The sequence below is a fragment of the Chromatiales bacterium genome (assembly GCA_014762505.1).
Taxonomy (GTDB): domain Bacteria; phylum Pseudomonadota; class Gammaproteobacteria; order SpSt-1174; family SpSt-1174; genus SpSt-1174.
Genome location: JABURS010000036.1, coordinates 1 through 48442 on the forward strand (window position 1 = coordinate 1; position 48442 = coordinate 48442).

At 67.5% G+C, this 48442-nt stretch carries 50 protein-coding genes; 16 read left to right on the forward strand and 34 right to left on the reverse strand.

Going from position 1 to position 48442, the window contains the following annotated elements; all coding sequences use genetic code 11:
- Positions 1–354: 354 nt before the first annotated feature.
- From HUJ28_07905 to HUJ28_07930, 6 genes are all read right to left on the reverse strand, one after another.
- Positions 355–873: a DnaJ domain-containing protein gene (locus tag HUJ28_07905; protein ID MBD3619381.1), complete on the reverse strand. Its 519-nt coding sequence runs from the start codon at positions 871–873 to the stop codon at positions 355–357.
- A gap of 62 nt (positions 874–935) precedes the next feature.
- The gene (locus tag HUJ28_07910) at positions 936–1472 is read right to left on the reverse strand and encodes a hypothetical protein (protein ID MBD3619382.1); all 537 of its coding nucleotides are present in this window, start codon (positions 1470–1472) and stop codon (positions 936–938) included.
- Positions 1473–1614: 142 nt separating this feature from the next.
- Complete coding sequence (locus HUJ28_07915; protein MBD3619383.1) at positions 1615–2073, reverse strand: hemerythrin family protein; 459 nt, start codon at positions 2071–2073, stop codon at positions 1615–1617.
- 78 nt (positions 2074–2151) lie between these two features.
- A complete protein-coding gene (locus HUJ28_07920; protein MBD3619384.1) occupies positions 2152–4275 on the reverse strand; it encodes a tRNA(Met) cytidine acetyltransferase in 2124 nt (707 codons plus the stop codon).
- Positions 4272–5330, reverse strand: coding sequence for a 23S rRNA (cytidine(2498)-2'-O)-methyltransferase RlmM (rlmM, locus tag HUJ28_07925; GenBank protein ID MBD3619385.1), 1059 nt, complete (start codon positions 5328–5330; stop codon positions 4272–4274). The genes HUJ28_07920 and rlmM overlap by 4 nt, the downstream gene beginning before the upstream one ends.
- A 6-nt stretch (positions 5331–5336) precedes the next feature.
- Positions 5337–5636 carry a hypothetical protein gene (locus tag HUJ28_07930; GenBank protein MBD3619386.1) on the reverse strand — a complete coding sequence of 100 codons (300 nt, stop codon included), beginning with the start codon at positions 5634–5636 and terminating at the stop codon, positions 5337–5339.
- Between the two features lie 116 nt (positions 5637–5752).
- Here HUJ28_07930 and trmH point away from each other — a divergent pair, with 116 nt between their 5' ends.
- Positions 5753–6445, forward strand: a complete 693-nt coding sequence (gene trmH, locus HUJ28_07935; GenBank protein ID MBD3619387.1) for a tRNA (guanosine(18)-2'-O)-methyltransferase TrmH — start codon at positions 5753–5755, stop codon at positions 6443–6445.
- Between the two features lie 253 nt (positions 6446–6698).
- Here trmH and HUJ28_07940 read toward each other — a convergent pair whose 3' ends face one another.
- Complete coding sequence (locus tag HUJ28_07940) at positions 6699–7355, reverse strand: outer membrane beta-barrel protein (GenBank protein ID MBD3619388.1); 657 nt, start codon at positions 7353–7355, stop codon at positions 6699–6701.
- Positions 7356–7527: 172 nt separating this feature from the next.
- On the reverse strand, positions 7528–8028 hold the full coding sequence (locus HUJ28_07945; protein MBD3619389.1) for a heme-binding protein: 501 nt from the start codon (positions 8026–8028) through the stop codon (positions 7528–7530).
- Between the two features lie 159 nt (positions 8029–8187).
- Between HUJ28_07945 and HUJ28_07950 the strand changes: the two genes are divergently transcribed.
- Positions 8188–9102 carry an ATP-binding cassette domain-containing protein gene (locus tag HUJ28_07950; GenBank protein MBD3619390.1) on the forward strand — a complete coding sequence of 305 codons (915 nt, stop codon included), beginning with the start codon at positions 8188–8190 and terminating at the stop codon, positions 9100–9102.
- The gene (locus HUJ28_07955) at positions 9102–9881 is read left to right on the forward strand and encodes an ABC transporter permease (protein MBD3619391.1); all 780 of its coding nucleotides are present in this window, start codon (positions 9102–9104) and stop codon (positions 9879–9881) included. Before HUJ28_07950 ends, HUJ28_07955 begins: the two co-directional genes overlap by 1 nt.
- Before the next feature lie 6 nt (positions 9882–9887).
- Here HUJ28_07955 and HUJ28_07960 read toward each other — a convergent pair whose 3' ends face one another.
- Genes HUJ28_07960 through HUJ28_07970 form a run of 3 tightly spaced genes read right to left on the reverse strand, consistent with a single transcriptional unit; the run spans position 9888 to position 11687 of the window.
- On the reverse strand, positions 9888–10322 hold the full coding sequence (locus HUJ28_07960) for an Rrf2 family transcriptional regulator (GenBank protein MBD3619392.1): 435 nt from the start codon (positions 10320–10322) through the stop codon (positions 9888–9890).
- Positions 10323–10334: 12 nt separating this feature from the next.
- Positions 10335–11315 carry a 2Fe-2S iron-sulfur cluster binding domain-containing protein gene (locus HUJ28_07965; protein ID MBD3619393.1) on the reverse strand — a complete coding sequence of 327 codons (981 nt, stop codon included), beginning with the start codon at positions 11313–11315 and terminating at the stop codon, positions 10335–10337.
- Between the two features lie 6 nt (positions 11316–11321).
- Positions 11322–11687, reverse strand: a complete 366-nt coding sequence (locus HUJ28_07970) for a group 1 truncated hemoglobin (GenBank protein ID MBD3619394.1) — start codon at positions 11685–11687, stop codon at positions 11322–11324.
- A 209-nt stretch (positions 11688–11896) separates the two neighbouring features.
- Between HUJ28_07970 and HUJ28_07975 the strand changes: the two genes are divergently transcribed.
- Positions 11897–12826 carry an HPP family protein gene (locus HUJ28_07975; protein ID MBD3619395.1) on the forward strand — a complete coding sequence of 310 codons (930 nt, stop codon included), beginning with the start codon at positions 11897–11899 and terminating at the stop codon, positions 12824–12826.
- A gap of 93 nt (positions 12827–12919) precedes the next feature.
- On the forward strand, positions 12920–15079 hold the full coding sequence (rlmKL, locus tag HUJ28_07980) for a bifunctional 23S rRNA (guanine(2069)-N(7))-methyltransferase RlmK/23S rRNA (guanine(2445)-N(2))-methyltransferase RlmL (GenBank protein MBD3619396.1): 2160 nt from the start codon (positions 12920–12922) through the stop codon (positions 15077–15079).
- Here the strand turns inward: rlmKL and HUJ28_07985 are convergent.
- The 12 genes from HUJ28_07985 to HUJ28_08040 form a co-directional block, all read right to left on the reverse strand.
- A complete protein-coding gene (locus HUJ28_07985) occupies positions 15076–15315 on the reverse strand; it encodes a hypothetical protein (GenBank protein ID MBD3619397.1) in 240 nt (79 codons plus the stop codon). The two genes, rlmKL and HUJ28_07985, sit on opposite strands and share 4 nt — an antisense overlap.
- A 1-nt stretch (position 15316) precedes the next feature.
- Positions 15317–15520 carry a hypothetical protein gene (locus HUJ28_07990; protein ID MBD3619398.1) on the reverse strand — a complete coding sequence of 68 codons (204 nt, stop codon included), beginning with the start codon at positions 15518–15520 and terminating at the stop codon, positions 15317–15319.
- Between the two features lie 7 nt (positions 15521–15527).
- A complete protein-coding gene (locus HUJ28_07995) occupies positions 15528–16439 on the reverse strand; it encodes an aldo/keto reductase (GenBank protein MBD3619399.1) in 912 nt (303 codons plus the stop codon).
- A 53-nt stretch (positions 16440–16492) separates the two neighbouring features.
- On the reverse strand, positions 16493–17728 hold the full coding sequence (locus HUJ28_08000; GenBank protein MBD3619400.1) for an HD-GYP domain-containing protein: 1236 nt from the start codon (positions 17726–17728) through the stop codon (positions 16493–16495).
- Between the two features lie 124 nt (positions 17729–17852).
- Positions 17853–18539, reverse strand: coding sequence for a sulfotransferase (locus HUJ28_08005; protein ID MBD3619401.1), 687 nt, complete (start codon positions 18537–18539; stop codon positions 17853–17855).
- A 46-nt stretch (positions 18540–18585) separates the two neighbouring features.
- Complete coding sequence (locus tag HUJ28_08010; GenBank protein ID MBD3619402.1) at positions 18586–20052, reverse strand: SLC13/DASS family transporter; 1467 nt, start codon at positions 20050–20052, stop codon at positions 18586–18588.
- 53 nt (positions 20053–20105) lie between these two features.
- Positions 20106–20840, reverse strand: a complete 735-nt coding sequence (locus tag HUJ28_08015; GenBank protein MBD3619403.1) for a sulfite exporter TauE/SafE family protein — start codon at positions 20838–20840, stop codon at positions 20106–20108.
- Positions 20841–20891: 51 nt separating this feature from the next.
- Positions 20892–21959 (reverse strand): PAS domain S-box protein, encoded by a 1068-nt coding sequence (locus HUJ28_08020; protein MBD3619404.1) that lies wholly within the window; start codon positions 21957–21959, stop codon positions 20892–20894.
- Between the two features lie 46 nt (positions 21960–22005).
- Positions 22006–23589 (reverse strand): GNAT family N-acetyltransferase, encoded by a 1584-nt coding sequence (locus tag HUJ28_08025; GenBank protein MBD3619405.1) that lies wholly within the window; start codon positions 23587–23589, stop codon positions 22006–22008.
- Between the two features lie 81 nt (positions 23590–23670).
- Positions 23671–24237: an HPF/RaiA family ribosome-associated protein gene (locus HUJ28_08030; protein ID MBD3619406.1), complete on the reverse strand. Its 567-nt coding sequence runs from the start codon at positions 24235–24237 to the stop codon at positions 23671–23673.
- 86 nt (positions 24238–24323) lie between these two features.
- Positions 24324–25130 carry an NYN domain-containing protein gene (locus HUJ28_08035; protein ID MBD3619407.1) on the reverse strand — a complete coding sequence of 269 codons (807 nt, stop codon included), beginning with the start codon at positions 25128–25130 and terminating at the stop codon, positions 24324–24326.
- A gap of 23 nt (positions 25131–25153) precedes the next feature.
- Complete coding sequence (locus HUJ28_08040; protein ID MBD3619408.1) at positions 25154–25687, reverse strand: peroxiredoxin; 534 nt, start codon at positions 25685–25687, stop codon at positions 25154–25156.
- Positions 25688–26003: 316 nt separating this feature from the next.
- On the opposite strand from HUJ28_08040, the gene infA reads away from it, so the two are divergent.
- A complete protein-coding gene (gene infA, locus HUJ28_08045) occupies positions 26004–26225 on the forward strand; it encodes a translation initiation factor IF-1 (protein ID MBD3619409.1) in 222 nt (73 codons plus the stop codon).
- A gap of 79 nt (positions 26226–26304) precedes the next feature.
- Positions 26305–27138 (forward strand): amidohydrolase family protein, encoded by an 834-nt coding sequence (locus HUJ28_08050; protein ID MBD3619410.1) that lies wholly within the window; start codon positions 26305–26307, stop codon positions 27136–27138.
- On the opposite strand, the gene HUJ28_08055 is transcribed toward HUJ28_08050, so the two are convergent.
- The 3 genes from HUJ28_08055 to HUJ28_08065 all read right to left on the reverse strand — a co-directional run bounded on the left by HUJ28_08055 (position 27129) and on the right by HUJ28_08065 (position 29174).
- Entirely contained in the window at positions 27129–28316 is a 1188-nt protein-coding gene (locus HUJ28_08055; GenBank protein MBD3619411.1) for an NnrS family protein, read from the reverse strand. The two genes, HUJ28_08050 and HUJ28_08055, sit on opposite strands and share 10 nt — an antisense overlap.
- A gap of 83 nt (positions 28317–28399) precedes the next feature.
- Positions 28400–28774 (reverse strand): YkgJ family cysteine cluster protein, encoded by a 375-nt coding sequence (locus tag HUJ28_08060; GenBank protein MBD3619412.1) that lies wholly within the window; start codon positions 28772–28774, stop codon positions 28400–28402.
- A gap of 133 nt (positions 28775–28907) precedes the next feature.
- Positions 28908–29174: a YkgJ family cysteine cluster protein gene (locus HUJ28_08065; protein ID MBD3619413.1), complete on the reverse strand. Its 267-nt coding sequence runs from the start codon at positions 29172–29174 to the stop codon at positions 28908–28910.
- 283 nt (positions 29175–29457) lie between these two features.
- Between HUJ28_08065 and HUJ28_08070 the strand changes: the two genes are divergently transcribed.
- On the forward strand, positions 29458–30834 hold the full coding sequence (locus HUJ28_08070) for a PAS domain S-box protein (GenBank protein ID MBD3619414.1): 1377 nt from the start codon (positions 29458–29460) through the stop codon (positions 30832–30834).
- Positions 30835–30874: 40 nt separating this feature from the next.
- Here HUJ28_08070 and HUJ28_08075 read toward each other — a convergent pair whose 3' ends face one another.
- From HUJ28_08075 to HUJ28_08105, 7 genes are all read right to left on the reverse strand, one after another.
- Positions 30875–31081 carry a hypothetical protein gene (locus tag HUJ28_08075; GenBank protein ID MBD3619415.1) on the reverse strand — a complete coding sequence of 69 codons (207 nt, stop codon included), beginning with the start codon at positions 31079–31081 and terminating at the stop codon, positions 30875–30877.
- 90 nt (positions 31082–31171) lie between these two features.
- Complete coding sequence (locus HUJ28_08080) at positions 31172–32011, reverse strand: endonuclease/exonuclease/phosphatase family protein (GenBank protein ID MBD3619416.1); 840 nt, start codon at positions 32009–32011, stop codon at positions 31172–31174.
- An 83-nt stretch (positions 32012–32094) separates the two neighbouring features.
- Positions 32095–33726, reverse strand: coding sequence for an acetolactate synthase large subunit (locus tag HUJ28_08085; GenBank protein ID MBD3619417.1), 1632 nt, complete (start codon positions 33724–33726; stop codon positions 32095–32097).
- Complete coding sequence (locus HUJ28_08090; protein ID MBD3619418.1) at positions 33723–34355, reverse strand: thiol:disulfide interchange protein DsbA/DsbL; 633 nt, start codon at positions 34353–34355, stop codon at positions 33723–33725. Before HUJ28_08090 ends, HUJ28_08085 begins: the two co-directional genes overlap by 4 nt.
- 112 nt (positions 34356–34467) lie before the next feature.
- The gene (ccsB, locus tag HUJ28_08095) at positions 34468–35832 is read right to left on the reverse strand and encodes a c-type cytochrome biogenesis protein CcsB (protein MBD3619419.1); all 1365 of its coding nucleotides are present in this window, start codon (positions 35830–35832) and stop codon (positions 34468–34470) included.
- Between the two features lie 43 nt (positions 35833–35875).
- Positions 35876–37798: a cytochrome c biogenesis protein ResB gene (locus HUJ28_08100; protein ID MBD3619420.1), complete on the reverse strand. Its 1923-nt coding sequence runs from the start codon at positions 37796–37798 to the stop codon at positions 35876–35878.
- 211 nt (positions 37799–38009) lie between these two features.
- Complete coding sequence (locus HUJ28_08105; protein ID MBD3619421.1) at positions 38010–38618, reverse strand: cytochrome c4; 609 nt, start codon at positions 38616–38618, stop codon at positions 38010–38012.
- 155 nt (positions 38619–38773) lie between these two features.
- Here HUJ28_08105 and HUJ28_08110 point away from each other — a divergent pair, with 155 nt between their 5' ends.
- Positions 38774–39403, forward strand: a complete 630-nt coding sequence (locus tag HUJ28_08110) for a YihA family ribosome biogenesis GTP-binding protein (protein ID MBD3619422.1) — start codon at positions 38774–38776, stop codon at positions 39401–39403.
- A gap of 350 nt (positions 39404–39753) precedes the next feature.
- On the opposite strand, the gene polA is transcribed toward HUJ28_08110, so the two are convergent.
- Entirely contained in the window at positions 39754–42462 is a 2709-nt protein-coding gene (polA, locus tag HUJ28_08115; GenBank protein MBD3619423.1) for a DNA polymerase I, read from the reverse strand.
- A gap of 153 nt (positions 42463–42615) precedes the next feature.
- On the opposite strand from polA, the gene HUJ28_08120 reads away from it, so the two are divergent.
- From HUJ28_08120 to HUJ28_08150, 7 genes are all read left to right on the forward strand, one after another.
- Positions 42616–43341, forward strand: coding sequence for a TIGR00730 family Rossman fold protein (locus tag HUJ28_08120; protein ID MBD3619424.1), 726 nt, complete (start codon positions 42616–42618; stop codon positions 43339–43341).
- Positions 43341–43694: a DUF2782 domain-containing protein gene (locus HUJ28_08125; protein MBD3619425.1), complete on the forward strand. Its 354-nt coding sequence runs from the start codon at positions 43341–43343 to the stop codon at positions 43692–43694. The genes HUJ28_08120 and HUJ28_08125 overlap by 1 nt, the downstream gene beginning before the upstream one ends.
- A 22-nt stretch (positions 43695–43716) precedes the next feature.
- Positions 43717–44667: a homoserine kinase gene (locus tag HUJ28_08130; protein ID MBD3619426.1), complete on the forward strand. Its 951-nt coding sequence runs from the start codon at positions 43717–43719 to the stop codon at positions 44665–44667.
- 43 nt (positions 44668–44710) lie between these two features.
- Positions 44711–44902 carry a sulfurtransferase TusA family protein gene (locus HUJ28_08135; protein MBD3619427.1) on the forward strand — a complete coding sequence of 64 codons (192 nt, stop codon included), beginning with the start codon at positions 44711–44713 and terminating at the stop codon, positions 44900–44902.
- An 18-nt stretch (positions 44903–44920) separates the two neighbouring features.
- Entirely contained in the window at positions 44921–46111 is a 1191-nt protein-coding gene (locus HUJ28_08140) for a cation transporter (protein MBD3619428.1), read from the forward strand.
- A gap of 205 nt (positions 46112–46316) precedes the next feature.
- Positions 46317–47726: a glutamate--ammonia ligase gene (glnA, locus tag HUJ28_08145; GenBank protein MBD3619429.1), complete on the forward strand. Its 1410-nt coding sequence runs from the start codon at positions 46317–46319 to the stop codon at positions 47724–47726.
- 136 nt (positions 47727–47862) lie between these two features.
- Positions 47863–48442: DUF4124 domain-containing protein (locus HUJ28_08150; GenBank protein ID MBD3619430.1), on the forward strand; the 580-nt coding region annotated here is incomplete at its 3' end.

Genomic DNA, 48442 nt, shown 5'->3' on the forward strand with positions numbered 1-48442 from the left:
ATGAGATGCCGGTCTGTCTCACTCTCATGCAAAGGTAAGATCAACCATTTAATCCGCTTACCCTGATTTTGGACCCCGTTCTCTCGCCGAGCATCGCAGTGGAAGCCGGAAAGACCCGAAGGGTTGCGCGCAGGACGCGCGCAATTCTGCAGTCGGGCCATGGACGGCCCGTCTGCAGAACCCCGGCTGGAACGAGAAGCACAGGGCACCCGTAGGGCGAGAGAGTCGGGGTGCCCTTTCTTTTGGTTACTTTGCTTTGGGCAAGCAAAGAAAAGTAACTCGTCCGCGCGCCAAGGAAGCAGAGAAGAAAATCGACACTACCGCGGACGAAACACTCCGTACCCAAATACCCCTCTAGGGTATGAGTACCCGCAACGCCCGGTTGATCGCCTGAAACCTGGCCGTGGAGCCGCCGCGGTCCGGGTGGTGGCGGCTGGCGAGTTCGCGGTAGCGGTGACGGATGGCGGCCTCGTCGACGGGGTCTTCGAGCTCGAACTCGGCCAGGGCGGCGGCACGGCGGTCGTCGCGCAGCATACGCGCGTAGAAGTCGGTGAGCAGGGCCTCGACGTCGCCGGGGCCGGTGGTCTCGAGCTGGTCGAGGTCGAGGTAGTAGGCGCGCAGCGGATCGGGGATGGCCAGGGCGTCGTCGCCCTCGCGGTAGGGATGCAGGCGGATGGCGAGCGGGTCGATGGCGAGGTGTCCGCTGCGGGTGGCCCAGAGTTCGTCGCGCAGCCGATAGAGCGCGTGGAACAGCACGAAGTGCGCACGAAACAGGGCGTGGGTGCCGTCGCGCTTCTCGGGCAGGCCGAACTCGCGCGGGGCGTCGTCCAGCAGACGCAGCAGCTCGTACTCGCGCAGCGGGCCGTCCTGCATCTGAAGCAGGACGTAGACACAGTCGCCCAGGCGCTCGAGATCCTCGGGATCGGGGCGGGTGTTCAAGACGCCTGCGGCTCCTTCACGGCCAGCCCGCTGATGTCGATATCCGGCTCCGGCACCTCGCGCGGCTGCGTGAGCGTGACCCCCGGCTCGGCCATGGTCAGCCCGCTGGTGTCGATGTCGGGTTCGGGCACCGGCTCGTGCTCGACCAGCAGGCTGCCGGGCGCGGCCACGGACAGGTCCGGGGCCTCGGGCACGGTGTAGCTCTCCAGCGGGACCTCCGGGCGCTGCATGAGCCCGGTGTCCAGCGGCAGCGTGCCGGTGGACTCGGCAGGGGGTGTCTCGCGCGGCGGGGTGAGCGGCTGCTCGGGCACGATGTGGGCGACGGCCCCGGCCTTCTGCATGGCGAGCTGGTACTTCTTCGCCGTGGCCTCGTCCAGGCGGCGCTTGATGGGCACGCCCTTGGGATTGAACAGCGCGGCGGCGCGCGCGGCGTCCACCTTGAACATCTGCGCCAGCCGGGCCTTGACCGTCTCCGTATCCTGGCCCTCGGCGACCTCGCCCCGGAAAACGACGGAATACAGCGCGTCGCTCATGTTCGCATCCTGTGCAGTGGTTACCCGACCTGTTGTTGTACCGAAGCGCAGGCGGGACTGCAAACGGCAATGCCGCAGAATGCGAGGGATGACGCGGGGCGGGGCCGAACCGGGCCGGCCCCGCCGCTCGATTCCTACGGCCTCAGCCGTGCTGCCAGAAGCGGCTGATCCAGGAGCGCTTTTCCCAGGTGGGACGGGCGCCGCGTTCGAGGAAGAAGGGACTGTAGAGCTGGTCCTCCTCCATGATGTGGCGGGTGAGCCACTTCTTGAGGAAGTGCATGAGCTCGAAACTGGCCGAGGAGCCGGTGCGCTCTACCTTGTCGCACATGGCCTCGAGCTCCGCGATCAGCTTCTCGTGATGGGCCTTGTGCTCCTCGTAATCCGGGTAGCCGAGGATGCGCATCAGGCTCTCCTCGACGGTGAAGTGGGTCTTGGTGTATTCGCGCAGCCGCGACAGGATGCCCAGGGTCACCTCGCCTGCGTGGCGGTTGACGATGGCTTCGTGCAGCTGGTTCAGCAGGTCGATCAGGATCTTGTGCTGTTCGTCGATTTCCTGGATGCCGACGCTGAGGTTGTCCGACCAGACGATCAATTCCGACATAATCGTTATATCCCTTTGTCTTGCGATGTGTGGGGCCACGATTATTAGCAAACGCTAATGTTCGGTTCTTGACCTGGATCAATCCGACCCGGCATCCCCCTCGAGCAACACCGCCAGCGCCTGGCGCAGGGCGGCGATGGCCTCGCCCCGGCCCGACAGACCGAGGCGTGCCACGATCTCGGCCCAGTCGGCGCCCTCCAGCACCCGGGCCTGCAGCAGCTCGCGCTGCGCCCGCCCCAGCCGCGCGGCCCACTGTGGGTCCGCCAGGGCCCGCCGGAGAAAGGGATACAGCACCCCCAGGGCATCGTCGATGCCAAAGCCTGCCCGGGCCACGGCCTCGAGCAGGCGCCGCTCCTGCGCCGCGTCTCCGGCATACGTCACTTCCGCCGTGTCCGCGCGCAGGACCCCGGCCAGGACAGGGTCGATGTCGCGCAGCGGCCCGGCGAGCAGCCGCGGCAGCAGGCGGGCGTAGTGGCCTCGCGCCCGGGCCAGCAGCTGCCCGCCGGCCGGCGACAGGGCCGCGAGCAGCAGGGCCGAATGGCTGCCGCTGGCCGCCTCGCGGCTGAGCCCCAGGCGCACCGGCGCCAGTCCCGCCCGCCCCCAGAAATGCAGCAGCCCGGTCGTGGCGCCAAAGCTCGTGCCGAACCAGTCGAGCCCAGCCTCGCGGGCGGCGGCCAGCAGCTGCCCGATCAGCCGGCTGCCGATGCCCCGCCCCTGCACGGCCGGGTGCACGGCGATGCGCAGCACCCGCTCGCCGACGAGCGCCGCACCCTCCGGCAGGCCGAGGTGGGCGGCCAGCGACTGGGGGATGAGATGTCCCCGCGGCCGGCGCTCGCCGCGAAACACGGCCCCGGCCAGCCCCGGTGCCAGCCCGCCCTCGCGGGCGCCGAGGGCGCAGGCGACCACGTGCCCCCGGTGGCGCGCCACCCACACCGAGACGTTCGGCCCGTCCAACAGGTGGCGGAGGTCGTAGGGGCGGGTGCGGTAATGGGCCAGCACCAGCAGGCCGAAGAGTTCGTCGAGCAGGGCATCGTCGTCGGCCAGCCGGTCGCGGTCCAGGCGCTCGATGGCGAGCGCCGCCGGGTCGAGACCGGCCAGGGCCCCGGCCGGGGCCGGCTCGGCATCCAGGGCGAGCACGCGGCCCACCCAGGCCTCCATCGGGTCACCGGCCGCCCAGCGCACCGGCTCGGCGAGTGTCATCTCGCGCCAGTCCGGCGTCTCGCGCTCCAGTACCTGGCGAAAGCGCACGGCAAAGCCCCGCCCCGTGCCCTCGTAGCCGTGCACCGTGGTGGCGAAGACGATGCGCGGGAAACGCGCGAGCAGGGCGGTGAGCAGGGGCACGGGGATGGCGGCGGCCTCGTCCACCAGCAGCAGGTCGGCGCCCAGGCCGGGGGCCGCGAGCAGGGCATCGGGGGCGAGGAAGCGCAGCTCCGCGCCGCCGGCCGCCAGGGGGCTGCGTGCGGCCGCATCGATACCCAGCCCGGCGGCGGCCCGGGCGAAGACGTTGGCCGCCGCCTCGGCGCGCGGCGCGGTGACGAGGATCGTCACCGGTCCCCGGCGCATACAGGCGGCCGCCGCCAGGCCCAGGGCGCTGGACTTGCCCCGGCCGCGGTCGGAGACCAGCACCAGCGGGCGGCGCGGCGGGCCGTCCACGACCCCGACTATGGCCGCCACGGCGCGGTGCTGGTCGTCGGTACGGGGGCCTGTCCGGGGTGGCAGGGGCGGGGGGACGCCGAGCACCGGGAGCGCCTCGCCCCGCTCGGGGTTGATCGTGGTCACGGCCGGGTCGGCGGCGGTGAGGCGGGCGGCGCGGCGCAGGAAGCGGCCGGCCAGATCGGCCATCGTCCAGGGCGCGACCAGCACGCGTTCGGCGTCGGGATCGGCATAGCCCGGCCAGTCGGACAGCGGCGGGGCAAGCAGCAGCAGGTGGCCGCCGCCGCGCACGGTGCCGGCCGTGGCGCCCAGGGCGTCCGGGTCGAGGCCGGACCAGGCATCGAAGACCAGGGCGTCGAACTCGCCGCCCAGCACGGTCCCGGCGCGCGTGGCATCGATGCGGTTCGTGCCGGCGGGGGCGGCATCGCCCACCCAGAGCTGGCGGTGGGCGGGGATGGCGGCGAGCATGCGTTCGGCCGCGGCGCGGGCAACCGCGCCATCACCCGCGAGCAGCCAGACGCGGCGATGCAGCGGGTGCGCTGGCATCATGCCCCGGGGCCGGGCCGCGCGAAGACGGTGACCTCCTCGCGGTCGTGGTAGAGCTGCCGGCAGGCCAGCCGGTAACCCGGGCCCAGCGTCGCCAGCCCGCCTTCCACCCGGGCGAGGCAGGCCTTGAGCTCGGGGTAGCGCTTCTTCATCGGCAGCTTGAGGTTGAACAGGGCCTGGCGGGCCATGCCGCCGGCCAGCCAGTCGGCCATGAGCGCGGCCACCCGCGCGGGCTTTTCCACCATGTCGCAGACCACCCAGTCCACCGGGCGCTCGGGGCGGAAGCGAAAGCCGTCCTCGCGCCGGTGTTCGACCAGCCCCGAGTCCATCAGGGTGGCGTCCATGGGGCCGTTGTCCACGGCGATCACCTTCAGGTGCCGGCGCACCAGCTGCCAGGTCCAGCCACCCGGCGCGGCACCCAGGTCCACGGCGGTCATGCCCGGGGCCAGCAGCCGGTCACGCTCGGCCTCGCTGAGGAAGTGCAGCAGCGCCTCCTCCAGCTTGAGCGTGGAGCGGCTGGGGGCCTCGCGCGGGAAGCGCAGGCGCGGGATGCCCATGGGCCAGGGCGAGGCGTTGCCGGCCGGGGCGTAGCCCGCCACGGCGTGGGTGGAGCCGAGGAAGGCGACATGCAGCTGCAGCTCGCCGGTGCGCGTCAGCAGGCCGCGTTTCTTCAGTGCCGATTCCAGCGGCGGCTGGAGCTTGCGGCACAGGCGCTGCAGCTCCTTGGCCTCGTTGGTGTCCGGGGTCTCGAGCAGCAGCGTGCCGCCGGCGGCCGGCGATCCGGCCAGGGCCGTGATGATCGGGGTGATGCGGTCGTGGGCCGGGAGGTCGTCGTGCGCGGCCAGTACCTCGAACCACTGGCGGGTGAAGATCAGGTCATCGAGGCGCAGGCGGTCGATGAGCCGCTGGTCCTCGGCGTAGTATTCGAAGATCGCGAAGGCCGTATCCGGCCGTGCCCTGCAGTATCCGGCGAAACCGAGGGCCGCGGCCCGCTCCTGGATCTCCGCCGCGCACTCGCCCTCGAAGCCGGGCCGGCAATGCAGGAACAGGGCCGGCATCGACCGTCAGGCGCGGCCGACGTTGGCGTCCGTAGGGGCGTGGTAGTACTCGCTGTCCTCGGCGAACTGCCGCACCCAGCGCTGCAGCTCCACCATGCGGTGCTCGGCGGTGCTCACGGGCTCGCAGTCCTCACAGCGCGGATCGCCGCAGGGCTGGCGGGAGAACAGCCAGTAGTGGATGGCGCCCGCCAGCAGGCCGTCGGCCACGTCCCAGGGATCGGCCTCGGGATCGGCCTCGGTGATGCGGTTGGCCAGGTCGACGACGTCCTGTGCGGCGAGGTTGAAGGGGTCGGTGGGCTGGTTCATGGTCGGTACACAGGGTGGCGGGGAGGGATCCGGGTCTCATTGTACCAGAGCCGCGCCGGGACAGGCGCGCGGCGCAGGTGTAGCATGTTGCGCCGAGACCACCGCCAACCGCCGCCATGACCCCCGACCGCGTCCGCAAGCTCCGCGAGACCCTGGCCCGCCGCCAGCCCGATCTCACCGTGCTCATGGCCGGTGTGCACAAGCCCCACAACCTCGCGGCCGTGCTGCGCACCTGCGATGCGGTGGGCGTGCTCGACGCACATGCCGTCACCGAGCCCGAGGTGCTCTCGCGCAACCCCAACGCCGGCGCCGGCTCCCGGCGCTGGGTGAAGGTGCGTCGCCATGACGACACCGCCGGTGCCCTCACCGCCCTGCGTGCCCAGGGCCTTCGCCTGGTCGCCGCCCATCCCGACCCGGCGGCCAGGGACTTCCGCGCCATCGACTACACCCGCCCCACCGCCCTGGTGCTGGGGGCCGAGCTCGAGGGCCTGGACGCCGCCACCCTGGCCGCCTGCGACGAGACCATCGTCATCCCCATGCTCGGCATGGTGCAGTCGCTCAACGTCTCCGTTTCCGCCGCCCTGGTGCTCTACGAGGCCCAGCGCCAGCGCCTGGCCGCCGGTCTCTACGACCGCTGCCGCATCGATGACGCGACCTTCAACACCCGGCTGCTCGAATGGGCCCATCCCCAGGTGGCCCATCGCTGCCGCATGAAGCAGATCCCCTACCCGCACATCGACCCCGAGACGCTGGATATCGTGGTGGAGAAGGGCACGGCCTTCGCCGAGCTGCTGGTGGACAGGGAATAGGAGGCGCAAGTCGTCATGCCCATGCCCCCGGCAGGCGGCCAGCCCTCTGGCCGATGGGCGTTCGTCAGGCAGGGCCGTTATCGCCGGGAGGGCTCGGCTCCCACCACGCAAAAGGCCCGGGGCAATGGCCCGGGCCTTTTGTCACAGGTACCTCTCTATACCCTCGGTGTGCCCTGCGGCACGACCAACCGGGGATTCGGCCCGGCGTGAGGCAATAGGCCCCTCACGCCTGAGGCCTCACCCCCACGTCCCCTCAGAAGCGCACACCGCCGCCGAGCATGACCACCCAGGGGTTGATGTCCACGTCCACCTCGTAGGTATCGGCACCGGCCTCGATGGTGGCGGTGGTGTCGATGGCCATGTAGTAGAGGCTGCCGCCGAGGAACCACTGGTTATTCAGGTCGTAGTCCATGCCGGCCTGCACGGCCCAGCCCCAGGAGTCGTCGAGGCTGACGTTGGCCCCGTTGAAAGCGCCCTGGCCTTCCTCGTCGAAGAAGGTGGTGTAGTTGATGCCGGCGCCGACATAGGGGCGCAGTGCGCCCTGGCTGGCGAAGTGGTACTGCAGCGAGACGGTGGGCGGCAGATGCTTCACCTCGGCGATCTTGCCCGCCGCCGACAGGCTGCCGTCGCCTTCCACGTCGTGCGAGAAGGGGGTGGCGGCCAGCACCTCGACGCCGAGGTTCGAATCGAGCATGTAGGTGAAGCTCGCGCCCAGGGCCAGACCGTCTTCCACTGTCACGCCGCTGTTGGCAATGGCGGTGCCGTTCAGGCTCACCGCACTGCTGTCGTCGTTGGGCAGGACCCAGGTCGGCCCGAAGCGGACCAGGATGTCACCGGCCTCCAGGGCCAGGGCGGGGGTGGTGGCCAGCGCCACGGCACCGGCAAGGGCAAGCTTGTTCCAGACGTTCATCGTATCTCTCCCCTGTAATGGGATGGCTGGTAGTCGATGGCCCACGGCTGGCGGCCATGGGGCGACCTTAAGCCCTACGATTCTTCTGGATATTGACGCGGATCAAGAAATATTAGGGTTTGCTGAAATAGTGAGGAGTGAGGCGAGCGTGCCTCACTCCTCTCGTCGATGCCTACTCGATGAAGGCCAGGCGGTCGGCCACGGCGTCGATGCCGGCCTGGGCGCAGGCGGCATCGATGTCGCCACCCGGGGCGCCGCTCACGCCGACGGCGCCGAGCATGTAGCCACCGCCCTGGATGGGCAGGCCGCCGTCGAGCATGATGATGCCCTCGACGTGGTTCATCTCCATGCGGATGTCGCCGCGGTTCTTGACGAAGTCACCGGAGGACACGCCGGACATGATGACGGCGTTGGCCTTCTCCTCGGCGATGCTGATGGTGTGGCGTGCGGCCAGGGTGTCGCGCATCACGGCCATGGTGTTGGCGGCGCGGTCGACCACCACGGCGCTGGCCTGGTAGCCCTTCTCGCGGCAGGCGAGCATGGCCTCGCGGGCGATATCGCCGGCCAGCTCCGCCGTCATCTGGCGCACGGTGATGACGTCGTCGGCCAGCACCGGCTGGGCGGCCACGGCCAGCAGACCGGCGGCGGCGAGGGACTTCAGCATGTTCTTCATGGGACTCTCCTCGGTGTGTCTTGCAGGGGGATGAAACACCGTGAGAGTCTAGCGGGCCCGGCGGCCGGCGTTTATGTGCATGCGCACAGTCGTGGACCGCGCGCATGACCCCGGAGGGGCATGACGCGGCCGCGTGCAGCGGGTGTAGAATCGGTGGCCATGAGCGACCCCATCATCAGCGCCCGCGGCCTGGACAAGCGCTACGGCGACTTTCACGCCGTGCAGGGCATCGACTTCGACGTGCCGCGCGGACGCTGCTTCGGCTTTCTCGGCCCCAACGGCGCCGGCAAGACCACCACGCTGCGCATGCTGCTGGGCCTCACGCCCATGAGCGGCGGCGGCCTCTCGGTATTCGGCCTGCCCATGCCGGCCGAGGCGCGCGCCGTGCGCGCCCGCACCGGCGTGGTGCCACAGGCCGACAACCTCGACCCGGACTTCAGCGTGGCCGAGAACCTCGCCATCTACGCCTCCTACTTCGGCATCCCGCGTGCCGAGGTGGCCCCGCGCATCGAACGCCTGCTGGCCTTCGCCGCCCTCACCGAGCGGCGCGATGCCCGCACCGACTCGCTCTCCGGCGGCATGCAGCGCCGGCTCACCATCGCCCGCGCCCTGATCAACGACCCGGAACTGGTGGTGCTCGACGAGCCCACCACCGGGCTCGACCCGCAGGCCCGCCACGTGATCTGGAGCCGGCTCAGCGACCTGCGCGACCGCGGCACCACGCTGATCCTCACCACGCATTACATGGAAGAGGCCGAGCGGCTCTGCGACGAGCTGGTGATCATGGATCACGGCCGCATCCTCGATCAGGGCTCGCCGCGTGCGCTCATCGACCGGCACGTGGAGCCCGACGTCATCGAGGTACGCGGCGAGGCCAGCCGCCAGCTCATCGCCCTGGCCGAGGGCGTGGGCTGCCGCGTCGAGCAGATGAGCACCAGCAGCTACTGCTACACCCGCGAGCCCGGCGCCCTTCTGGAGAAGCTGCGCAACGAGCACGGGCTGACCTTCCTGCACCGCCCGGCGGGCCTGGAAGACGTGTTCCTCAAACTCACCGGCCGGGAGCTGCGCGACTGATGACGAACTGGCGACTGCCCACCGTCCGACGCGGCGCGCTGGCCGTATGGCGCCGCAACCTGCTGGTCTGGCGCAAGCTGATCGGCCCGGCCATCGTGATGAACTTCGGCGAGCCGGCGCTCTACCTGCTGGGGCTGGGCTTCGGGCTGGGGCACTTCGTCGGCGAGATGTCGGGCATGCCGTATCTCGCCTTCCTCGCCTCCGGCATCATCGCCTCCTCGGCCATGACCACCGCCACCTTCGAGGGCATGTACTCGGTGTTCACGCGCATGGTGCCGCAGCGCACCTACGAGGCCATCCTCGCCAGCCCGCTGGAGATCGATGACATCCTCGCCGGCGAGATGCTGTGGTGCGGCACCAAGGCCGCCATGAGCGGCATCGCCATCCTCATCGTCGCCGCCCTGCTCGGCGTGGCCGAGGGCTGGCAGTCGCTGCTGGCCATCCCTGTGGTGTTCCTCGTCGGCCTCACCTTCGCCGGGCCGGCCATGATCATGAGCGCGCTGGCGAAGAACTACGACTTCTTCAGCTACTACTTCGTGCTGGTGATCACGCCCATGTTCATCGTCTGCGGCGTGTTCTACCCCATCGACACCCTGCCCGGGATCGTGCAGGGCGCCGTCTACCTGCTGCCGCTCACCCACGCGGTGGAGCTCGCCCGCCCGCTGGTGGCCGGCGGCGAGCTCGCCCGGCCGGTGACCAACCTGGCCGTGCTGCTGGGTTATGCCGTGGTGAGCTATTACCTCGCCGTGGTGCTGGTGCGGCGGCGGCTGATGGTGTGAGGCGGCCTAGCGGGTCTCCATGCGCAGCAGGCTCGCCAGCTGGGCACGGTTGTGGATGAGGTCGGCCAGGGTATAGCGGTCGAGCACCGCGAGGAAGGCGTCGCGCGCCTCGTTGAGCACGCCCTTGAGACGACAGGCAGGCGCCACGGGGCAGTAGGGGTCGGTGCAATTGATGACATCAAGGGTGGCCTCGGTGTCGCGCACCACCGCCCCGAGGTTGATCTCTCCAGGCTCGGCGCCGATGCACAGCCCGCCCCCCTTGCCGCGGATGGTACGCACGTAGCCGAGCTGGCCCAGCCGGTGCACGATCTTCACCAGGTGGTTGCGCGAGATCTCGAAGCGCTCGGCGATCTCGTTAATGGTGCTGCGCCGCTCCGGCGGCTGGATGGCGAGAAAGATCAGTACACGCAACGAATAGTCGGTATAGCGGGTCAGCTGCATTGAGATCCGGCATCAGGTCTTGGCCGGCGCGGTCGGCAGGAACACATCCGCGCAGATCGCATCCATGCGCGCTCCTGCCAGAAATATACGCCTTCTCAGCTGATTGACCAATTCCGGCGCGCCGCAGAGGTAGCTGTGCCAGCCGCTGAAGTCGCCGATGGTCTCCACCACCAGTTCGGCCAGGGGGCGCGTGTCCACCGCCGTGCAGCCCTTGGGGCGCAGCACGCTGGCGTGGTAATGCAGGTTGTCGTGCGCCTCGGCCAACTCCGCCAGCGCCTGATGCAGGTACAGTCCCTCGCAGCCCACGGCCCCGTGCATGACGCGGATCTCGCCCTGGTGCCCCTGGCGCAGGGCCTCGCGCACGATGCCCCACAGCGGCGCCAGTCCGGTGCCGGTGGCGACCAGCAGCAGATTGGCCTCGCGCAGCGCCGGCGTGTAGTAGCAGCTGCCGGCCGCCTCCTGTACGTCCAGACGATCGCCCGGCCGCGCCTCCCCAGCCAGCCAGCCGCTGAACTGCCCGTCCGCGATCACGCGGATATGAAACTCCAGCGACTGGCCCTCGCCCGGCAGGCTCGCCAGCGAATAGCTGCGCCCGAGCTGCGCGTCGCGCCATAGCGTGACGTACTGGCCGGGGCGGTAGTCCAGCGGCGTGTCGGGCGTGAGCCGCAGGCGGATGACGTCGCCGCCCAGCGGCTCGATGGCAGAGATGGTCGCCGGTGTGCGCAGGCTGCCGGCCGCCGGCAGCTCCAGCACCATGTCGGCCTCGGGCACGCAGCGACAGGCCAGCAGGTAGTCCTGCTCGGCCAGTGCGGGCTTGAGGCCCGCCTGCGCCGTGGCCGGAATGACGCCCTCGCGCGCCCGCATCAGACAGCTCTGGCACACGCCGGAACGGCAGCCATGGGGCACGGCGAGGTCTTGCCGGAGGAGGGCCTCCAGCACGGTCTCGCCGTCCTGCGTGGTGACGGCCTGGCCGTCGAAGCGCAGCGTCGCCATGCAGGCCTACCGGTTCAGCACGTCGTCGCGCGCGCCGTTGGCGATCGCGGCCACCTGCTCGATGTCGGCCGGATCGGCGCCCAGCTCGGCCAGGGTGGAACCCAGGTGCTCGATGACGGCGTCCACGTGGCTGTCGTTCAGGCCGCGCGCGACCAGGTGCCTGTGGCCCTCGCGCATGTCCTGGCCGGTGTACTGGTTCGGGCCGCCGAAGACCATGGTGAGAAAGGCCTTCTGCTTGTTGGCCTGGCGCTCCATGTCCACGTCGTCGAAGAAGCCGTTGATGCGCTCGTCGGTCAGCACCTTGCGGTAGAAGATGTCCACGGCCTGGTCGATGGCGGCGGCGCCGCCGAGACGTTCGTAGAGGGTCGTCATGGGGATTCCTCGAAGGTATATATGAAATGGAGCTAATAATCTAATATAAGCTGCTTCTTATATGCAAGTTATTATGAGTGGAATAGACAACACTCTATAAGTCGCTGAATTTCCATTGATTTCACTTGACACACCCCGGCATGCACAGCAAAGATGCACGTATTCGCACCATTTCGGTGCAGTATTCCGCCACCCAGGACGGTCTGCCCATGCAACGACTCCTACGCCTGTTCGCCGGTGATTTTCTCGACACCACCAACCACTTCGACAAGCTCGTCGCCCTGGTCGGTGGCGTGATCGGGCTGTATCTCTCGCTGGAGGTGGCCGCCTCGGTGCTCGAGGGCGGCGCGCTCGCGGGCCTGGTCCTGGCCTCGCTGGGGGCGACGGCGGTACTGGTCTTCGCCGTGCCGCACGGGGCGCTCTCCCAGCCCTGGAACGTGCTGGGCGGACACGGCATCTCGGCCCTGGTCGGCGTGACCCTGCAGCTGCTGGTGCCCCATCCCCTGCTGGCCGCGGCGCTGGCCGTGGGCCTGGCCATCTGGGCCATGCACTACCTGCGCTGCATCCACCCGCCCGGCGGGGCCACGGCGCTGTTCGCCGTGCTCGGCGGGGCACAGGTGGAGGCGCTGGGCTATGGCTACGTGCTGCACCCCGTGCTCTCCAGCGTGGCGGTGATGACCCTGGTGGCCGTGGCGGTGAACTACCCCTTCGTCTGGCGCCGCTACCCGGCCACGCTGGCACCGCCCCCGCCGGCCACGCACCAGGCCGTGGGCAAGGCCCTGGAGCGCGGCGGCCTGAGCTTCGAGGACCTGGAGTACGCCATGCGCGAGCTCAATCTCTACCTCGACATGACCGAGGACGACATGGCCCGCCTCTACCTGCTGGCCCGCCGTCACCACGAGGAGGCCGACCACGTCGCCGCAGCAGACATCCGCGTCGGCGAGTGCTACAGCAACGGACCGGTGGGGTCCGACTGGGTGGTACGCAAGGTGATCGGCCTGGGCGAGGACGACCGCGTGGTCTACCGCGAGATCTGCGGTCCGGGCACGCCGGAGAACGGCGGCACCGCCAGCCGCGAGGACTTCGCGCGCTGGGCGCACCATCGCGTGGACCCGGGCCAGATCCGCAACGGCAAATAACCCGCTCCGGCCCGCCGGCCGGGGCGAAGCCCAAGGGCCATCTGGGGTAGAATCCGGGCACGCCACCCTGCCCGACCATCAGGACCCTGCCCCATGTCCAGCCTGCGCTTCTTCGCCAATGCCCCCCGCCACATGGAACCCCTGCTGGCCGAGGAGCTGCGCGCCCTGGGGGTGGCGAACGTCAGCGAGACCCGCGGCGGCGTGCACTTCGAGGACACGCTGGCCACCGCCTATCGCGTCTGCCTGTGGTCACGCATCGCCAATCGCGTGCTGCTGGAGCTGGCCCGCTTCCCCGCCGAGACCCCGGAGGCCCTGTATGCCGGGGTGCAGGCCATCGACTGGTCGGCGCACTTCGACGTCGCCCAGACCTTCGCGGTCAACGCCATCACCGCCCGCTCGCAGATCGACCACAGCCAGTTCGCCGCCCTCAAGGCCAAGGACGCCGTGGTCGACCAGTTCCGCGACCGCTGCGGCGAACGCCCCTCGGTGGACACCCTCCGGCCGCAGATCGGCATCAGTGTGTATCTCTACCGCGACCAGGCCACCGTCGGCCTGGACCTGGCCGGCGATTCGCTGCACCGGCGCGGCTACCGCGAGGAAGGGGCGAGCGCGCCACTGAAGGAGAACCTGGCCGCCGCCATCCTGCTGCGCGCCGGCTGGCCCGCGATCGCCGCGAACGGCGGCACGCTCATCGATCCCATGTGTGGCTCGGGCACCCTGCCCATCGAGGCCGCGCTGATGGCGGCCGACTGCGCCCCGGGGCTGACCCGCCCGCACTGGGGCTTCAGCGCCTGGAAGCAGCACGACCCCGCCGCCTGGGCGGACCTGGTCGAGGAGGCGCAGCGCCGCCGCGCGGCGGGTCTCGAGAGACTCCCGTCCATCCGCGGCTACGACCGGGACCCGCGGGCCCTAGAGGCCGCCCGGCACAACCTGGAGCGCGCGGGGCTGACCGGCCGCATCATTTTCGAGCGTGCCGAGCTGGCCGACTGCGCCCCGCTGCCCGCCGACCGGCCGGGGCTGTTCGTGGTCAATCCCCCCTACGGCGAACGCCTGGGCGAGGACTCGGAACTGCCCGGTCTCTACGCCGACATCGGTCGGGTGCTGCGCGAACGCTTCAGCGGCTGGCAGGCGGCCGTGTTCACCGGCAACCCGGACCTGGCCGGCAACATAGGCATCCGCTTCAGGAAGACCAACACCTTCTTCAACGGCCCCATCGAGTGCCGGCTTTACAGCTACGAGGTGAGCGAGGCCAACCTGTCCCGGCGCCTGCCGCGCGCCGTCCCGCCCGAGGAACGCAGCGAGAACGCGCAGGCGCTGGCCAACCGCCTGGTGAAGAACGCGAAGCACCTCGCCCGCTGGCTGAAGCGCGAGGACGTCCACTGCTATCGGCTCTACGACGCGGACATCCCGGAGTACGCCCTGGCCATCGACGTGTACGAGGGAGAGAAACGCTGGGTGCACGCGCAGGAATACCAGGCGCCGAAGACGGTGGACGAACAGAAGGCGCGCCTGCGTCTGCGCGAGGCCATCGGCGTGATCCTGGAGGTGCTGGCGATCCCGGAGGAACAGCTCTTCCTCAAGCTGCGCCAGCGGCAGAAGGGCCGTGCCCAGTACGAGAAGCTGGCCGAGAACCGGCACTTTCACGAGGTGCAGGAGGGCCCCTGCCGGCTGCTGGTGAACTTCGAGGACTACCTCGACACCGGGCTGTTCCTGGACCACCGCATCACGCGGCAGCGCATCGGCGAGCTGGCTGCGGGCAAGCGCTTCCTCAATCTCTTCGCCTACACCGGTGCGGCCACGGTGCACGCCGCCCGCGGCGGGGCGGCGGCCACCACCACGGTGGACATGTCAAAGACCTACCTGGCCTGGGCCGAACGCAACCTGCGCCTGAACGGCTTCAGCGGCCCGGCGCACGAGTTCGTGCAGGCCAACTGCCTGGAGTGGATACGCCACAACCCCTACCGGCGCGAGTTCGATCTCATCTTCCTGGATCCGCCGAGCTTCTCCACCTCCAAGCGCATGGAGGGCACCTTCGACGTGCAGCGCGACCACGTGGCGCTCATCACCGACACCATGAAGCTGCTGGTCGAGGACGGCACGCTGGTCTTCTCCAACAACCTGCGCCGCTTCCGCCTGGATCAGGCGGCCCTCGCCGACTTCGTCATCGAGGACATCACCCGCGCCACCCTGCCACCGGACTTCGCGCGCAACCCGAAGATCCATCACTGCTGGACGATACGCTGGCAGGCCTAGCGGATCGCCGGGCGGGACCAGGAACGCCAGGGGCGCCGACAGGACGGGCACACGCGGCGCACTGCCACCGCGGCCCAGACGGTGAGGGCGATGGCCGGCAGGATGAGGAAGGGATAGAACCCCTGCGAGAGAAAGGCCAGCGGCACCACCCACAGCAACCCGGCGAGCACGGCGATATGGGTGTTCGTCCAGCGCGGCGCCCCCGCGTAACCACAGTGCGGGCAGTGGCCTCGCATGCTATTTCGGCCTCACCCGTTTCATGAATTCCCACACCGGCAGGGCCGCCATGCCGCCCACCAGCCCCGCGAGGTAATCGGGCAGCGCGGCATTGAACAGTCCCTGCCAGACCAGGCCGGCCAGAAAGCTCAGCACCAGCATGGCCACGACGGTGACGAGCAGGCGTTGCCACAGGGGCAGGCGGGGATGACGTGTCGTGCTCATGACAACCTCACAGTGATTGCAGATAGGCCAGCATGCGGCGGCGCATGTCCGCGTCGGGCAGGCGGCCGCGCCCCGCGCCCATGTTCTCCTCGAGATGGGCCACCCGGGTGGTGGCCGGGATCGCACAGGTCACCGCCGGGTGGGAGACGATGAACTTGAGGAAGAACTGCGCCCAGTTCGCGCAGTCGATCTCGCCCGCCCAGGGCGGCAGCGGCCGGCCCTGAATCCCGTTGAACAGGCTGCCGCCGCGAAACGGGCGGTTGACGATCACCGCGATGCCGCGCTCGGCGGCCAGCGGCAGCAGCCGGCGCTCGGCCTCGCGATCGATGACGTTGTAGGTGAACTGCACGAAGTCCAGCGGCTGGCTGAGCATGATCTGCTCTAGCTCGTCGTGCCGCCGGCCGTGCGAGGTGGTCACGCCCAGATAGCGGATACGCCCCTCGGCCTTCCAGGCCTTGAGCGTCTCCAGGTGCTCGCGCCACTGCACGAGGTTGTGCACCTGCTGCAGGTCCAGCCGCTCCAGCCCCCACAGGCGCAGGGAATCGGCCATCTGCCCCGCGGCCGTCGCCACACCGGGCGTCCAGACCTTGGTGGCGGAGAACAGGCCCTGGGGATGGCCCAGGCGCTGCAGGCACCAGCCCACCACGGCCTCGGCCTCGCCGTACATGGGCGAGGAATCGATCAGCCCGCCACCCGCCGCGAAGAAGGCCTGCATCACCGGCAGACGCTGCGCCGGCTGCTGGACATCGAAGGTGAGCCAGGTCCCCAGGCCGATCACCGGCAGGCGCTCGCCGGTGGCGGGGATGGGCCGCGTGATCACGGCGGCGGCCGCCGCCGGCAGCCGCGGCAGCACGCCGGCCAGCCCCATGCCCGCCAGGACGGCGAGCAGGCGGCGGCGACGCGGATCGAACGGGCTCATGCAACCTCCGTGGCCGCGCCACTGGCGCGGGCGGCATGGACGATGCGATCAGCCTACAGCGACAGCGTGGCCAGGTCGACGGGGACGTCTTCGGGATTGACCCCGCCCTGGATGCGCCAGGCGTTGCCCCCCTCGCGCTCCACCATGCTGGCCAGGTTCACCAGCGGGCGGCGCTGATAGGCATTGCCCTCGGCGTCCAGCAGCAGCATCACCACGGGCAGCAGGCGGTGCTTGGCATTGTTGGAGGCGACGATGGCGATCTGCCCGGAGTGCAGGCGCACCAGCGTGCCCACGGGATAGATGCCGATGCACTTGATGAAGTCCTCCATGAGGCCTGCACCGAAGTGGGTGGGCGCCTCCTTGAGCATCAGTGCCAGGGCATCGTTGGGCGGCATGCGGAAATCGTAGGCCGTGTCATGCGTGAGGGTGTCGTACATCTCGGCGATGGCGACGATGCGCGCGGGCTGCTTGAGCTCCTCGCCCTCCAGGCCGTCGGGATAGCCCATGCCGTCCACCCGCTCGTGATGGTGGCGGATGATGTCCAGCGCCTCGGCCGGCATGCCCGGCACCAGGCGCATCACGTTATAGCCCTCGACGGTGTGCAGCTTGACCTTGTCGTACTCCTCGTCGGTCAACGGCCCTTCCTTGTTGAGGATCGCGGGATCGATACGCACCTTGCCGATGTCGTGGAACAGCCCGCCGATGCCGGTCGCGTGCACCAGCTCGTCGGGCAGCCCCAGATAACGGGCGAACAGGGTGGAGATCACGCAGGCGTTCACCGAGTGGGCGGCGGCGGAGGCATCGGCACGCTTCAGCTGGCAGAGCCAGAGCGAGGCATCCGCGCTCACCGCGATGGAATCGATGATCGTCTCCACCAGCACCCTGGCCTCTTCCAGGCCCACGTTGCTGCCCAGGCGCGCATCCTCCATCACCTTGTCGATGTAGGCATGCAGGTCCTCGCGCGCCCGTTCGGCGCGGGTGATCTCGCGGGTGAAGTCCACCACGATGGGATCGTCCGCCTTCTCGCCTGCGCCGCGGCCCCTCTCGTTGACCTCGCGCAGCCGGGCAATGCCCTTGAGCTGTCGCTCGCGGCTGCCCTCATCGGTGGAGCGCATCACGTCGATGAAGACATGCCGGCAATGCCGGGCAATCTCCCGGATGTCGTCCTCGGACTCGATGCTGATGCCCTCGAGCAGGAACGGGGTCTCCAGCCAGGGTCGATCCAGATCGCAGACATACATACCCACTGCAAGCTCGTCGACGCTCAGGCGCTGCTTCATCACCTTCATGGACGTCCTGCCCCCGGTAACCATCATTTGTTGTAGATGGGACGATACTTAAGCCCGCCGGGGCGGCAAGTCAACCACGCGCAGGACGCGCGCGCACAAACCACCGACGAAACCCGGACATGTGTCAGGCCTGCCGGCGTTGTGCTTCCTGACCGGGTAAATAGCCGAGCGCCTGCAGGGAGTCACCCAGCTCGTCATCGAAGACCTGCATCTGCGCCGGGTGCATCTCGCGCAGATAACGGGCACGCGACTGTGTGGTGACGTGCTGGTGTTCGGTGATCTTGTAGTCTCCGCCATGACGGCGCTTGAAACGGGGGAAGGGGAACAGCGTCTCGTGCGACAGGTCGAGGTGATCCAGGAGCGCCTTCACCGTGGGCACGGGACGGGAGACCAGGTCCTCGTAGCGCAGCAGATACCAGCGCTGCGGGTGGTCGAAGTAGTGGCGGTAGATACGCTGCCAGCGACGCAACAGGCCGAGATCGATGCCCTCGCGCCGCTCGCCGCGCCGCCACATCAGGTAGGCATAGCCGGATTCTATGGTGGAGAGGTAGCTGTCACGCGGGTCGCGGGTCAGCCAGATGAAGCGGTCGAAGTGGCGATAGAAATCCACGCGCCGCTGCAGGTAGAGCACGTCCATCGGCTTGATGCAGATGCTGCGCTGCATCGCACCACCCGTGACGCAACGCCACAGGGCGGGGATGGAGCTCAGGTCGCCATAGGCGTCGATGGCGCTGTGTCCGTCCAGGATGTGCTGCAGCAGCGTGCTGCCACTGCGCATGGAATAGCCGATGAGGATGCGCATATGCCGCATGACCGTGTGATCTCACACGGCATTGTGCCGCCGGGATGTTACGCGCCTATTTCACCAGCGGCGTCACCGTGTCCATCACCAGCGGCAGGAACAGCACCACGGCAATGGTGACCACCACGATGGCGAGCAGGTTCAGCCACAGGCCCGCCCGCGCCATCTGCGGAATGGTGACCTGGCGGCTGCTGAAGACGATGGCATTGGGTGGCGTGGCCACCGGCAGCATGAAGGCGAAGGAGGCCGACAGTGCGACGGCCGCCATCAGGAACAGCGGATGCGTATCCGTGGCCATGGCAAACCCCGTCATCACGGGGAGCAGCAGCGAGGCGGTGGCCGTGTTGGAGGTCACCTCGGTGAGGAACTTCACCAGCGTGGCCACGGCCAGCACGGTGAGCAGCAGCCCGGTGCCCTGCAACACCGTCAGGCGCGTGCCGATCCACGCGGTCAGCCCACTCTCGGCGAAGGCGCTGGCCAGGGCAAAGCCACCGCCGAACAGGATGATGATGTCCCAGGGGATGCGCACGGCGCTCTGCCAGTCGAGCAGCATCCTGCCCCGTTTCCAGTCGGCCGGGATCACGAACAGGGCCAGTGCCCCCAGCATGGCGATGCTCGAATCCGCCAGCAGGGCGAGGCCCGGCAGGTCGAACAGGCCACGACCGATCCAGGCCAGCACCACCAGCAGGAACACGACAAGTACGCGCCGCTCCTGCGCTGTCATCGGCCCGAGCGCCGCGATCTGCCGGTAAATCGCGGCATCGCTGCCGCCGGGGCTTTGCATGTGCTGGCGAAAGGCGATCCGCGTGAGATACAGCCAGGTGAGCAGCAGCATCAGCAGGGACACGGGCAGGCCGAACAGCATCCACTCGGCGAAGCCGATCTGGTAGCCATAGTGCTTCTCCAGCACACCGGCGAGTATGGCGTTCGGCGGGGTTCCGATGAGCGTGGCCACGCCGCCGATGGAGGCCGCATAGGCAATGCCCAGCATCAGTGCCGTGCCGAAATCGGTACGGGCCCGCTCCTGTTCGTTGCGCGCGGGATTCACGCCGCTCATCTGTGTAAGCACGGCCATGCCGATGGTCACCATCATCATCGCCGTGGCGGTATTGCTCACCCAGGACGACAGAAAGGCCGTGGCGAACATGAAACCGAAGATCACCCGGCGCGGACTGGTGCCGACCAGGCGGATGGTATGCAGGGCGATGCGCTGATGCAGGCCCCACTTCTCGATGGCCACGGCGATGAGAAACCCGCCCAGGAAGAGATAGATGATGTGATCCGCATAGGCCAGCGTGACCTGCCCGGTGGGCATGACGCCGAGCAACGGGAACAGGGCGATCGGCAGCAGGGCCGTGGCCGCCACGGGCAGGGACTCCATCAACCACCAGGTCGCCATCAGTGCCGTCACCGCCGCCACCCGCATCGCCAGCGGCGGCATGCCCTCCGGCAACGGCATGAGCAGCAGCAGCAGAAACAGGGCGGGGCCCAGGAAGAGGCCGATGCGCTGGTGCGGGGTCATGCGGACGAATGACTCATGGAACACCCGGGGACCTGCGGACCGATTGCATGCCGCTAACGCAGCAGCAGCGCGATCCCCGAACCCAGCAGGATCACGGCAATGCCACGACGGAACTGCTCCGGCGTGATGCGCGTGTGGATGTGACCACCGACATACATCGCCACCATCATGATGGGCAGCGCCATGACGACCAGCAGCAGCATCTCGAAGTTGTAGAAGCCCGAGGCCAGATAGCCGATCTGGCGGCTGCCACCGTCGATCAGGAAGACCACCGCGATGCTGGCACGGAAGGCCGCCTTGTCCAGGCCGCGTGCATGCAGGTACATGACGTAGAACGGCCCCCCGGTACCGAACAGCGTGCCGACGAACCCGCCCATGCTGCCGGCCGGCACGGCCCAGAACCGGGTGCGGCCCGCATGCGGCTCGCGTCCGAAGAGACTGTAGACGGCATAGGCGAGGATGAAGGCGCCGAGCACCTTGAGCAGCAGCTGCGCATCGACGGTCTTGAAGATATACAGCGCGAGCAGCACGCCGGCGAAGGTGAAAGGCAGCAACGGCAGGATCTCGCGCCAGCGGATCTGCCGCCGGTTGCTCACGCCGTGTCCCAGAGAGGCCAGGTAGTCGAGCAGGCCGATCATGGGCACCACGACCTGCAGCGGCAGAAACAGGGCCAGCAGCGGGATGGAGATGAGACCGGAACCGAAACCGGTGATGCCACGCACCGTGTAGGCCAGCACCAGAATGGCGGCTGCCAGCACGAGATCCAGTGCGTCGAGTGTGTCGATCATGCGGCGTCCAGGGCAGGGTTCGGGTGAGCGGCCAGTCTAGCAGTGCGCCCGTCAGCCCACCAAGGGCAGGTCGACATAGAACACGGTGCCAACGGGGCGGTTTGCATGAAACCCGATAGCTCCGCCGTGGTGCTCGACCAGGGCACGCGCAATCGACAGTCCCAGGCCGGTGCCGCCCAGTTCGTTGTCCACGGCCTGCGTAAAGGGCTCGAAGACATGGGCATGGAATTCCGGGGGGATGCCCGGCCCGCGATCGGCCACCGTGACGCGGGCCGGCGACGGATCGGCACGCCTCACCTCGATCGTCACCACGCTGTCGGCCGGGGCGAACTTGGCGGCATTGGAGAGCAGATTGGCCAGCACCTGCAGGAGACGGTTGGCGTCGCCGCGCACGACCAGCTTCTCTGCCGACAGCCTACAGTCGAACTGCACCCGGTGTCGCGCGGCAAAGGGCTGCTGCTGTGCCACACCCGCGCGAACGAGTTCGCCGAGGTCGATACGCTCCTCGGCGAACTCGAACTTGCCGGCCACGATCTTCTGCATGTCCAGCAGGTCATCGATGAGGGTCTGCAGCCGGTCGCAGTTGCGCGTGGCCAGCGACAGCAGCTCGGACCCGGCATCCGACAGCGGGGAAACCGCACCGGCCTCCAGCAGCCGCAAGGCGCCACTGATGGAGGTCAACGGCGTGCGCAGCTCGTGGCTGACGGTGGAGACGAACTCGGCCTTGAGCTCCTCGGCACGGCGTTTCTCGGTGAGGTCGCGCTCGATGGCGGCGAAATGCGTTACCCGGCCATGCGTATCGCGCAGCGGCATGATCTGCATATCGAGCCAGTAGCTGCGGCCGTCGCGGTCGTAGTTGAGCACCTCTTCCCTCACCGGCTCGGCACGCTCGAGGGCGGCGCGGATACGGTCCAGGGTCGCGCGATCGGTATCGGGCCCCTGCAGGATGCGCGGGGTCTGACCGAGGGCCTCTTCGCGCCGGTAACCCGTGAGGCGGGTGAAGGCCGGGTTGACATAGGTGATGACGGGACCGGGCTCGTCCAGGGGCTCGGCCCGCGTCAGGATGACGATGTCGTTGGCATGTTCGATGATGGCGCCCAGCAGATCGCTGTCGACCATCGACTGCCTGTCGTCACCTGTGCCTGAGCCGCTCACCCGGCCTCCGCTATCTGCCGCGCCAGAGCACGTGATAGAGATCGTGCCGGCGGTCCTTCATGTTCTGCACGGTGCCATTGTTTCGGGCCTGCGTGAGCGTCTCCGGGCGCAGGTCGGCAATGGCCACGGTCTCGGCATTCGGCGTGGTATCGGCGGCGATACCGTCCCGGGCGAAGGGGAAGTCGCAGGGCGTGAGGATACAGCTCTGGGCGTACTGGATGTCCATGTTGGCGACGTTCGGCAGGTTGCCGACGTTGCCCGACATGACGACGTAGAACTGGTTCTCCACCGCACGCGCCTGGCAACAGTAGCGCACGCGCAGATAGCTCTGCCGCTCATCGGTGCAGAATGGCACGAACAGGATCTGCACGCCCTGATCGGCGAGATGCCGCGCCAGCTCCGGAAACTCGGAGTCGTAGCAGATGAGTACGCCGATGGGGCCGCAGTCGGTGTCGATGGCGTGCACGTAATCGCCGCCCTCGATGTTCCACCAGTAGACCTCGTTCGGCGTGGGATGGATCTTGGGCTGTTCGTGGATCTCGCCGTTGCGCAGGAAGACGTAGGAGATGTTCTCCACCCGGCCGCTCTCCACCCGCGTGGGATGCGAACCGCCGATGATGTTGATGTTGTAGCGCAGGCTCAGGTCATGCAGCGCCGCCTTGAGCCGGGGCGTGTACTCGGTGAGCGACTCGATGGCTTCGGCCGGCGAGAGCTCCTGGTTCTCGATGGACAGCAGCTGCAGCGTGAACAGCTCGGGAAAGACGACGAAGTCGCCCTCGTAATCGGCCACCACGTCGACGAAGTATTCGACGATCTCCATGAACTCCTCGAAGGACTGCACGCGGCGCTGCATGTACTGCACGGTGCCGATACGCACCCGGTCCGGCATGTCCTCGTGGCGTTTGCGTCGATGCGTGACGGCATCCTCCGTCGGCAGGTTGGGGTTGCGCCAGACGAGGTGCACTCCATATCCCAGCGACTCGCGATCCTGCGTGTCGTAGTTCTCGATCACCCCCTGCACCTCGAAACCGTTGCGCAGCTGAAAGGACAGCACGGGGTCGCGCTGGCGCTTCTGCTGCACCTGCTCGATGTAGTCCTCGACGCTGGCGAATTTTTTCAGCCGGCGGGACAGGGAGGGCAACCGGCCGACGAAGACGATGCCCCGCAGCTCCTCGTCCTGGCAGAGCTTCTTGCGCGCGTTGTAAAGCCGCTGCCCGATGCGGTAACCGCGGTAATCCGGGTCGACACAGACCTCCATGCCGTACAGCCACTCGCCCTTCGGGTCGTGGCGCGAGGCATAGCCGTTGCCGGTGATCTCGGCCCAGGTATGCGGCCTCAGCGCGAGCTCGCCGCCGATGCGGAAGGTGGCACAGTAGCCCACCACGCAGTCGTCCGCCAGGGCCACGAACTGACCCATCGGATAGTTGTTGATCTGCCCGGTGATGGCGGCCTTGGTATAGCCGTGCTGCCCGGCCTTGCCGTAGACCCGCGCGGTGAGCGCGGCGATCGCAGCGGCATCGCGTGTGGTGGCGTTGCGTATCTCCAGGCGGCTGCGCGGGTTGGCGAGGGGCGAGGGCTTGCTCGGGGTGGTCATGGATGCGGGCTCCGTGAGTCTTGCGGGGTGGCGCTATGTAAACACAGCACACCGCCCGGCGCGAGGCCGGGCGATGACGCCTCAGCCCAGGATATGGTGCTTGCCGATCACCCGCACGGTGGTGGCCTTGGGGCCCTGCTCGCCCTGTTCCTCGTCGAAGCGCACCTCGTCGCCGATCTCCAGCCTCTCGAAGTCGGCATTCAGTACGCTGTTGCGATGAAAATAGATATCACGGCCGTCCGAGGTGAGGATGCGCCCATAGTCCTCCATCGGCACCAGGCTGGTCACCTGGCCATGCGGCGGGGTCTCGTGGTGCTTCACCTGCTGCTTGCGTCGGCGCATTGTTTCCTCGAGCTGGCGCTCGAGGGCATCGAACACGTCCCGCACCACCACGTAGGGGTCCTCGTGGGCCCCATGCTGGTCCGGACTGCGGGTGACGGCGATCTCGTGCCCGGGCAGGGTGACGTCCACACTGATGCGGTAATGCACGCCCTTGTGCTTGTGCTGGTGTGGCGCGTCGACCACGACACGACAGCTCATGATGTTGGGCGCAAACTGCTCCAGCTTGTCCGCCCGCTCGCGTATGCGCGTATCCAGCGCCTCGGACTTCTCCATGTGTCGATAGGTGATCTGTAACGGTAGTTGCATGGCGTTACCTCAAGGACTCGCCCTGTTGCACAGGGCCATTACCCCTGCGCCGTATTGCACAACCCGGCGCCCCAAGTGCCGAAACCCTAGCGGCCGCTGATCGACTCGACGATATAACCGCCGGACTTCTCGTCGCGCCTCAACGTGAGCAGCTTGCGCGTCTGCGCCTCTTCCAGCATGTCGCTGAAACTGCGGAATCCATGGTAGCTCTCGTTGAATCCCGGCTTGCGTCGCTTGATGAGCTGCTTGACCATCGACCCCCAGACCTTCTCTTCCTCGCCCCGCTCCTCGATCAGGTCCTCCACCGTGGCGACGATGAGCTCCAGCCCCTCCTGGCGGCGCTGCTCCTCCTCGTTCACGGGCTTTGCAGCACTGCTCTTGCCCGCAACCTTCTTCTTCGCCCGCTTCGGCCGTTTCTCGTCGCGCACCAGGTCATCGTAGTAGATGAACTCGTCGCAGTTGGCGGTCAGCAGGTCGGAGGTGGAATTCTTGACCCCCACGCCGATCACGGTCTTGTTGTTCTCGCGCAGCTTGCTCACCAGGGGCGAGAAGTCCGAGTCGCCGGAGATGATGACGAAGGTGTCCACGTGTGACTTGGTGTAGCAGAGGTCCAGGGCATCCACCACCATGCGGATGTCGGCCGAGTTCTTGCCCGACTGGCGCACGTGCGGGATCTCGATCAGCTCGAAGGCGGCCTCGTGCATCGCGGCCTTGAATTCCTTGTAGCGGTCCCAGTCGCAATAGGCCTTCTTCACCACGATGTTGCCTTTCAGCAACAGCCGCTCCAGCACCTTCTGGATACTGAAGGCCGAGTAGTTGGCGTCACGCACGCCGAGGGCCACGTTCTCGAAATCGCAGAACAGGGCCATGTTGCTGGTTCGATTCTTGTCCATGCACGCTTCCTGTGGGGGCCGGCTCAGTGGGAGGGTCGCGACTGCAGCGCATCCAGGTCGGCGATGACCTCACGGCTGTGGGTCTTTGCATTCACCCTGGGATAAATCTGCGCGATACGACCCTGCGGGTCGATGATGTAGGTCACGCGACGCGCCATGCGCAGCGGCCAGATGCCACCCAATGCGCCATAGGCCGTGGTCACCTGGTGCTCGGTGTCGGCCAGCAGGGGGAATGGCAGGCCGTACTTCCCGGCAAAGGCGGCGTGGCTCTCGGCCGAGTCCACGCTCACACCCAGCACCCGCGCACCGCGCTCGCGCAGGGCGAAGTAGTCGTCGCGGAAGTTGCAGGCCTCGGTGGTGCAACCCGGGGTGTCGTCCTTGGGGTAGAAATACAGCACCACCCACTCGCCACGGTAATCGGCCAGGCGCCGCTCGGTGCCGTGCTGGTCGGCGAGTGTGAAACCGGGGGCGGGATCACCGATGGCCAAGCCGGTCTCCGCGGCCAGGGCCGTCAGCGGCAGGAACAGGGCGAGGACGGACAACAGCTGCCTGGTCATGATTCGTCATCCGGGGGTTACGGGTCATGTCCCGAGCGTGACACAGGCGCTGCGCCCGCGCCAGTATCGATGCCATTCGGCCCCGGATAAGCCCCTGAAATAAAAGGCCAACTCGTGTATAATGCGAAAGCTGATACATGGCTCACTGCTGGCAGCAGTCCTTCAACACCCTCTTTACCCGCCTCGTCGGCCCGGTCTCGCCCCGGCCACTCACCACATCGGCGCGGTCCTGCCAGCGCAATACACTCACTCACGACATCAGGCATCGTGCGAGTGGCAGGGGTCTGGCCACCATGATGCACAGGAGATTTTTTGCATGGCGAAAGAAGAACTCATCGAGATGGAAGGCGTCGTCACCGACGTGATGCCCGACCAGCGTTTCCGCGTGGAGCTGGAAAACGGCATGGAAGTGCAGGCCTATGCGGCCGGCAAGATGCGCAAGTTCCGCATCCGCGTGGTCACCGGCGACAAGGTGAAGCTGGAGATGTCACCCTACGACCTCACCAAGGGTCGCATCAGCTACCGCTACAAGAACTGATCCCCTTCAGCGTGCAGGCCCCGGCGCATGCCGGGGTGCCGGCGCTTGCAATACCCCGCCTGGGGTCGACAATGGGCCCATGTCCCGTCGATCCGCCACCACGCTCCACCTTCTGCTCGTCTTCCTGCCCCTGGTCGCCACGGCGCAGCCGCTGTTCGACGCCCACCTGCACTACAACGCCGAGGACGCCCGGCAGTACCGCCCCGGGCAGATCATCGAGATCCTCCAGCGAGCGGAGGTGCCGGCGGCGGTGGTGACGAGTCGTCCCCCCACGCAGGTGCTGGCGCTGCATGCGCTGGCCCCGGAACGCATCGTGCCGTTGCTGGGGGTGTATCGCCAGCCGGCCGACAAGGAGACCTGGCACCAGGACGCCACCCTGCCGGCGCGGGTGGCAGGGGCCCTGACCGACCCGCGCTGGGCCGGCGTGGGCGAGCTGCACCTCTTCGCCCCGCAGCGCCAGAGCCCGGTGTTCCGCCGTATCGTGGAACTGGCCACCGCACGCGGCCTGCCCCTGCAGCTGCATACCGACCCCGCCACCCTGGACAGCCTGTTCGACCACGCCCCCGGGGCCGTGGTGCTCTGGGCCCACGCCGGGGCCTATCCCTATCCGCCGCTGCTGCGCGACTACCTGGCGCGTTACCCGAATCTGCACATCGACCTCTCGGTACGCGACGGGCGCATCGCCCCCGACGGCAGGCTCGATCCCGCCTGGGAGCAGCTGTTCCTCGAGTATCCGGCGCGTTTCCTGGTCGGCGTGGACACCTTCAGCACGGGGCGCTGGGGCGACTACGGCGACGTCGCCGCGACCATCCGCCGCTGGCTGGCCGAGCTCCCGCCCGAGGTGGCCGCGGCACTGGCCTGCGGCAACGCCGCCCGGCTCTTCGACCGCCCGGTCTGCTCGCCTCAGCCGTAGCGCCCGTCGATGCGCGGGCGCACCAGCATGGGGGCGTAGACCACGACGAAGAGCCCGAACCCCGCCAGCCACAGCCCCTGCGAGATCCCGATCCAATGGACATGCCACGCTGACAGCAGCAGGGGGCCCAGCACCCGGACCATCGCACCCAGCACCACCAGCGCCAGCATCCAGGTCACCGGGCGGGGCGGGGCGAAGACGTTGCGCCCGGTATGCCCCAGACTCACCCGGCACATCATGCCCAGGGTCACGAGCCCGATCCCGCCGTAGGCAAAGGCATGCAGGGCGGCAAAGCCGTCCAGCGGGGTGTACTGCCCCAGGGCATACAGGGCAAAGCCCAGGGCCAGCCAGGCCAGGGCGAGGTACAGGCTCCACAGCAGCGGCTTGCGCCAGATATCCGGGTGGTGCCAGTCGTAGAGGCGCACCGCCTGCAGCAGCGCGAGCAGCAGGGCGATTCCCCCCGCGAGCTGCGGCCAGGACGGCAGGAGCTGCAGGACCACGAAGACCACGGCCAGCACCACCGTCCCCACATCCACCCACAGCCGGTTGCGGATCGCGGCCGGCCCGTCCACTCCCTTCTCGATGAAGAAGGGGATCACCCGCCGCCCCATCACCAGGATCAGCAGCACCACCAGGTACAGCCCGGCATGGATACCGAGGCGTTCGCCACCCGCCAGCCCACCGAACAGGCCGGCGTAGAAGACGAGGTGGGCGAGGGTGAGCACCAGCGGCAGGGCCATGACCGGCAGCTGCTTCCACTGCCGCGCCTTCAGCACCGGATGCAGTACCGCGATGAGCAGGGCCAGGTTGAAGGCCAGGTCCAGCACGGCCATGAGCGCCACGGCACCGGGCACCCAGGCCAGCACCCGGGCCGCCACCCAGAACAGGGCCAGCAAAAGCAGCGGCATGCCATGGGCGGTCTGCACCCCGGTCCAGTTGCGCACGGCCGTGAGCAGGAAACCGGCGATCACCGCCAGGGCATAGCCGAAGACCATCTCGTGGGCATGCCAGAGGGCGGGCGGCAGGCCCATGGGCAGGATCGTTACCGCACCGTGATACAGCCAGGCCCACAGCCCCATGGACACCAGGGCGTAGACGCCGGCCAGCAGGAAGAAGGGCCTGAAGCCCAGGTGCAGCAGCGAGACACGGTAGTTGCCCGACTGTTCGATGTTGAGCATGACGTCCCCCCGTCGCAGGCGATGAGGTTAGCCTAACCAAAACAACTATCTGAATTACATGTTCTGGATCAAGGCCTGACGCCTCAGGCCGCCCGCGTGACGTCCGGGCGATGCTCGGTCGGCGGTCCCAGGGGCGGCAGCCCGTGCCGGGCACGGGCGCGATTGCAGGCCTCGTTGGGCTCGCCGTCCTCCCAGGCCACGCGGAACTCGCGGCAGGTACTGGAACGCTGCGGGTAGATGCGACAGGCGACGTTGCGCCCGATCTCGCCCTCCAGGGCGCAGCAGCGCGGTTCGGGCTGGGCGGTGCCCTGCATCACACGCCGGTGGGCATTGAGGCGCGCTGTCAGCTCGGCCGGCACGGTCCCGCCCGGGGCGTCGTCTGCCTCGGCCCAGTAGAAGGACACACGGAAGGTGGCGCAGCAGGCGCCGCATTCCACGCAGGGATTGATGGCAGTCACGGTGTCGTCGGACGACATGACCACGGTCTCGAGTCGTGAGGATAAGGTTGCTACGCCGATCGCGGACGCGGCGGCGGTTACGCGGATTCTGCGGCCATCGCCGGCCCGCCCGCAAGGAGATTTTGCATGCGCCTCAGGCCGTCAGGCGTTCCAGCTCGGCCAGGTATTGCAGGGCCTGTTCGCGCGACACCCCGCACATCACCGGCTCGGGCCGCAGCCCGCTGCAGACGGCAGGGCGCGAAGGCTGATTGAACAGCCGGCAACGTCCTTCGGCATCGAGCTGCACACAGGGTACGCCGGCGGGCTTGCCCTGCGGCATGCCGGGGATGGGCGAACTGATGGAGGGCGCGATGCAGCAGGCACCGCAACCGCTGCGGCAGGACAGGGAAGGGGCATCCATAAAGGGCGCTGTGTCAGCAATGTCAGCTAAGTCGCGCATAAGACGCTGAATAACATCCGGAAGTTGCGCATCATGGATAGTGGTAACGCGTATAATTTGCCGATCATCCATCTGCCGCGGCGTGACATAGATCCGGGTCTTGCCGCAGACATCAGAACAAGAGCCGCACATCTTGCCCCAGGACCGCCCCGACCGCCATCGATACCGCCGCCAGTTGGCGTTCGTCCCGATACTGGTCACCTGGACCGCGGCGTGGGCGGCACCCGACCCGCACCCCCTGTTCATGGCCGAACATGCCTGGCTCATCGCCCTGCTGGTTCTCACCGCCCTGGGCCTGATGGCACTGGCCACGGTGGTCGCCTACATCGCCCGACTGAACCGCCGCCTGCGCCAGAACGAGGCGCGCCACCGCGTCATCTACGAACACGCACCCGTGGCCTTCATGCTCTGGGACCATCACCTCAACGTCACGGGCTGGAACCGGCATGCCGAGGCGCTCTTCGGCTGGACCCAGCAGGAGATCATCGGCCGGAAGTTCACCACGCGCCTGATCCCGGACGAGGACATGGACACCTGCAAGCGCGTGATCCAGGATCTGATCCGCACCGGACAGACCATCGAGTGCACCATCTGGAACCGCACCCGCGACGGCCAGCGCCTGCTCTGCGAGTGGAAACACACGCCGCTCTACGACAGTCATGGCCTGATCGTCGGCTTCGCCTCGCTGGCGCTGGACATCACCGACCGCCATCGCGCCGAGGAGGCGCTACGTGCCAGCGAACAGAAATTCCGCCTGCTGGCGGAGAACGCGGTGGACGTGATCTGGACCCTGGACATCGAGGGTCGTACCACCTACATCAGCCCTTCGGTGGAGCGCCAGCGCGGCTATCGCCCCGATGAGATCATCGGCCTGCCACTGGAACAGACGCTTACCCCCGAGTCGCTCAGACTCGCGCAGCGCCTGCTCACAGAGGTACGCGAGACCGGCGAGCTGCCCGAGAGCCACCTGCACGTGGAGCTGCCCCGCAAGAACGGCTCCACCGTCTGGGTCGACGTCACCGTCTCCTGCCTGCATGACGATGCCGGCGCGATCACGGGCTTTCTCGGCATCAGCCGCGACATCACCGAACAGCGGGCCACCGAGGAGCGGCTGACCCACATGGCCCATCACGATCCGCTCACCGACCTGCCCAACCGCGCCCTCTTCTTCGATCGCCTGGGCATGGCCATGGCCCGCGCCCTGCGCGAGGACAGCTCGCTGGCGCTGCTGTATATCGACCTGGACGGCTTCAAGGAGGTCAACGACCTGCAGGGGCACGAGGTGGGGGACTATGTGCTGCGCAAGATGGCCAGCCGGCTGCGGCAGAACGTGCGCGAGGTGGACACGGTGGCCCGCATCGGCGGCGACGAGTTCACCGTGATCGTGACCGGCGTGCGCACACCACAGGCCGCCTACCCGGTGGCGGAAAAACTCCTGCATGCCCTCGCCGAGCCGCTGCTCCTGAGCAACGGTCGGGAGATCCGTCTCGGCGCCAGCATCGGTCTGGCACTCTATCCCGCCGACGCCCAGACCAGCGACGAACTGCTACGCCGGGCCGACCAGGCCATGTATCGCGTCAAGCGCGACGGCAAGGGCGGCTATCAGCGCGCCGAGTCTTAAGAAGGCCGGGGACAGGACGCCCCCGGCAACAGGAGTAGGATTACAAGCGTTCGCCAGCCGACCCGGTTGCAGCTGCATCCAGGGCGACGCCGGCAGGGTCGCCACGCCATCCGTGATACTGCGCCCTGCGGAGCAGCGCCAGTCGCTGCACGTAACGTGTCGCATCGACGGCATCCTCGAAGAACGCATAGCCCTCCCTGGCATCGTGACGACGGGCATCCCCGGTGATACGGAGCGATTGAGACATCGGAGGAGATCCCTGGTCGGCTGACGGATACAGCCTAGTGCCCGCCGGTTGCAGTCGTATGACAGGCGCATGGCGCAGTAATGACGCCGGCTAGAGGGTCTCGGCGGGCACCTCGGCCGGCAGGGCGCAGGCGAGATCCGGTGGCAGCGTGAGCGACATGCCCACCGGCAGATGATCCGAATAATGCACGGGATAGACCCGGGTCTCCTCCACCTGCAGGTGGGGCGTCACCAGGATCTGGTCATAGCAGCGGGTCGGCCGCCAGCTCGGGAAGGTGTGGGTGTCGTGGTGCGGGTCGGCCAGATGGGTGGCGTCCACCAGGCGCCGCACCTCGCTGCTGGTCGGCCGGCAGTTCATGTCGCCGAGGACGATGGCGAACTCGTGGTCCTGCAACACCTCGGCGATGTAGGCGAGCTGCGCCGCCCGCGTCTTCTGCACCAGCGCCAGGTGCACCTGCACCACCACCAGCGGGTTCTCCCGGGTACCGAAGTGCGCCTCCAGCGCCCCACGCCCGGGCACCGCCCCCGGCAGCTTGTGCTCGATGACCGTGTGCGGCGGCATGCGGCTCAAAAGCCCCATGGAATGCTTGGCGAAGCGCCCGAAGTTGCGGTTGGTCTGGCTGTACCAGTTGGAGAAACCGGCCTGCTCGGCCAGGTACTCGGTCTGGTTGATGAAGGTGCTGCGCAGGCTGCCCGCATCCACCTCCTGCAGACCCACGATATCGAAGTCGCTGATGAATTCGGCGATGCGATCCAGGTTGTCCTGCCGCCCCCTGTAGGGCAGCACATGCTTCCAGCTGTTGGTCAGGAAGTGGTGGTAACGGCTGGACTGGATGCCCACCTGGATGTTGTAGCTGAGCACCCGCAGCCGCGGCCCCGGGCCGGGCAGGCGCTGGTCGGTGGGGGTGCTGGGGGTCTGATCGGTCACGATGCGATTATACGCGGGGGTGGGGGGAGAGGTGTGAGGCGATGGGCGATTTTCATCTCACACCTCACGCCTTGCGGTCCCCAGCCCTACTCCAGAGGCACCAGCTCGCCGAGCTTCTGCGTGAGCTTGAGGTTCTCGGAGTAGTCCACCGGGCAGTCGATGACGGTGACGGTGTCCTCGGCCAGGGCCTTTTGCAGGACCTCGGCCAGGCTGCCGTGTTCGCCGACCCGGTAGCCCTTCGCACCGAAGGCCTCGGCGTATCTGACGAAATCCGGGTTGGTGAAGTCCACGTGTGCCGGGCGGCCGAAGCGGTTCATCTGCTTCCACTCGATGAGGCCGTAGGCATTGTCGTTCCAGATCAGGATCACCAGCGGCAGCTTGAGGCGCATGGCGGTCTCGATCTCCTGCGAGTTCATCATGAAGCCGGCATCGCCGGTGACCGCGACCACGTGTCGCTGGGGCGCCACCAGCTTGGCGGCGACGGCGCCGGGCACGGCAATGCCCATGCTGGCGAAGCCGTTGGAGATCAGGCAGGTGTTGGGGTATTCGCAGCGGAACATGCGCGCCATCCACATCTTGTGGGCCCCCACGTCGCAGACGACGATGTCCTCGAGATCCAGGGCGGTACGCAGGTCCCAGATGAGCTTCTGCGGCTTCACCGGCACGCAGTCGTCATCCTTGTGCTCGTTCATCTCGTCGATCAGTGCCTGGCGCAGGGGGCGCAGCGGGCTGCCTTCGTGCGGCGTGGCCAGTTCGCCGATGCGCCGCAGGCTCTCGCCGATGTCGCCGACCAGCCCGGTGCGCACCGTGTAGTGGGCGTCCACCTCGGCCGGCGTCTGCGCGATGTGCACGATGCAGCGGTCACGCCCCGGGTGCCAGAGGTGCGGGTGGTACTCCACCAGGTCGTAGCCGATACAGATGATGACGTCGGCCTTGTCGAAGCCCAGCGCGACGTGGTCGCGGGCCTGCAGCCCGGCGCTGCCCAGCGCCATGGGATGGCGGAAGGGGATCACGCCCTTGGCCATGAAGGTGTTGGCCACCGGGATGCGCAGCTTCTCGGCGAAGACCGCCAGGGCCTCGCTGGCACCGGCACGCACCACGCCGTGCCCGGCCAGGATCATCGGCGCGCGGGCGTTGGAGATCACGTCGGCCACTTCGGCCACACGGGCATCGGAGGCGTAGGGGGCATGCATGGTGATGACCGGCAACGGCGCGGCGTCGGTGGTCATCTCCGCGACGTTTTCCGGGAACTCGATGAAGCAGGCACCGGTCTTCTCGCTCTGCGCGAGCTTGAAGGCCTTGCGTACCACCTCGGGCACGATGCCGGGCTCGAGGATGCGCGAGGCGTACTTGGTGATGGGCTGGAACATCTGCTGCAGGTCCAGCACCTGGTGGGATTCCTTGTGCAGGCGGTCGGTGGAGGCCTGGCCGGCCACGGCCACCAGCGGGGCGTGGTCGAGGTTGGCATCGGCCACACCGGTGACCAGGTTGGTGGCCCCCGGCCCCAGGGTGGACAGACAGACCCCGGCGCGGCCGGTGAGCCGGCCGTAGACGTCGGCCATGAAGGCGGCGCCCTGCTCGTGGCGGGTGGTGACGAAGCGCACCCGGCTGTCGAGCAGGGCGTCCATCACGTCCAGGTTTTCCTCGCCGGGTACGCCGAAGACGTATTCGACGCCCTCGTTCTCCAGGCAGCGGACGAAGAGTTCGGCCGCCTTCACCGCTGTCCGGCTTCCTGCCGGATGAGGTAGTCGGCCACGTCCAGCATCTCCGGATAGCCACCGGCCAGCGAGGCGGTGATGCGGTACTTGCCGGCCACGACCAGGGCCGGCACGCCGCTGGCCTGGCTGGCGCGGCCGATCTCGAAGGACTCCTGCAGGCGCCCACGGATGGCGGGGTCGTTGAAGGCCTGCGCAAATGCCTCGGTGTCCAGACCCAGGCTGCCGACGAAGCGCACGATCTGGTCGGGCGTGGTCAGGCGACGGCGCTGCACGTGGATGGCCTGGAACATGGGGCCATGGATGGTCTCCACCTCGCCGATGGCCTCGGCCGCATAGTAGGCCTGGGCATGGGTGGTCCAGTGCGGGTTGAGCACCGCCGGCACGCGCAGGAAGCTGACGTTGTCCGGCTTGTCCTTCAGCCAGGCCTCCAGGTGCGGCTCCAGCGAGAAGCAGTGCGGGCAGCCGTACCAGAAGAGTTCCAGTACCTCCACCTGGCCGTCGGGGCTGCGGGTCTGCATGGGCGGCTCGATACGCTCGTAGTGCGCCCCCTCGATGTATTCCTCGGCCATCGCCAGCGGCAGTGACAGCATCAGGAGCAGGCCGGCAAGGCCCAGGGTCCAGTTTTTCATCACGGCATCCTCGGTGTGTTGCGTGGTTTTCCGATGGTGTCACCGGCGCCGCGTGGCGCCGGTGACAGGGACGTTAGACGGGCAGCGGTGAACCCGGCGTGAACCGCCGGGATCAGAGCTCGCCGTAGGAGTGCAGGCCCGAGAGGAACATGTTCACGCCGACGAAGGCGAACAGGGTGACGAACAGGCCGACGATCGCCCACCAGGCCATCGGCTCGCCGCGCCAGCCCTTGGTAAAGCGCATGTGCAGCCAGGCCGCGTAGTTCAGCCAGACGATCAGCGCCCAGGTCTCCTTGGGGTCCCAGGACCAGTAACCGCCCCAGGCCTCGGCCGCCCACATGGCGCCGAGAATGGTGGCGATGGTGAAGAAGGCGAAGCCCACCGCGATGGCGCGGTACATGACATCGTCCATCAGCTCCAGCGACGGCAGGGCGCGGTAGGCGCGTTCGCGCAGGCTCAGCCAGCCGATGAGGCTGAGGCCGGCCGCCCAGGCCAGTCCCTTGCCGACCGCGAACAGCAGCAGGCCGGCGCTGAGCTCGGCATCCTTGAGCCCGGTGGCCAGCGACCAGCCGCCGATCACCAGGAAGATGGCCACGGGCACGATCACCGCCAGCTTGCGGCTGGGATGGTCGTGGTGGTACTTGAGCAGCCAGGCGGAGCCCACCATCGCCGCCAGGGCGAAGGCGCCATAGCCGACGAAGTTGGCGGGTACGTGGATCTTCATCCAGTAGCTCTTGAGCGCCGGCACCAGCGGCTCGATGACGTGCGCATCGCGGGTGAAGTGGTACCAGAGCAGGAAGGCCACGGCGGCGCTGATCACCAGCATCACGAAGCCGCCCAGGGCACGGCTCCTGTAACGGCCCTCGTAGTAGAGATACATCAGGCCCGTGATCAGGCAGAAGAGGATGAAGACCTCATAGAGGTTGGAGACGGGGATGTGGCCGTACTCCGGATTGATCAGGTAGGACTCGTACCAGCGCACCAGCATGCCGACCAGGCCCATGGTCAGCGCGCTCCAGGTGATGGCGGTGGCGACCTTGCCGGTGAACTCGTTGCTGGTGAACAGGGCGAGGAAGTAGGTGACGGTGGAGAGCACGAACAGGGCGCTCATCCACATGATGGCCGACTGCGAGGAGATCAGGAACTTGAGAAAGAAGGAGGATTCCGCCAGCTGGTGGAAGGCGGTGCGTCCCATGCCGAAGTCGTCACCGTAGAGCCACAGGGCAAAAAGGCTGATCAGTGCACTGACGATCAGATAGGGACGGGCTGGCTTCCAGAACCAGCCCAGCCAGATCAGCGCCGGGGCGGTGCCGAATAGGATGCCGATCTCGTAGACATCCATGTTGCTGTGGTATTCGCCATAGGCCCAGACCGTGCCGATGACCACCAGCACCGCCCAGATCCAGTCGAAGGCGCTCAGGCGCTTGATCCAGGACTCGCGTTCCAGCCCGGAAAGGGCCTCGTTCGGGACGGACATGCTCACTCCCCCATGATGTCTCAGCCACCCCGCGGGGGCCGCCTCAGGCCTTGAACAGGCCGAACAGCGACTCCTTCAGGCGGACGAATTGTTTGTCGAATTCCAGCACATTCCGATTGGAGGTGCCAGCGAAGATCACCCGGCTGCCGCGCTCGGTCGGCTCCACCCACACCCACAGGCGGCGGTGCGCCAGGTAGAACAGCAGGAAGATGCCGATGGTGAGCATCACGCTGCCGAAATACACCAGATCCTTGCCGGGTGACTTGGTGATCTGCAGGCCGGAGGCCTCCACCTGCTCGAAGTCTGACAGCTGGATGTAGTAAGGGTTTCCATAAAACGGCAGGCTGGCGAGCGCGCCCACCGCATCGTCGAAGAACTGCCAGTCGGCATCCGCCGGCGCCACGCCGCGGTCGGCCAGCACGCGCAGATAGAGCGCCTGCATGGCGGAACGCCACAGGGTCATGAGTGAATTGGCCGCCTCCTGCTGGGACTCGGACGGGACATTGGTGACGATGTCCTGCTCGATGGCCTCGAAGCCCCCCTCGCCGAACAGCTCCAGCATGCGGGCCATCAGGCTGGCCAGCTGCTCGCGCAGCTCCGGCGTGACCGGCTCCGGCGAGCGCTGCAGGCTGGCCATGGCCGTGGCCTCGGCGATCTCGCGCACCGCGCCCGGGTTCTGCAGGTAGGCCAGCATCGCCATGAACAGCTCGGGCGTGCCGTTCTCGTCGGCCGGGATGTGCAGGTAGCGGAAGTCCTCCGCCTGACTCTCGCGCACACCGCTGATGTAGAAGAGTCGGCCTTCCTGCTCCACCGGGGCCATGTAATTCATGAACTCGCGGGCCACGCCGGTTTCGTCACGCATGCGGAAGGTGAAGGCCGGCCCCATGTTGCGCTGCTGCGTCTCCCCCTGTTCGTCCACCACCGGGTTGATGTTGAACAGGCGGAAATCGGCCAGCTCCAGGCGCATGGTGCCGTCGGCCGTCTCGACCGGATAGGTCTCGAATACGCGCCCGGTGAGCGCCACCGGTTCGTTCTTCTGGGTATCCAGCGGCCACAGGCGCAGGCCGAGCTTCGAGCCGCCGTCGCCGAAATTGGACTGGTAGATGGCATGCCCGCGGTAGACCAGCGGGTGGTTCACGGCGATGGTCTGTTCCAGCGGCTGCTCGAGCTGGTCGTCGTGGATGACGAGATCGCTCTCGAAGGACTTGGGCTGGCCGTTGTCGTAGTGCTCGACACGGAATTCCTTCACCTCCACGGCGAAGGGCAGTTCCTGCACGAAATAGCCCTCGCGCATGGGCAGGAAGACGATGTTGGCCCGCGTGCCCTCGGGGATGTCCACGCTGCCGCGGAACGACATGTTGCCCGGGCCGATGCGGCTCTTGTCCGGCACCTGGGAGGCCGGGATGTCGCGGGTCTCGATCTCGCGGGTACCCATGGTCTCGGAGATCTTGAGCGGCAGCTGCCCGTCCATCAGCCCGCCGATGCAGATGATCACGATGGCCACATGGGTGAAGAAATAGCCCAGGCGGTTCCATCCGCCTCGCATGCCCGCCAGCACCCGGTGGTCGCCGTGGTCCTTCTCGCGCATGCGATAGCCCTCGACGGCCAGGAAGCGCGCCGCCAGCTGCGTGACCTCCTCGGGCGAGGCGGACAGCTCGCGCTCTTCCACGTGGCGGAAGGTGCGCAGGGACTTGGCCTTGGCACTGAGCCGGAAGCTGCGCATGTCGCGCACCATGCCCGGGGCGTTGCGGTAGATACAGACGCTGGTCGACAGCACCAGGAAGCCGAGGATCACCACGAACCAGGTGGCCGAATACACATTATAGAGATCCAGCGCCAGGAACATGTCGTGCCAGAAGGGCCCGAACTTCAGAATGTAGTCGGCGTAGGGCTGGTTCTGCTGCAGCACCGTGCCGATCACCGAGGCGATGGCCAGGGCCACCAGCAGGGTGATGGCGAGGTTCATGGAGCCCAGGAACTCGACCAGGATGGAGGCGACGGAACGCGAGGGGCGGGCGGCGGCGGTCTTGGTGCTCATGCAATCAACTAAGGGCGCTGTCTGACGTGTAGCGCGACATCATACCGCAGAATGAGGGCAAGACACCCCAGGTTTTCTGTGGACAAAAGAAAAGGGTGGCCGAGGCCACCCTTTCCGTTTTCTGCCCTGCGGCTTGCGATCAACGCAGGCCGGCGATGTACTCGGCGACGGCGTCGATTTCCGCGTCGGTCATCTTGGCGGCGACGTTGCGCATCATCTTGCCGGCATCGTTGGCGCGCTCGCCCGCACGGAAGGCGCGCAGCTGGGCGGCCGTGTACTTGGCGTGCTGGCCGGCCAGGGCCGGGAACTTGGCGTCCGGGTTGCCGGCGCCGTTCGGACCGTGGCAGGCCATGCAGGCGGCCACGCCGGAGGCGGTATTGCCGCCACGGTAGATGGCCTTGCCCAGCTCGACCTTGGTCTCGTCGGCGGTGCCACCCTTGATGGTCTGGCTGGCGTAGAAGGCGGCCAGGTCCTGCATGTCCTGGTCGCTCAGGCCGGCAACCTGGCCCGCCATGATGGCGTTGGCGCGCTCACCGGACTTGAACTGCTTGAGCTGCTTGTAGAGGTATTCCTGGTGCTGGCCGGCCAGCTTGGGAAAATCGGCGCTGGCGCTGTTACCATCCGCACCGTGGCAGGCGGCGCAGGACTGCGACTTGGCCTTGCCGGCGGCGGCGTTGCCAGCGGCCAGCGCATTACCGGCGACGGAAAGACTCAGGCTCGCGAGAGCGATCATCAGCAGCTTTTTCATTTGGAAAGGCTCCTCGAGTAACGAATTTGGGATTTTTGCGCTGGTCTTGGGGACCCCCGACAAACGGGGTGCTGCAAAAATGGCCGAACTATATACCATAGAAGCCCCAAGCCCGCAAAAATTAATGCTTTTCACACCGAGGCACTCAGGATTACATGCACCCCGTCTACAATCAGGCCCGCTTCCTCAAAAGCGCCCCCAACGCCCGCGCCCTGCCCCCCGATGAGGGCTTCGAAGTGGCCTTCGCCGGCCGCTCCAACTCGGGCAAGTCGAGTGCCATCAACACCCTCTGCAGCCAGCGCGCGCTGGCCCGCACCAGCAAGACGCCGGGGCGCACCCAGCTCATCAACGTCTTCGACCTCCCCGCAGGCCGGCGCCTCATCGACCTGCCGGGCTACGGCTATGCCAAGGTGCCGGAGAAGATCCGCAAGGACTGGGGACAGATGATCGGCGGCTACCTGGCCGGCCGCGCCTCGCTGCGCGGCCTGGTGCTGGTGATGGACATCCGCCACCCGCTCACCGACTACGACTGGCAGATGCTGGACTGGTGTCATCACCGCGCCCTGCCGGTGCACATCCTCCTGTCCAAGGCCGACAAGCTCAAGTTCGGCGCCGCCCGCAACACCGTGCTCCAGGTGCAGAAGACCCTGCGCGAGCGCGGCCTCGCGGCCACCGCCCAGCCCTTCTCCTCGCTGAAGAAGACCGGCACGGAAGAGGCCTATGCCGTACTGGATACCTGGCTGGAATGGCCGACAGACGAACAGCCGGCCGATCACGGGGTGTAGGGCCTGTCACAGAGGAAAATGGCACGCAGCGGGTCCACCGGGATCGAAGATCGGGCGTCGCTGCACCGGGGTCAGGATCACAAGCGCATGGGGGCGCAGGGCTTTCCACTCTGTGCCCTCTGTGGCGAAAAACAACCAGGCAAAAAAATGCCCCGATCTTCTTTGGGGGGCGAAGATCGGGGCCAGTCACCGGCTCGGCTTGGGGAGTCCGAGCCTTTACCCGCTCAGGGAGGGAAGCGGGAGGATAAGCGCCGGGCTAAGCGCTCAATTACTCTGACTCTGCCTCGGAGGAAAAGTTCTGTTGGGGCACAGAACGCTTCGGGGACGCTGTCTAGGCTCGGGGCGCAGAGTCAGTGCGCTTCATCCCAGTTGTTACCCTCACCCGTATCGACTTCCAGCGGCACGCGAAGTTCCGCCGCCTCCTTCATCAGGGCCACGATGCGCTCGCGAGCCGCGTCCACGGCGCCCTCGTCCACCTCGAACACCAGCTCATCGTGCACCTGCATGATCATGGTGACCGGCGGATGCGCCTGCTGGATCCAGCCATCCACCGCGATCATGGCCCGCTTGATGATGTCGGCGGCCGGGCCCTGCATGGGGGCGTTGATGGCGGTGCGCTCGGCGTACTGCCGGCGCTGGGCGTTGCGGGCGTTGATCTCGGGCAGATACAGGCGCCGGCCGAACACCGTCTCCACATAGCCCTGCTCGCGCGCCCGCTCTCGGGTGGCGTCCATGTACTCGCGCACGCCCGGATAGCGGCTGAAATAGAGGTCGATGTATTCCTGCGCCACGCCGCGCTCCACGCCGAGCTGGCGCGCCAGGCCGAAGGCGGACATGCCGTAGATCAGGCCGAAGTTGATGGCCTTGGCCGCGCGCCGCTGGTCGGCGGAGACGGCCTCGGGTTTCACGCCGAAGACCTCGCCGGCGGTGGCGCGGTGGATGTCCTGGCCGGCCGCGAAGGCCTTGAGCAGCCCCTCGTCGCCGGACAGGTGCGCCATGATGCGCAGCTCGATCTGCGAATAGTCGGCGGCGAGGATGCGCCGGCCCTGCGGTGCGACGAAGGCCTGCCGGATGCGCCGGCCCGCCTCGGTGCGCACCGGGATGTTCTGCAGGTTGGGGTCGGAGGAGGAGAGCCGTCCGGTGGAGGCCACCGCCTGGTGATAGGAGGTGTGCACGCGCCCGGTGTCGGGGTCGATCTGTTCGGGCAGCCTGTCCGTGTAGGTGGACTTGAGCTTGGCCATGGAGCGGTGCTCGAGGATGATGCGCGGCAGCGGATAGTCCAGCGCCAGCTGCTCGAGCACGTCCTCGGCGGTGGAGGGCACGCCCTTGGGCGTCTTGCGGATGACCGGCAGCCCCAGCTTGTCGAACAGGATCTCCTGGATCTGCTTGGGCGAGCCCAGGTTGAATTCCTGCCCGGCCTCGTCGAAGGCCTGGCGCTCGATCTCACCCATGCGCTCGGCCAGCTCGTGGCTCTGGGCGAAGAGCTGGTCGGCGTCCACCATCACGCCGGTGCGCTCCATGCGCGAGAGCACGGGCACCAGCGGGATCTCGATGGTCTCGTACAGCGCGCGCTGGCGCTCCAGCTGCTCGAGCTCGGGCCAGAAGCGGCGGTGCAGCTGCAGGGTCATGTCGGCATCCTCGGCCGCGTAGGGCGTGGCCGCCTCGATGCTCACCCGGTCGAAACTCACCTGTTTTGCGCCCTTGCCGGCCACGTCCTCGTAGGCGATGTTGCGGTGGCCGAGGTGCTTCTCGCAGAGCGTGTCGAGGTCGTGGCGGCTGGCCGTGGAGTTGAGCACGTAGGACTCGAGCATGGTGTCATGGCGGATGCCGTTGAGCTCGATGCCGTGGTTCGCCAGGACGTTGCGGTCGTACTTGAGGTGATGCCCGACCTTGGCCCGATCCGGATCCTCGAGCAGGGGTTTCAGCGCCTTCAGCACGGCGTCGCGGTCGAGCTGGGGCGGGGCGCCCGGGTCGTCGTGCCCCAGGGGGACATAGGCCGCCTCGCCGGGCTCGATGGCGAAGGACAGCCCGACGATGCGCGCGCGCATGTACTCCAGCGCCGTGGTCTCGGTGTCGAAGGCGAAGAGCTCGGCGGCCTCGAGCCGTTTGAGCCAGATGTCGAAGTCCGCCTGGTCGTGGATGGCCACGTAGCGCGCATCCTGTGGCTTCGGCGTCTCGGCCACCACCTCGCCCTCGCCGGCGGCCTCCAGCTCGGCCAGCCAGGTCTTGAATTCGTAGCGACTGAACAGCTCGCGCAGTCGCTCCTCGTCGGGCGCGCGCAGGTTCAGCGTCTCCGGCGTCTCGTCGAGCTCCAGGTCGCAGCGGATGGTGACGAGCTCCTTGGAAAGCGGCAGCTGGTCGACCGCCTCGCGCAGGTACTCGCCGACCTTGCCCCCGATCTCGTCGGCGTGCTCGATCACGCCCTCCAGGGTGCCGTACTCTTCCAGCCACTTGAGCGCGGTCTTGGGTCCGCACTTGTGCACCCCCGGGACGTTGTCGACCTTGTCGCCGATCAGCGCGAGGTAGTCGACGATGCGCTCCGGCGGCACGCCGAACTTCTCCTTCACCCCCGCCACGTCCAGGGTGGTGTCGGTCATGGTGTTGACCAGGGTGACGTGCTCGTTGACGAGCTGCGCCATGTCCTTGTCGCCGGTGGAGACCACCACCGGGATGCCCTTTTCCGCGGCCTGGCGCGACAGCGTGCCGATGACGTCGTCGGCCTCGACCCCCTCGACCATCAGCAGCGGCAGCCCCAGGGCACGCACGATCTCGTGCAGCGGCTCGACCTGGGCACCGAGCTCGTCCGGCATGGGCGGTCGGGTGGCCTTGTACTCGGGGTACATCTCGTCGCGGAAGGTCTTGCCCCGGGCGTCGAAGACCACGGCCATGTGCTCGGGGTCGTAGTCCTTCAGCAGGCGACGCAGCATGTTGGCCACACCATACATGGCGCCGGTCGGCTCGCCCGCGGCGTTGGTCAGTGGCGGCAGGGCGTGAAAGGCCCGGTAGAGATAGGACGAGCCGTCGACGAGGACGAGGGGTTTGGGGATCTGCTTGGCCATCGGGACTCTGCGTCTGCGGGAGTGGGCGGTCTATTGCACCTCAAAGGCGCACGGTCTACAAGGTGAGAGGCGCCCTCAAGACAGCGCGCCCCGGAATGTGTAAGAATCGCGTCTCCCGTTTCGACCAGCCCGACGACACCGGTCCCCGACAGCATGAAATCCAGCGATCGCGCCAGCCACCCGGTACTCCTGCCCATGGACGACTCCGTCCTCACGCGGGAGAGCTGGAAGATCTTCCAGATCATGGCCGAGTTCGTGGAGGGCTTCGAGCGCCTGGCGCGCATCAAGCCCTCGGTGAGCATCTTCGGCTCGGCCCGCATCCCGCCGGAGAGCCCCATCTACAAGCTCACCGAGGAGATCGCCCTGGAGCTGTCCAATTCCGGCTTCGCCGTGGTCAGCGGCGGCGGCCCGGGCATCATGGAGGCGGCCAACAAGGGCGCCTACGGCGGCAAGTCGCCGAGCATCGGGCTCAACATCCAGCTGCCGCACGAGCAGATCGGCAACCCCTATCAGGACATCTCGCTGGGGTTCCGCCACTTCTTCTCGCGCAAGGTGATGTTCGTGAAATACGCCTCGGCCTATGTGGTGCTGCCCGGCGGCTTCGGCACGCTGGACGAGCTGGCCGAGATCCTCACCCTGGTGCAGACGGGCAAGACCCGCCGCATCCCGATCATCCTCGTGCACTCCCCCTTCTGGAAGGGCCTGATCGACTGGTTCCGGCACACGCTGGCCGCCGAGAAGACCATCGACGAGGCCGACCTCGACCTGTTCATGCTGGTCGACGACCCGAAGGATGTGGTCAACGCCATCTTCGAGTTCTACGAAGGCACGGGCTTCGAGCCGTCACCCGCCGAGCGCGAAAAACTCATGGAGCTGTGATGAACCGCCTGCTGCCCATCCTGCTGCTCTCCCTCATCCCCGCGGCATACATCCCCATGGCCCTTGCCGCGGACGAGGCCGACACGGCCGAGGTCCCGCCGCCACCCCCGCTGATCGAGGGCGAGTCCGCCACCGAGGCCCTGATGGAGCCCGACATCACCATCCGCAAGGAGGCCGATCAGGAGGTGGAGGAATACCGCATCCAGGGCCAGCTCTACATGATCAAGGTGACGCCGAAGCGCGGCGAGCCCTATTACCTGGTCGACGCCGACGGCGACGGCGAGCTGGAGCACCAGATGTACGAGCTCGATCCCAAGTTCATGATCCCGTCCTGGACCATCTTCCGCTGGTAACGCGCGCAATCCGAGAACCCGCATGTCCGTATTCACGCCCATCAACGAAGACGAACTGAAGCAGTTCCTGCAACGCTTCGAGGTCGGCAGCCTGGAGGACTTCCAGGGCATCAGTGCCGGCATCGAGAACACCAACTACTTCGTCACCACCAGCGGCGGCCGCTACGTGCTCACCCTGTTCGAGAAGCACACGGCCGAGGAGATGCCGTATTTCCTCGGCCTGATGGCCCACCTGGCCGACCGCGGCGTGCCCAGCCCGCACCCGGTGGCCGATCGCGACGGCGACTACCTGCAGACCCTCAAGGGCAAGCCGGCCGCGCTGGTGATGCGCCTGCACGGCGCGAGTCCCGAGCACCCGGGCACGGCCCAGTGCGTCGCCATGGGCACCGCCCTGGCCCGGCTGCACGTGGCGGCGGCCGACTATCCGGCGATCCGCCCCAACGACCGCGGGCCCAAGTGGTGGCGGGTGACGGCCGAAGCCGTGATGCCGAAGCTGGACGCGGACGATGCCGCCCTGCTCGAAGAGGAGATCCGCTTCCAGGGGCTGTACCGCTTCACCGACCTGCCGCGCGGCGTGATCCATGCCGACCTGTTCCGCGACAACGCCATGTTCGAGGGCGACGAGCTCACCGGCATCATCGACTTCTACTACGCCTGCAACGACGCCCTGCTCTACGACCTGGCCGTGACGGTGAACGACTGGTGCAGCGAGGCCGACGGCAGCCTGGACCTGGAACGCGCCCGGGCCATGATGCGCGCCTATCACGCCGTGCGCCCGCTCAAGCCCATCGAGCGCGGCGCCTGGCCGGTGATGCTGCGCGCCGCGGCGCTGCGCTTCTGGCTGTCGCGCCTGCACGACCTGCACTTCCCGCGCCCGGGCGAGATCACGCACACCAAGGACCCGAACGTGTTCCGCGAGATCCTCAGGCAGCGCATTGCCCACGAGACTGAACTGCAGCTCAACTGGGTCTAGCACCGTGCAGCACCGTCTCGACGCCCGCCGCCTGCTCTGCCCGATGCCCGTGATCCGCACGCAGGACCGCATCCGCGAACTCGCGCCGGGCGACACCCTGGCGGTGACCTGCACCGATCCGGGCGTCAAGCAGGACATCCCCGCCTGGTGCCGCATCAACGGCCACCGGGTGCTCGCCATCCACGAGGCCGACGACGAGATCGTGATCGACATCGAGGTCGGCGCGGCCGACTGAGCGCGGCCGGAGGACACCATGGCACATCACCACCCTCACCACGCCGAGGCGCCGCCCGAGGGCTTTGCCGACCCGGCCGCGCACCAGCGTTACCGCGAGACCTTCAAGGTCACCGTCATCGGCTCGGTGGTGGACCTCGCCCTGGGCGTGGCCAAGATCATCGTCGGCGTCATCGCCCACTCCCAGGCGCTGATCGCCGATGGCATCCACTCCCTGTCGGACCTGGGTACCGACTTCATCGTGCTCTACGCCGCACGCCATGCCCATCGCGAGGCGGATGCCGCCCACCCTTACGGGCACCGGCGCATCGAGACGGCGGCCACCGTCATCCTCGGCGCCACCCTGATCGCGGTGGCCATCGGCATCGCCTGGGATGCGACCTACCGCCTGTTCCATCCGGACCTGCTGCTGCACCCGACCATGCTGGCCATGGTCATCGCCGCCATCTCGGTGGTGAGCAAGGAGGCGATCTACCACTACACCATGCACTACGCGAAGAAGTTCCGCTCCAAGATGCTGCGCGCCAACGCCTGGCACAGCCGCTCGGACGCGATCTCCTCGGTGGTGGTCATCATCGGCGTGGCCGGCACCATGGCCGGGCTGCCCTACCTGGACGCCATCGCCGCCATCATCGTCGCGGCCATGGTGGCCAAGATCGGCTGGGACCTGGCCTGGCATGCCGCGCAGGAACTGATCGATACCGGCCTGGAGCAGGAGATGGTGGACAAGATCCGCCAGACCATCCTGCACGTGGACGGCGTGAAGAACATGCACATGCTGCGCACCCGGCGCATGGGCGGGGACGCCCTGGCCGACGTGCACATCCTGGTGAGCCCGCGCATCAGCGTCTCCGAGGGCCACCACATCGGCGAGACGGTACGCAGGACCCTGATCGACACCTTCGACGAGGTGGCCGACGTCACGGTGCACATAGACCCCGAGGACGACGAGGCCGCACCGCCCTGCGAGGGCCTGCCGCTGCGCGGCGAGGTGGTGGCGCGCCTGCGCGAGGCCTGGGCCGGCATCCCGGCGGCCGCGCATCTCGAGAATGTCTCGCTACACTATCTGCATGGCCGTATCCACCTGGAGCTGTTCCTGCCCCTGCATGCCCTGGACGACCCGGAGGATGCCCAGCAGACGACCCGGGCGCTGATCGCCGCCAGCAAGACCCTGCCGGAGGTCGGCGAGGTCGTGGTGCATTACCGTTAGCGCACCATACTGGTGCAGACTTCCGCCACAATGCACTCTTTATGTGCGCGTTATGGCGGTTTTGCCCGGGTGATTGCCTGTTCAACCGGCCTGCGACGCCATTCGGTGGCGTGGCACGCTTAATGCATCTTTGCGATGCACAGTGTTTCGAAATGGTGCCGCCCCCTGGCGGCGAAGCAAACTGCATGCGTTCGGAGGAGTATCCATGTCCGCAGCTGACGTTATGAAGATGATTGAAGAGAACGGGGTCAAGTTCATCGACTTCCGTTTCACCGACACCAAGGGCAAGGAGCAGCACGTCTCCGTGCCGGCGCACACCGTCGGAGAATCCGATTTCGAGGACGGAAAGATGTTCGACGGCTCCTCCATCGCGGGCTGGAAGGGCATCAACGAGTCCGACATGATCCTGATGCCGGATGCCAGCACCGCCGTCATGGACCCCTTCTTCGCCGACCCGACCCTGATCCTGCGCTGCGACATCATCGAGCCGGCCACCATGCAGGGCTACAGCCGTGACCCGCGCTCCATCGCCAAGCGCGCCGAGGAATACCTCAAGTCCACCGGCGTCGCCGACACCGCCTTCTTCGGTCCGGAACCCGAGTTCTTCGTCTTCGACGACGTGCGCTGGGGTGCCGACATGCAGGGCGCCTTCTACTCCATCGACTCCGACGAGTCCGGCTGGAACTCCGAGAAGGTCTACGAGGGCGGCAACATCGGTCACCGCCCGGGTGTGAAGGGCGGCTACTTCCCGGTCCCGCCGGTCGACTCCATGCAGGACCTGCGTTCGGCCATGTGCCTGGTGCTGGAAGAGATGGGCGTCGAGGTCGAGGTACACCACCACGAAGTGGCCACCGCCGGCCAGTGTGAGATCGGCACCAAGTTCGACACCCTGGTCAAGCGCGCCGACTCCACCCAGATCCTGAAGTACGTGATCCACAACGTGGCCCACAACTACGGCAAGACCGCCACCTTCATGCCCAAGCCGCTGGTCGGCGACAACGGCAGCGGCATGCACGTGCACATGTCCTTGGCGAAGGACGGCAAGAACCTGTTCGCCGGCGACCTGTACGGCGGCCTGTCCGAGACCGCGCTGTACTACATTGGTGGCATCATCAAGCACGCCCGCGCGCTGAACGCCTTCTGCAACGGCTCCACCAACTCCTACAAGCGCCTGGTGCCGGGCTTCGAGGCGCCGGTCATGCTGGCCTACTCGGCCCGTAACCGCTCGGCCTCCATCCGCATCCCCTACGTGTCCAACCCGAAGGGTCGTCGCATCGAGGTCCGCTTCCCGGATCCGTCCGCCAACCCCTACCTGGCCTTCACCGCGCTGATGATGGCCGGCCTGGACGGCATCCAGAACAAGATCCACCCGGGCGATGCCATGGACAAGAACCTGTACGACCTGCCGCCCGAAGAGGAAAAGCAGATCCCGCAGGTCTGCTACGCCCTGGACCAGGCCCTGGAGGCCCTGGACAAGGACCGCGAGTTCCTCAAGGCCGGCGGCGTGATGGACGACGACACCATCGACGCCTACATCGCGCTCAAGATGGAAGACGTCACGCGCATCCGCATGACCACCCATCCGGTCGAGTTCGACATGTACTACAGCGTCTGATCGCACCGCGAGAAGCCGCAAACCCCGAACGCCCCGTCTCGACGGGGCGTTTTTTATGCCCCGACCCTTGCACCGGATGCGCCGCGGCGCGAGACTCGTCACTGAGTCCACCCGACCGCGGGGCTATACTGTGCGCATGAAATCACTGCTGATTGCCGTCGTTCTGCTGCTCGTCACCGCCTCGCTGCAGGCCCAGGTCTACCGCTGGGTGGACGAGGAGGGCAACGTGCAGTTCTCCGACACCCCGCCGCCGGGCGACCAGCCGGCCGAGACGGTCGACATCCCCAAGCCGTCGTCCATGGACAGCTACAAGCCGCCGGCCGAGACCCCGGACACGACCGACACCGACACGGCCGACGGCGAGAAGCCCGTTTCCTACCGCCGCTTCAGCATCAGCAGCCCGCCCGACGACGAGGCCCTGCGCGAGAATGCCGGCAACGTCACGATCACCGTGGACATCAGCCCCGAGCTGCAGCCGGGCCACCGCCTGAATCTCTACCTGGACGGCAACCTGCTCGACAACGGCGGCACCCGCACCACGGTCCAGCTCAACAACGTGCCGCGCGGCACCCACCAGGTCCGTGCCGAGATCCTGGATGGCAGCGGCCAGGTCCTGCGCAGCACCTCCAGCAGCTTCCACCTGCTGCGGGCGACGGTGGGGCGGTCACCACCGCCCGCCGGCCAGCCCCTGACCTACCCGCCAGTCGCCAACACCC

What these genes read in the sequence shown, in the direction of transcription:
- HUJ28_08105 (MBD3619421.1), bottom strand. Translation starts at nt 38,618, where the DNA reads ATGAAAAAGCTGCTGATGATCGCTCTCGCGAGCCTGAGTCTTTCCGTC.
- HUJ28_07975 (MBD3619395.1), top strand. Translation starts at nt 11,897, where the DNA reads ATGCAACGACTCCTACGCCTGTTCGCCGGTGATTTTCTCGACACCACC.
- HUJ28_08005 (MBD3619401.1), bottom strand. Translation starts at nt 18,539, where the DNA reads ATGCGGCATATGCGCATCCTCATCGGCTATTCCATGCGCAGTGGCAGC.
- glnA (MBD3619429.1), top strand. Translation starts at nt 46,317, where the DNA reads ATGTCCGCAGCTGACGTTATGAAGATGATTGAAGAGAACGGGGTCAAG.
- HUJ28_08100 (MBD3619420.1), bottom strand. Translation starts at nt 37,798, where the DNA reads ATGAACCTCGCCATCACCCTGCTGGTGGCCCTGGCCATCGCCTCGGTG.
- HUJ28_07940 (MBD3619388.1), bottom strand. Translation starts at nt 7,355, where the DNA reads ATGAACGTCTGGAACAAGCTTGCCCTTGCCGGTGCCGTGGCGCTGGCC.
- HUJ28_08055 (MBD3619411.1), bottom strand. Translation starts at nt 28,316, where the DNA reads ATGCTCAACATCGAACAGTCGGGCAACTACCGTGTCTCGCTGCTGCAC.
- HUJ28_08015 (MBD3619403.1), bottom strand. Translation starts at nt 20,840, where the DNA reads ATGATCGACACACTCGACGCACTGGATCTCGTGCTGGCAGCCGCCATT.
- HUJ28_08090 (MBD3619418.1), bottom strand. Translation starts at nt 34,355, where the DNA reads ATGAAAAACTGGACCCTGGGCCTTGCCGGCCTGCTCCTGATGCTGTCA.
- HUJ28_08070 (MBD3619414.1), top strand. Translation starts at nt 29,458, where the DNA reads ATGGCCGAACATGCCTGGCTCATCGCCCTGCTGGTTCTCACCGCCCTG.
- HUJ28_08130 (MBD3619426.1), top strand. Translation starts at nt 43,717, where the DNA reads ATGTCCGTATTCACGCCCATCAACGAAGACGAACTGAAGCAGTTCCTG.
- HUJ28_07965 (MBD3619393.1), bottom strand. Translation starts at nt 11,315, where the DNA reads ATGGCGACGCTGCGCTTCGACGGCCAGGCCGTCACCACGCAGGACGGC.
- HUJ28_08050 (MBD3619410.1), top strand. Translation starts at nt 26,305, where the DNA reads ATGTCCCGTCGATCCGCCACCACGCTCCACCTTCTGCTCGTCTTCCTG.
- trmH (MBD3619387.1), top strand. Translation starts at nt 5,753, where the DNA reads ATGACCCCCGACCGCGTCCGCAAGCTCCGCGAGACCCTGGCCCGCCGC.
- polA (MBD3619423.1), bottom strand. Translation starts at nt 42,462, where the DNA reads ATGGCCAAGCAGATCCCCAAACCCCTCGTCCTCGTCGACGGCTCGTCC.
- HUJ28_07970 (MBD3619394.1), bottom strand. Translation starts at nt 11,687, where the DNA reads ATGACGACCCTCTACGAACGTCTCGGCGGCGCCGCCGCCATCGACCAG.
- HUJ28_08120 (MBD3619424.1), top strand. Translation starts at nt 42,616, where the DNA reads ATGAAATCCAGCGATCGCGCCAGCCACCCGGTACTCCTGCCCATGGAC.
- HUJ28_08140 (MBD3619428.1), top strand. Translation starts at nt 44,921, where the DNA reads ATGGCACATCACCACCCTCACCACGCCGAGGCGCCGCCCGAGGGCTTT.
- HUJ28_07945 (MBD3619389.1), bottom strand. Translation starts at nt 8,028, where the DNA reads ATGAAGAACATGCTGAAGTCCCTCGCCGCCGCCGGTCTGCTGGCCGTG.
- HUJ28_08025 (MBD3619405.1), bottom strand. Translation starts at nt 23,589, where the DNA reads ATGACCACCCCGAGCAAGCCCTCGCCCCTCGCCAACCCGCGCAGCCGC.
- HUJ28_07950 (MBD3619390.1), top strand. Translation starts at nt 8,188, where the DNA reads ATGAGCGACCCCATCATCAGCGCCCGCGGCCTGGACAAGCGCTACGGC.
- HUJ28_08000 (MBD3619400.1), bottom strand. Translation starts at nt 17,728, where the DNA reads ATGAAGGTGATGAAGCAGCGCCTGAGCGTCGACGAGCTTGCAGTGGGT.
- HUJ28_07955 (MBD3619391.1), top strand. Translation starts at nt 9,102, where the DNA reads ATGACGAACTGGCGACTGCCCACCGTCCGACGCGGCGCGCTGGCCGTA.
- rlmKL (MBD3619396.1), top strand. Translation starts at nt 12,920, where the DNA reads ATGTCCAGCCTGCGCTTCTTCGCCAATGCCCCCCGCCACATGGAACCC.
- HUJ28_08020 (MBD3619404.1), bottom strand. Translation starts at nt 21,959, where the DNA reads ATGGTCGACAGCGATCTGCTGGGCGCCATCATCGAACATGCCAACGAC.
- HUJ28_08110 (MBD3619422.1), top strand. Translation starts at nt 38,774, where the DNA reads ATGCACCCCGTCTACAATCAGGCCCGCTTCCTCAAAAGCGCCCCCAAC.
- HUJ28_07930 (MBD3619386.1), bottom strand. Translation starts at nt 5,636, where the DNA reads ATGAACCAGCCCACCGACCCCTTCAACCTCGCCGCACAGGACGTCGTC.
- HUJ28_08030 (MBD3619406.1), bottom strand. Translation starts at nt 24,237, where the DNA reads ATGCAACTACCGTTACAGATCACCTATCGACACATGGAGAAGTCCGAG.
- HUJ28_07990 (MBD3619398.1), bottom strand. Translation starts at nt 15,520, where the DNA reads ATGAGCACGACACGTCATCCCCGCCTGCCCCTGTGGCAACGCCTGCTC.
- HUJ28_08125 (MBD3619425.1), top strand. Translation starts at nt 43,341, where the DNA reads ATGAACCGCCTGCTGCCCATCCTGCTGCTCTCCCTCATCCCCGCGGCA.
- ccsB (MBD3619419.1), bottom strand. Translation starts at nt 35,832, where the DNA reads ATGTCCGTCCCGAACGAGGCCCTTTCCGGGCTGGAACGCGAGTCCTGG.
- HUJ28_07995 (MBD3619399.1), bottom strand. Translation starts at nt 16,439, where the DNA reads ATGAGCCCGTTCGATCCGCGTCGCCGCCGCCTGCTCGCCGTCCTGGCG.
- rlmM (MBD3619385.1), bottom strand. Translation starts at nt 5,330, where the DNA reads ATGCCGGCCCTGTTCCTGCATTGCCGGCCCGGCTTCGAGGGCGAGTGC.
- HUJ28_07960 (MBD3619392.1), bottom strand. Translation starts at nt 10,322, where the DNA reads ATGCAGCTGACCCGCTATACCGACTATTCGTTGCGTGTACTGATCTTT.
- HUJ28_07915 (MBD3619383.1), bottom strand. Translation starts at nt 2,073, where the DNA reads ATGTCGGAATTGATCGTCTGGTCGGACAACCTCAGCGTCGGCATCCAG.
- HUJ28_08035 (MBD3619407.1), bottom strand. Translation starts at nt 25,130, where the DNA reads ATGGACAAGAATCGAACCAGCAACATGGCCCTGTTCTGCGATTTCGAG.
- HUJ28_08135 (MBD3619427.1), top strand. Translation starts at nt 44,711, where the DNA reads ATGCCCGTGATCCGCACGCAGGACCGCATCCGCGAACTCGCGCCGGGC.
- HUJ28_08075 (MBD3619415.1), bottom strand. Translation starts at nt 31,081, where the DNA reads ATGTCTCAATCGCTCCGTATCACCGGGGATGCCCGTCGTCACGATGCC.
- HUJ28_07985 (MBD3619397.1), bottom strand. Translation starts at nt 15,315, where the DNA reads ATGCGAGGCCACTGCCCGCACTGTGGTTACGCGGGGGCGCCGCGCTGG.
- infA (MBD3619409.1), top strand. Translation starts at nt 26,004, where the DNA reads ATGGCGAAAGAAGAACTCATCGAGATGGAAGGCGTCGTCACCGACGTG.
- HUJ28_08040 (MBD3619408.1), bottom strand. Translation starts at nt 25,687, where the DNA reads ATGACCAGGCAGCTGTTGTCCGTCCTCGCCCTGTTCCTGCCGCTGACG.
- HUJ28_07910 (MBD3619382.1), bottom strand. Translation starts at nt 1,472, where the DNA reads ATGAGCGACGCGCTGTATTCCGTCGTTTTCCGGGGCGAGGTCGCCGAG.
- HUJ28_08010 (MBD3619402.1), bottom strand. Translation starts at nt 20,052, where the DNA reads ATGACCCCGCACCAGCGCATCGGCCTCTTCCTGGGCCCCGCCCTGTTT.
- HUJ28_07905 (MBD3619381.1), bottom strand. Translation starts at nt 873, where the DNA reads ATGCAGGACGGCCCGCTGCGCGAGTACGAGCTGCTGCGTCTGCTGGAC.
- HUJ28_07920 (MBD3619384.1), bottom strand. Translation starts at nt 4,275, where the DNA reads ATGATGCCAGCGCACCCGCTGCATCGCCGCGTCTGGCTGCTCGCGGGT.
- HUJ28_08065 (MBD3619413.1), bottom strand. Translation starts at nt 29,174, where the DNA reads ATGGATGCCCCTTCCCTGTCCTGCCGCAGCGGTTGCGGTGCCTGCTGC.